The 43696-nt window shown below is 72.8% G+C and carries 23 protein-coding genes; 8 read left to right on the top strand and 15 right to left on the bottom strand.

From position 1 onward, the window contains the following. Window positions 1–259: 259 nt before the first annotated feature. A complete protein-coding gene (locus ABZ815_RS49980; protein ID WP_357709822.1) occupies window positions 260–1924 on the top strand; it encodes a protein kinase in 1665 nt (554 codons plus the stop codon). A gap of 67 nt (window positions 1925–1991) precedes the next feature. Here the strand turns inward: ABZ815_RS49980 and ABZ815_RS49975 are convergent, their stop codons facing one another. Together ABZ815_RS49975 and aceE are read right to left on the bottom strand one after the other, a co-directional pair. After that, on the bottom strand, window positions 1992–3356 hold the full coding sequence (locus ABZ815_RS49975; protein WP_357709819.1) for a HAMP domain-containing sensor histidine kinase: 1365 nt from the start codon (window positions 3354–3356) through the stop codon (window positions 1992–1994). Between the two features lie 102 nt (window positions 3357–3458). After that, a complete protein-coding gene (gene aceE / locus ABZ815_RS49970; RefSeq protein WP_357709817.1) occupies window positions 3459–5906 on the bottom strand; it encodes a pyruvate dehydrogenase (acetyl-transferring), homodimeric type in 2448 nt (815 codons plus the stop codon). A gap of 33 nt (window positions 5907–5939) precedes the next feature. Between aceE and ABZ815_RS49965 the strand changes: the two genes are divergently transcribed. Both ABZ815_RS49965 and ABZ815_RS49960 read left to right on the top strand, forming a co-directional pair. Then, window positions 5940–6563, top strand: a complete 624-nt coding sequence (locus tag ABZ815_RS49965) for a GntR family transcriptional regulator (protein WP_357709815.1) — start codon at window positions 5940–5942, stop codon at window positions 6561–6563. A gap of 47 nt (window positions 6564–6610) precedes the next feature. Then, on the top strand, window positions 6611–7723 hold the full coding sequence (locus tag ABZ815_RS49960; protein WP_357709812.1) for a right-handed parallel beta-helix repeat-containing protein: 1113 nt from the start codon (window positions 6611–6613) through the stop codon (window positions 7721–7723). Window positions 7724–7728: 5 nt separating this feature from the next. On the opposite strand, the gene ABZ815_RS49955 is transcribed toward ABZ815_RS49960, so the two are convergent. From ABZ815_RS49955 to ABZ815_RS49915, 9 genes are all read right to left on the bottom strand, one after another. Continuing rightward, window positions 7729–8694, bottom strand: coding sequence for an MBL fold metallo-hydrolase (locus ABZ815_RS49955; RefSeq protein WP_357709810.1), 966 nt, complete (start codon window positions 8692–8694; stop codon window positions 7729–7731). Between the two features lie 96 nt (window positions 8695–8790). Next, the gene (locus ABZ815_RS49950; RefSeq protein WP_357709808.1) at window positions 8791–10173 is read right to left on the bottom strand and encodes a DHA2 family efflux MFS transporter permease subunit; all 1383 of its coding nucleotides are present in this window, start codon (window positions 10171–10173) and stop codon (window positions 8791–8793) included. Window position 10174: 1 nt separating this feature from the next. Further along, window positions 10175–11743, bottom strand: a complete 1569-nt coding sequence (locus ABZ815_RS49945; RefSeq protein ID WP_357709806.1) for an AMP-binding protein — start codon at window positions 11741–11743, stop codon at window positions 10175–10177. A gap of 94 nt (window positions 11744–11837) precedes the next feature. After that, window positions 11838–12677 carry a family 3 encapsulin nanocompartment shell protein gene (locus tag ABZ815_RS49940; protein WP_357709804.1) on the bottom strand — a complete coding sequence of 280 codons (840 nt, stop codon included), beginning with the start codon at window positions 12675–12677 and terminating at the stop codon, window positions 11838–11840. Between the two features lie 9 nt (window positions 12678–12686). Continuing rightward, on the bottom strand, window positions 12687–13421 hold the full coding sequence (locus ABZ815_RS49935; protein ID WP_357709802.1) for a sulfotransferase family protein: 735 nt from the start codon (window positions 13419–13421) through the stop codon (window positions 12687–12689). Then, the gene (locus tag ABZ815_RS49930) at window positions 13406–14389 is read right to left on the bottom strand and encodes an aldo/keto reductase (RefSeq protein WP_357709800.1); all 984 of its coding nucleotides are present in this window, start codon (window positions 14387–14389) and stop codon (window positions 13406–13408) included. The genes ABZ815_RS49935 and ABZ815_RS49930 overlap by 16 nt, the downstream gene beginning before the upstream one ends. 26 nt (window positions 14390–14415) lie before the next feature. Continuing rightward, the gene (locus ABZ815_RS49925; RefSeq protein WP_357709797.1) at window positions 14416–17454 is read right to left on the bottom strand and encodes an amino acid adenylation domain-containing protein; all 3039 of its coding nucleotides are present in this window, start codon (window positions 17452–17454) and stop codon (window positions 14416–14418) included. Between the two features lie 70 nt (window positions 17455–17524). Beyond that, window positions 17525–18640: an FAD-binding oxidoreductase gene (locus ABZ815_RS49920; RefSeq protein ID WP_357709795.1), complete on the bottom strand. Its 1116-nt coding sequence runs from the start codon at window positions 18638–18640 to the stop codon at window positions 17525–17527. Between the two features lie 228 nt (window positions 18641–18868). Next, window positions 18869–20029 (bottom strand): NAD(P)/FAD-dependent oxidoreductase, encoded by a 1161-nt coding sequence (locus ABZ815_RS49915; protein WP_357709793.1) that lies wholly within the window; start codon window positions 20027–20029, stop codon window positions 18869–18871. A gap of 112 nt (window positions 20030–20141) precedes the next feature. Here ABZ815_RS49915 and ABZ815_RS49910 point away from each other — a divergent pair, with 112 nt between their 5' ends. The 5 genes from ABZ815_RS49910 (at window position 20142) to ABZ815_RS49890 (ending at window position 26671) form a co-directional block, all read left to right on the top strand. Continuing rightward, complete coding sequence (locus tag ABZ815_RS49910) at window positions 20142–20444, top strand: 4a-hydroxytetrahydrobiopterin dehydratase (protein ID WP_357709791.1); 303 nt, start codon at window positions 20142–20144, stop codon at window positions 20442–20444. A gap of 124 nt (window positions 20445–20568) precedes the next feature. Continuing rightward, window positions 20569–22293, top strand: a complete 1725-nt coding sequence (locus tag ABZ815_RS49905) for an MFS transporter (RefSeq protein ID WP_357709788.1) — start codon at window positions 20569–20571, stop codon at window positions 22291–22293. Between the two features lie 69 nt (window positions 22294–22362). Continuing rightward, a complete protein-coding gene (locus tag ABZ815_RS49900; protein ID WP_357709785.1) occupies window positions 22363–22986 on the top strand; it encodes a helix-turn-helix domain-containing protein in 624 nt (207 codons plus the stop codon). Continuing rightward, the gene (locus ABZ815_RS49895) at window positions 22986–24722 is read left to right on the top strand and encodes an ABC transporter ATP-binding protein (protein ID WP_357709782.1); all 1737 of its coding nucleotides are present in this window, start codon (window positions 22986–22988) and stop codon (window positions 24720–24722) included. The genes ABZ815_RS49900 and ABZ815_RS49895 overlap by 1 nt, the downstream gene beginning before the upstream one ends. Beyond that, the gene (locus tag ABZ815_RS49890; RefSeq protein WP_357709779.1) at window positions 24719–26671 is read left to right on the top strand and encodes an ABC transporter ATP-binding protein; all 1953 of its coding nucleotides are present in this window, start codon (window positions 24719–24721) and stop codon (window positions 26669–26671) included. The genes ABZ815_RS49895 and ABZ815_RS49890 overlap by 4 nt, the downstream gene beginning before the upstream one ends. Window positions 26672–26719: 48 nt before the next feature. Here the strand turns inward: ABZ815_RS49890 and ABZ815_RS49885 are convergent, their stop codons facing one another. From ABZ815_RS49885 to ABZ815_RS49870, 4 genes are all read right to left on the bottom strand, one after another. Next, window positions 26720–36157, bottom strand: coding sequence for an amino acid adenylation domain-containing protein (locus ABZ815_RS49885; protein ID WP_357709776.1), 9438 nt, complete (start codon window positions 36155–36157; stop codon window positions 26720–26722). Further along, window positions 36154–40881, bottom strand: a complete 4728-nt coding sequence (locus tag ABZ815_RS49880) for an amino acid adenylation domain-containing protein (protein ID WP_357709773.1) — start codon at window positions 40879–40881, stop codon at window positions 36154–36156. Before ABZ815_RS49880 ends, ABZ815_RS49885 begins: the two co-directional genes overlap by 4 nt. A gap of 439 nt (window positions 40882–41320) precedes the next feature. Further along, the gene (locus tag ABZ815_RS49875) at window positions 41321–41884 is read right to left on the bottom strand and encodes a dihydrofolate reductase family protein (RefSeq protein WP_357709770.1); all 564 of its coding nucleotides are present in this window, start codon (window positions 41882–41884) and stop codon (window positions 41321–41323) included. 186 nt (window positions 41885–42070) lie between these two features. Beyond that, the gene (locus tag ABZ815_RS49870) at window positions 42071–43459 is read right to left on the bottom strand and encodes an APC family permease (protein ID WP_357709768.1); all 1389 of its coding nucleotides are present in this window, start codon (window positions 43457–43459) and stop codon (window positions 42071–42073) included. Window positions 43460–43696: the final 237 nt, after the last annotated feature.

Genomic DNA, 43696 nt, shown 5'->3' with positions numbered 1-43696 from the left:
GGGGTGCATTTCTACACGCGGGGCAAGGTGGTGACCTCGCGGTGGCTGGACCCGTCGCACGGTGGTGTGAACCTCGGCTTCCCCACGAACGGGTAGACCCGCCCGCGCGATCCGGCTCCGGGCGGCGCCGATCTCCCGATATGGACGCCGCCTGTCGGGCCCGCCTCGGTCGCCCGCCCTCCTGGGACGCCTCACAGGATCGACTCGAAGCCGGTGAGGCCGTTGCATGAGGGCGGGAAGATCGGGTAGGCAGGGCGTCATGTCCCTTTCGCGCTGTGCGGGCTGGTTGCTGGCCGGACGCTACCGGCTGCTGTCGGAGCTGGGCCGTGGCGGCATGGGTCGGGTCTGGCGGGCGCACGACGAGCTGCTCGACCGGCAGGTCGCGGTCAAGGAGGTCACCCTCGGGAACGCGATCGAGGGCGAGCGGGAGCGGCTGCTCGGGCGTACCATGCGGGAGGCGCGGCTGGCCGCCCGGCTGAGCCACCCGCACATCGCGGCCGTCTACGACGTGGTGGTGGCCGACGAGCGGCCGTGGATCGTCCTGCAGCTCGTGCCCTCGCGCAGCCTCGCCGACGTGATCGCCGAACGCGGGCCGCTGTCCGTGCCCGACACCGCGCGCCTCGGGCTGCAGGTGCTGGAGGCGCTGAGCGCGGCGCACGCCGACGGCATCGTCCACCGCGACGTCAAGCCCGGGAACATCCTGCTGAACGGCGACCGGCACGCCCTGCTCACCGACTTCGGCCTGGCCACCACCCTGGACGACCAGTCCAACATCACCCAGTCGGGCATGGTGGTGGGCACGCCCGCGTACATCGCCCCGGAACGCCTGCGCGGCGGCCACGCGACCCCGCAGGCCGACCTGTGGTCCCTCGGCGCCACCCTGTACGCGGCCGTCGAGGGCCAGTCGCCCTTCCCGCACAGCGGCCACCTGGCGGCCCTGACGGCGGTGCTCACCTCCGAGCCCGCGCCGTTCCACCTGGCCGGGCCCCTCGCGCCGGTCATCGCCGGTCTGCTGGAGAAGGACCCCGACCGCCGGATCGACGGCGGGGAGGTCCGGCGGCGCCTGACCCGGGTGGCCGCGCTGCGCGACGAGGAACCCCAGGACACCGCCGCCATCCCCATGGCCGCCGCCCCACCCCACACCGGCGACCTCCTCCCCCCGACCCTCTTCCCCGCCACCCCCCTCCCACCCCCGGCCACCGCCCCGCAGCCGCCCCTCACCTCACCCCCCGCCGCTCCCGCGCCCGCCGCCGCCTCCGCCGCGCGCGCCGAGGGTCCGCGTGCGGTCCCCGTCCCGCAAGCCGCCACCCCGCAAACCGTCCTCACCCCGGAAGCCGTGCCGACCTCGGAGGGTGTCCCCTCGCAGGTGGGCGGTCCGGGGAGCACGCGGAGGACCCTGGGGTGGGACCGGGTGGGGCGGAGGACCGGGGAGCGGAACCACGCCGTGCGCCGGACCATGCCCGGCGCGGCACGAGGGCTTCGCGCCCAACGGGAGCTGTTGCCGTTCTCGGTGTCGATCCCGCAGCCGACCAGGCCGCAGCGCTGGCGGCAGCTCACCGCCCTGGCCGCGCTCGTCACCAGCGTGCTGGTCACGACCTCGTGGAGCGGCGACGAGCCCGCCACCCCCCGTACGCCCTCCTACGCCGACCCCGCACCGGACCAGGCGCCCGAGCACACGGGGATCATGCACGCGGTCGCCGTCTCACGCGAACGCACCCCGGAACGCACCCCGGAACGCGCCTCCGACCGTGCCCCGGAGCAGAGCCCGTCCCGCCACCGCCCGTCCGGCCGGCCCCTCACGCAGACGCCCGCGCAGCCGCCCGCCGCGGTCGGCACCGGCCCCGGCAAGGGCAAGAAGCTCGGCCATCAGTCCGCCAAGACCAAACACGGCAACGGCCTCGCCCGCGGCCACACCAAGCACTAGAAAACCTCACCCCTGCATATGAAGCGGGGCTCGCGGTCTATGGGAGCGGGCCTGCTGCCTCCAGAGGTCAGGGGGTGGGGAGGGGGAGGCGGAGGACGAAGCGGGCGCCCTTCGGGGAGTCTTCGATGGTCAGGGTGCCGTGGTGGGCGGTCGCGATCTCGCGGGCGATCGGCAGCCCGAGGCCGGTGCCGCCGGCGTCGCGGTTGCGGGAGTCGTCCAGGCGGATGAAGCGCTGGAAGACGAGCTCGCGCTGCGCCGGTTCGATGCCGCCGCCGTCGTCCAGGACCTCCAGGACGGCCTGGCCGTCCTCCTCCAGGACCGTCACGGTGACCTGCGTCTCGGCGTGCCGCTCGGCGTTGTCGAGCAGGTTCGTCAGCAGACGGGTGAGCTGCAGCCGGTCGCCCATGACGACCACGCCCTCGCCCGCGCTGGTGACCACGCGCTTGGCCCGCGGCCTGACGGTCTCGGCGGCGACCAACTGGCCCAGGTCCACCGGCTCGTGGTCGCTCGGGGCCCCGGCGTCCAGCTTGGTCAGGGTGAGCAGGTCGGTGACGATGGCCTGCAACCGGTCGAGGCTGGCCAGCACCTGGGTGCTGGTCTCCCGCCAGTCGGTCTCGTCCGGATGCAGCATGGCCTCCTCGACCTGGGCGCGCATGGCGGTGATCGGGCTGCGCAGGTCGTGCGAGGCGTCGCCGGCGAACCGGCGCTGCTGCTCCATCGCGGCCTCCAGGCGCGTCCGCGCCGTCTCCAGCCGCTCCAGCGTCCGGTTGGCGGTCTCGGCCAGGGCCCGGATCTCGTCGTCGGTGTCCGGGACGGGCACCCGCAGGCCGCTGCCGTCCGCGGTGATCTCGGCGAGCCTCCTGGTGATGCTGCTGACGGGGGCGAGCGTCCTGGCCACGACCCGTGACACCCCGAAGAAGGTCAGCCCGACCAGCAGCGCCGACACCACGATCTGGAACAGCACGACCTGCGGGCTGACGAACCAGGGGACCGCGGGGTCGAAGGCGTAGATGATCCAGGTGCCCTCGGGCTGGAACGCGCGCAGGGCGACCACGAGCTCGCACTGACCGGGGAAGGCGGGCAGGTCGCAGCTCCTGCTGACGTAGTTGGCCTGCTCGGGATGGGGGATCAGGTCCGTCTGGCGCGGCGCTTCGGCGAGGTTGGGCGTCCAGGAGACCGCGCGCCCGGCCGGGTCGACGACCTGGATGCCGTCGAGCCCGCCGGGCTCCAGCACGCGGGGCAGCTGGTTGCGCTTGACCATGAGAAGGACGCGCAGGGCCTTCCCGGACACCTCGCTGGCGCGCACGTCGGCCACGTCGTCGTGGATGCCGAACATGACGAAGCCGCTGACGACGACGTTCAGCAGCAACATGGCGATGCCGGCGAGCAGTGCCAGCCGCGTGCGCAGCGACCGGCGCAACCGTGTTCTCACCCGTCTCCCCCCGGGATCAGAAGAACACGGCCGGGGCGCCAGGCCCTAACTTAGGGAGATTCCTCGATAAATACGGTTACGCCGGGACAAACGGCCTCGCCGTTACTCCTCCACAGCCTTCAGCACGGCGTCCGCGATCGAGCGCGGGTCGACCCCGAAGTGCCTGCGTACGGCCTCCCGGGTGTCGGAGAGCCCGAACCCGTCGGTGCCGAGCGAGGTCCACGGCCGGTCGATCCACGGCCTGATCTGGTCGGGCACGGCCCGCATCCAGTCGCTGACCGCGATCACCGGCCCCTCGGTCCCGGCCAGCGCCTGCCGCAGGTACGGCACCCCGGTCGCGGACATGGCCTCGCGCCGCAGCTCGCTCCACGAGGTGACCGACCAGACGTCCACGCCCAGCCCGTACTCCTCGGCCAGCAGCCGCTGGGCCTCCAGCGCCCAGTGGATGGCGGTGCCGCTGGCCAGCAGGTGCGCGGCGCCGCCCCCGGCGGAGTAGCGGTAGATGCCCTTGAGGATGCCCTCCTCGACGCCCTCGGGCATCGCGGGCTGCGGCATGGGCTCGTTGTAGACGGTCAGGTAGTAGAACACGTCCTCGGCCGCCTCGCCGTACATGCGCCTGAGCCCGTCGCGGACGATGACGGCGACCTCGTAGGCGAAGGCCGGGTCGTAGGCCAGGCAGGCGGGGTTGGCGGAGGCCAGGAGCTGGGAGTGGCCGTCGGCGTGCTGGAGGCCCTCGCCCGTCATGGTGGTGCGGCCGGCGGTGGCGCCGACGAGGAAGCCGCGGCCGAGCTGGTCGGCCAGGGCCCACATCTGGTCGCCGGTGCGCTGCCAGCCGAACATCGAGTAGAAGATGTAGAACGGGATCATCGGCTCGCCGTGGGTGGCGTAGCTGGAGGCCGCCGCGGTGAAGGAGGCCATCGACCCGGCCTCGGTGATGCCCTCGATGAGGATCTGCCCGTCCACCGCCTCCTTGTACGCCAGCAGCAGCTCCCGGTCGACGGACTCGTACCGCTGGCCGAGTGGCGAGTAGATCTTCGCCGTGGGGAACAGCGACTCCATGCCGAACGTCCTGGCCTCGTCGGGCACGATCGGCACCCAGCGCCGCCCGGTCTCCGGCTCCTTCATCAGGTCCTTGACCAGCCGGACGAACGCCATGGTGGTGGCCACCGGCTGCGTCGAGCCCTTCGCCAGCGCCGCGAACGGCCGTTCGCCCGCCTGGGGCAGCGGCCGCCGGGCGACCGTGCGGTGGGGGATCGGGCCGCCCAGCTCGCGGCGGCGCTCGGCGACGTACCTGACCTCGGGCGAGTCGGGCCCCGGGTGCAGGTACGGCGGCAGCTCCCCGGCCAGCGCCGAGTCGGGGACGGGCAGGCCGAGCCGGTCGCGCATGACGCGGAACTCGTCGAGGGTGAGCTTCTTCATCTGGTGGTTGGCGTTGCGCGCCTCGACGCCCGCGCCGAGCGTCCAGCCCTTGACCGTCTGGACGAGGACCACGGTGGGCGCGCCCCGGTGCTGGAGGGCCTTGTGGTAGGCGGCGTAGACCTTGCGCGGCTCGTGCCCGGCGCGCGAGCCGCCGACGATGCGCCGCAGGTCGTCGTCGGAGCAGGGCACGTCGAGGCCCTGGAACAGGTGCTGCCTGATGTAGGCGCCGTCGGAGGCGGCGAACGTCTGGAACTGGCCGTCCGGCACCTCGCCGAGCCTGGCCACCAGCTCGTCGGAGCCGAGCAGGCCGTCCCACTCGGCGCCCCACAGCGCCTTGACGACGTTCCAGCCCGCGCCCCTGAAGACGCTCTCCAGCTCCTGCACGATCCGGGTGTTGCCGCGTACCGGGCCGTCGAGCCGCTGGAGGTTACAGTTGATCACGAAGGTGAGGTTGTCCAGCCCCTCCCTGGCGGCCAGCGTCAGCGCCGCGGTGGACTCCGGCTCGTCCATCTCGCCGTCACCCAGGAAGGCCCAGACATGGCTGTGCGAGGTGTCCTTGATGCCACGGTTGTGCAGATAGCGGTTGAAGCGCGCCTGGTAGACCGCGTTGAGCGGGCCGATGCCCATCGACACGGTCGGGAACTGCCAGAAGCCCGACATCGCCCTGGGGTGCGGGTACGACGGCAGCCCGCCCTGCGTCTCGCGCCGGAACAGGTCGAGCTGGGCCTCGCTCAGGCGCCCTTCGAGGAACGCCCGCGCGTAGACGCCGGGGGAGGCGTGCCCCTGGAAGAAGACCTGGTCGTCCGCGCCGTGGAAGAAGTGGTTGAAGCCGACCTCGTACAGCCAGGCCGCCGAGGCGTAGGTGGCCAGGTGGCCGCCGAGGCCGAGCTTGCTGCCCCGGCTGACCATGACGGCGGCGTTCCACCGGTCGTAGGCCGCGACGCGTTCTTCCAGGTCCAGGTCGCCGGGGTAGGCGGGCTCCTCCGCGGTGGGCACCGTGTTGAGATAGCGCGTGCTCGTGGCTAGCCTGCGCAGCAGGTACTCGGCCCGATCGGGACCGGCCGCCCGCCGGACCGCCTCAAGCGATTCGAGCCATTCGGCGGTCTCCTGGGGATCCAGATCTTTCTCCATGCTTCCATTAAACACCATATGATCGATCATCCGATGAAAGGATTATCTGTGGAGCCCGTGGTGCGGCAGCCGTTGCGAGACGAGATCAGGAAGGTGCTGCTCGACGGCCTGATCAGCGGCCGCTGGGAGCCCGGCGAGCGGATCGTCGAACGCCGCCTGGCCGCCGAGCTCCAGGTCAGCCAGGCCCCCGTACGCGAGGCGCTGCGCGAGCTGGAGGCGCTCCGGCTGGTCGAGTCCGCGCCCAACAGGGGCGCCCGCGTCCGCGGCTTCACCCTCGACGACCTGCGCGAGGTCTACCAGGTCCGGGCCGGCCTGGAGGAGACCGCCACCCGCCTCGGCCGCCCTCCGGTGGCGGCGCTGCGCGCTCACGTGACCCGCCTGCACGCCGCCGCGGCCGCCGGTTCCCTGGACGACCAGGTGCGCCACGGCGTCGCCTTCCACCGGGAGATCGTGGCGGCCTCCGGCAACGCGCTGCTGGTGTCGGTGTGGGAGTCGCTCGGCGTCGAGGTCTGGACGCACGTGTCGATCAGGCTGTTCAGGATGCGGCCGCACGAGAACGCCGCCGACCACGAACCGCTGGTCGAGGCGTTCGAACGGGACGACCCCCAGCTCGGACGCCTGATCCACGACCATGTCCTGGCCTACGCCCCCGACTGACCGCCGGGGTTGACAGGTCCTCGCCCGCCGATGGACAGTTCAAGGTCATGATCACAAGAAGGACCTTACTGGGGAGCGCGGCGGCCGTGCTCGCCGGCCACCCGCTCGCAGCACCAGCATCGGCCTCGGCGTCGGTCGCCTACGTCAGCGGCTCGGAGATCCAGAAGCTCCTGAACGCCGCCAGGGACGGCAAGGGAACCAAGGACGCCGCCGGCAGGTACATCGCCAAGGTTCCCAAGGCCACCTACCTGCTGACCGAACCGCTCATCGTCTACCGCGACACCCATCTGGACGCCACCGACGCCCGGATCGTCTCCCGCTTCCCCGCCACGGGCGTGAAGCACACGATGGTGCTCAACTCCGTCGGCGCGACGACCGGCGGCTACTCCGGCGCCGGGAACATCGCCGTCACGGGCGGGAGCTGGGACCCGGTCTGGGACTTCGTGCAGCGCGGCGTGCTCGACCAGGCGCCCGCGATGAACGGCATCACGATGATCCATGCCTCGGACGTGCTCATCGAGAACGTCACCATGTGGAACGTCAAGTGGTGGCACGGCATCGAGCTCAACGCCGTACGGCGCGGCACGGTCCGCGGCTGCTCGCTCTTGGGCTGGATCAGCGACCCCGGCCAGGGGCTGTGGCACGGCGAGGCGGTCCAGCTCGACCTGCCGACCGGCGACAACACCTGGGGCGGCGCGAGCGACCTGACGCCCTGCACGGACATCCTGCTCAGCGGCAACACCTGCGACACCTCCGGCTCCCAGCTCGGCTGGGGCCAGTTCACCGGCTCGCACACCTCCGACCCCGCCCACCCGCACACCGGCGTCCGCATCGAGGGCAACGTCGTACGCAACACCCGCTACGACGGCATCGCCACGTTCAACGCCCAGAACGTGCGCATCACCGACAACCAGGTCGAGAACTGCGTGGGCGGGATCTACGTCAAGTCCGTGGCGGGAGCCCCGCTGCGCACTGTCGAGATCACCGGGAACCGGGTGACCGGCACCGGCACGCGCGACGCCCTCGCCATCCGCGGCGACGCCGCCGCGATCACCGACGTCGTGGTCACCGGCAACACCGCCCCCTGCGAGAAGGTCCACTACTACGGGACGGTCACGCCGAGGGCGGGCGCCGTGCTCGACTGCGCGGCCGCTTCCTAGGCGGCTCAGCCGGAGAACGTCCGCAGGTGGTCCAGCACCACGAAGCTGCTGCGCGGGCTGGCCTCGGCGACCGCCTTGCGCAGCGGTTCCAGGCCGCCGGCATCGCGGGCCGGCTTGCCCAGCGGGAGGTCGAAGTCGTCCCAGTGGGTGGGCAGCACGTACGGCGGGTAGCCGGTGGCGCGCAGCAGGCGGGCGGCGTAGTCGTGCACCCGCGCGCCGCCGGCCGGCATCAGCAGCACGTCGGGCCGCAGCCCGGCCAGCTCGGACTCGACGTAGTTGGAGCCGCCGAAGTTGAGCGCCGAGCTCCCGCCTGCGGCCTCCACCTGGTAGGCCAGCGTGCCGCCCTCCACCAGGTCGGCGATCACCTTGGGACGCGGCGGCGGGCCGCCGGGACGCGTGCCGGGGTAGGGCACCTGGCCGCGGTCGCCCAGCGCCGAGTGCAGCGAGCGCAGGATGCGGATCCGGTAGCCGTCGAACGTCAGGTACTCCCCGCCGCTCGCCACCGCGAGCTGGCTCTCCGGGGCGCCGAGCGCGCGCAGCAGGTTCAGGTGGGTCTCGGTGCCGAAGACGGTCGCGCCGGTCCGTTCGGCCAGGTAAGGCACGTCGGTGAGGTGGTCGTAGTGCCCGTGGGTGACCAGGATGCAGTCGGCGCGCAGGTCCTCGGTGTCGAGGTACCGGTCGATCAGGCGCCGGTTCACCGACAGCGGGGTCTTGGGGTCGGCGCCGTCCGGGCTGTAGGTGCCGGTCTTGAACCTGGTCAGCCACGGGTCGATCAGCACCGTGCGCGTCTTGCCGTCCGGGCCCTGCACGCGGATCTCCCAGCCGTTGTTGCCCCACCAGCGCAGGGTCATCCCGGTCAGCCCCTGCGCGGCGGCGGCCGGGCTCGCGGGAACCGCCGTCCCCGCGGCGATCCCGGCGGTGATCCCGGCGCCGATGCCGATCAGGCCACGTCTCGAAACGTTCGTCGTCATGACGGACCACCACAGCACAACGATGATCAAGCTGTCCAAGACCGATATGACGGGCACGGCGATAGGGAAACGGATATCCCAGCAGGTCGGCTGTCCTCAGGCGCGCTGCGCGGCCGGCTCGGCCCGAGGGGCGCGCAGACCGGCGGCGGCGACGGCGACCAGCGCGCAGAGGCCCAGCATCGTCAGCCACACCCCCTGGTACGCCCCGACCACCCCGAGCCGGTCGCCCGACAGCACCAGCACCAGCGCCGAGACGCCGATGACGGCCCCGCAGGCCCGCGAGGTCACCGACAGGGCGGTGCCGGTGGCCAGCCGCGCGGGCGGGATCTCGGCCACCGCCGCGCCGCTCAGCGACGTGATCAGCACGGCCACGGCGACCCCCGACAGCACCACCGCCGGCAGCACCACCGCCAGGTACGCCTGCCCGCCCCCCGTCGCGAACGCCAGGTACGCCGTGGACAGGGCCAGCAGCGCCACCCCGCACAGGGCGAGCGGGCGATGGCCGGTCCTGGCGGCCAGCCGTCCGGCCAGCGGCGCGGTCAGCACCTGGGCGAGCGCGCCCGGCGTGACGGCGAGCCCGGCCGCGGCCACGGAGTACCCCCAGATCCCGGTCAGGAAGAGGATATTGGCCAGCGGCAGCGCGAACATCACCAGCCCGACCAGGAACATCGCGAGGTTGGCCCGCTGGGTGCCGCGCGCCCGCAGCGCGCCCAGGTCCACGATCGGAGCGGGATGCGTGCGCGCCCGCCGGACGAACAGCACGGCCACGACGACGCCCGCGACCAGCGCCGCGATCGTGCCGGGGCTGCCCGGCCCCCACGCGTCGCTCTGGACGATCGCCAGCGACGGCAACCCGATGGCCCCCACCAGCAGGAACAGCCCGGCCAGGTCCGGCAGCCTGGACGTGGCCGCCTCGCCCGCCTGCCTGGGCACGACCCGCCAGGCGCCCGCCAGCACGGCGACCCCGACCGGCAGGTGCAGGAAGAACACCGTCCGCCAGTCCCAGACGCCGACGAGCATGCCGCCCAGCGACGGCCCCGACGCCGTGGCCACCGACTGCGCCGCGCTCCACAACCCGATCGCCGTGCCCCGGCGCTCCGGCGGGTAGTACGGCAGGATGAGCGCGAGCGTCAGCGGCGTGATCACCCCGCCGCCCACGCCCTGCACGACCCGGGCCGCGATCAGCGCCCCCGCCGACGGCGCGACCGCGCACAGGGCCGCGCCGACCACGAACACCGCCAGCCCGGTCAGGAACACCCGCCGCGCGCCGAACCGGTCGGCCAGGCCGCCCGCCGGCAGCAGCGCCGCGGTGAACACGATCGCGTAGCCGTTGAACACCCACGACAGCTCGGGCAGGCTGCTGCCCGGGAAGCTGCGCAGGATGTCGGGGAAGGCGATGTTCGCGAGCTGCACGTCGATCGCGCCGAGGAAGGCGCTCCCGCACAGGACGGCGAGCGGGAGCGCCCGTGAACCGGCCACCTCAGTCCGACGCCACGCCGAACCGCTCCCGCAGCTCGACCTTGCGGATCTTGCCGGTGACGGTCCGCGGCATCTCCTCCACGACCTCCAGGCGCTCGGGCCAGAACCAGTCGTTCACGCCGGCGTCCTTGAGGTAGGTCCGCAGGTCCTCCAGCGTGGGCGGCTCGCCCGACGGCGTGACGACCGCGCACACCTGCTCGACCAGCGCCGGGTCCGGGATGCCGATGAGCGCGATGTCGCGGATGGCCGGATGCCGGCCGAGCAGCGCCTCGATGTCGCTGACCGGCAGCTTGAGGCACATGTTGGCGATGATGACGTCCTTGGTCCTGCCGGAGATGCGCACGCCGCCGTAACCGTCGTCGCGGGCCAGGTCGCCGGTGTCGAACCAGCCGTCCGGGGTGATGGACTTGGCGTAGATCTCGTCGCGCAGATAGTAGCCCAGGCACTGGGCCGCGCCGCGTACCTGGAGAGCGCCGATCTCGCCCTTGGCGACCGGTCTGTTCTCCTCGTCCACGATGCGCACCTCCATGCCGGAGATGACCGTGCCGTCGCTCTCGCCGGCCCGCTCGGGCGGGTCCTGCGGGCGGGTCATGGTGACGCCGCCGTTCTCGGTCATGCCCCACAGCGCGTACACGCGCACGCCCAGCGTCTCGGTGACCCGTTCCACCAGGTGCGGCGGGACGGGGGCCGAGCCGGAGACGAAGACGCTCAGGCTCGGGAGCTTGCGCGGGCGGGCGTCCTGCTCCTCGCTGATCTCCCGGGCGAACGGCGGCGAGCCGTAGTACATGGTGACGTCGTGGTCGGACATCAGGTCGAGGTAGACGCCGGCGTCCCAGGCGTCGGCCGTGACCGCGGTGCCGCCCAGCGCCAGCGCCGTCAGGTACGCCATCACCAGGCCCACGTAGTGCATCGACGTCTGGGCGGTCATGATGACCAGGCTCTCGTCCAGCCCGAACGCCTCGCCGTAGCCCTTGATGTCGGCGTACAGGGTGTTCTGGCTGTGCAGGGCGCCCTTGGGCTCGCCGGTCGTGCCCGAGGTGAACAGGATGAGGAACGGGTCGTCGGGGCCCAGTTCGCGGCCCTCGATGTCGGCCGGGTCGCCCGGTTCCGGGGTGAGCAGGAGCTCGTCGAAGTCGAGCGAGCCGGGCGGCCCGCCGCCGCCGACGACGATCACGTGCTCCAGGCTCGGGATCTCCCGGGCCAGGGTCATCCCGGTCTCCGCCGTGTCCACGTGGCCGATGTGGCTCGTGGTGACGAACAGCTTCGCCTCGGTCAGCCGGATCATGAAGTCCAGCTCGCGGTGGCGGTAGATGGGCATCTGCGGGGCGATGCGGGCGCCGATCTTCATGCACGCCAGCGCGAGGGGCAGCGTCTCCCTGCGGTTGGGGAGCTGGATCGCGATGAAGTCGCCCGGCCGCACGCCCAGCCTGACCAGGCCGTGCGCGATGCGGTCGGTCATCCGGCCCACTTCGGCGTACGTGACGACGTCGGTGACGCCGTCGGCGACCCGCCGGCTGATGAGTGCTGATTTGTCGGGAAATGCAACTATGTTGCGGCGTAAGTCGTCCAAAAAGGTTTCGTCGCGCCACCAACCATTGCGCCGGAATTCCTGGCTCTCGTCCGACACGGTCACCGCCTTTCGTCGTTCTCGTTCTACTCGATTGCTATGAAGTGGGAAACACAGTGTTTTCCCCGGCAGGGGTGACCAGGTAGAACAAACCCGGTAGATGCACCGCGACGCCCTCGTACACCTCCGCGCAGACGGCCACGCCGGGCCGGGCGAACGTGCCGGGCGGCGGCTCGGCCACCCGGATCACCGAGCGGCCCGCGTCCAGCAGCCTGGCCGCCACGGAGATGTCGCCGACCAGGGCGTCCCCGGGCGCGACCCACCGGTTGCGGCTGACCTTCATGCCGTTGCCCTCGGCCAGCTCGGCCAGCAGCCCGCCCCGGCCCACCAGCCGGTGGTAGTAGTCGCGCGGGTTGACGATCATCGCGTGCGGGGTCGCGCCCGACTGCTCGACCTCGTCGCAGGCCGACAACACGCCGTGGACGTAGTCGTCGTACGGCAGGCGGGCGATCTCCGGATGGCCCAGCAGGGCGGTGGTCAGGGCCAGGTTCTCCGCCGTGGCCAGCCGCACCAGGAGGCGGTAGTCGAGGAAGGTGGCCAGCGCGTCCGGGTCGGCGTCCAGGCCGTCGGGGATCTGCACCCACGCCTGGATCGGCTGCACCTTGGCCTCCGACATGCCGAACCTGAACGCCGCCTCGCGCCGCACGTCCGAGTCGCGGACCGCCCGCCGCTCCTCCTCGCCGGGCGGCGACTCCGTCCAGAACCGGGCCCGGTCGCCCTCGACGGGGACGACCCTGAGCAGGTTGCGCACGGTCAGCCGGGGCCGGTCCTTGGTCGGCTCGTGCGCCTCGGTGATGGTGTAGTCGAAGGTCACTTCCGCGTGCTCGGGATCGTCGGCGTAGGCGCGCGCGAACAGCCGGCCCGGTGACTCTGACATGGATGCTCCCTATTCGTGCTGGACGAGCCGCTGGTAGAAGGGGAGATGGTGGTCGTAGAAGGCCCGCAGGGCCGGATGGTTGTCCACGGTCGCGGTGTAGACGTTGTGGCGGTCCTCGAACCCGGCGCTGCCGCTCGCGTCCAGGTGCCAGCGGCGGGTCCGCCCCCACTCCGGACGGTCGCCCGCGGCCCAGGTGAGCGAGCCGGGCAGGAACGGCAGGCCGGTGTAGGCGCAGAACTCCTCGACGACCGCCGCGGGCTCGCGGATCAGCCGTTCGGTGCGGATCACCAGCGGCCGCCGGCCGGTGGCCTCCCGGACCAGCTCGTGCAGCCGGAACAGCCGCTCGTAGCCGATCTCGTCGCAGGTCACCGCCGGTTTGATGGCGTAGTGCGAGGCGATGGTCGGCCGCGGGTCGCGCACGATGAACGTGTGCGCGATCCCGGCCAGGTCCTCCGGATGCTTGAACAGGTGCGGGTACTCGTAGTCGAGCACCTCCTTGACGAACACCGGCCGCGCCCGCGCCAGCTCCGCCAGCCGGGCCAGCAGGTCCTTCTCCGAGCGGGCCGTCACCCGGCCGCCGTCCGGCGAGGGCAGCGCGAGCGAGCCCTCCTCGGTCAGCGCGAGGAACGGCTCGTGCAGGACGGCCACGTCGCCCCGCTCGATCATCATGCGCAGGAACGCCGTCGAGGCCGAACGCGAGTGGGCCCACATGGCGACCAGCGGCTCGCTCACCCCGACCACCACGCGGGCTCCCGGTCCCAGCGGTGCCGCCGCAGCTCGGCCAGCAGGTCCGGGTCGAGCGGCCGTCCGTCGGAGACGCCGAGGTTGGCCCGCACGTGCTCGGGCCTGCGCATCCCGGGGATCACCGTGCTGACCGCCGGGTGGTGCAGCACGAACCGCAGCGCGACCTCCGGCAGCGAGAGCCCCTCGGGGAGCGCCGCCTTGAGCCGTTCGGCCCGCTCGACGCTCGGCCCCAGGTTCTCCGGCCCGAAGTACGTGCTGCGCCAGTCCTCCGGCGGCCACGTGCTGTCGGCGGTCAGGGCGCCGGTGAGCGTGCCCTCGTCGAACGGGACGCGGGCGATGATGCCCACGCCCTCACGCAGCGCCCGGTCGAACAGCTCGTCCTCGGGCGCCTGGTCGAAGACGTTGTAGATGACCTGGATGACGTCGATCAGGCCGGTGTCGAGGGCGGCGAGGCAGTTGGCCGGCTCCCATCGGTTGACGCTGATGCCGACCGCGTCGATCACGCCCTCGCTCTTGAGGTCCCTGATCGCCTCCTGCCACCGCTCGTCGCGGGCCCAGCGGTCCTCCCAGGTGTGGAACTGCATGAGGTCGATGCGCGAGACGCCCAGGTTCTCCAGGCTGCGGTGGGTGTACTCGCGGATGTGCTCGGCGGGGTAGGCGTCGTCGAGGGTGTCGTCCGGTCGCGGGGGCCATTCGCGGTTCTTCGGGGGGATCTTCGTGGCCACGTACAGCCGGTGGCCGGAGTGGCGGCGCAGCAGCGCGCCGAGAAGCTGCTCGCTGACGCCGCGGCCGTAGACCCAGGCGGTGTCGAAGAAGGTGCAGCCCAGTTCGACCGCCTCGTCGAGGCACCGGGGGGCGACGTCGTAGTCCCAGCCGGTGAAGCCGCCGGGGCCGCCGCCGATGCCCCACATGCCGTACCCGACCTCGCTGACCTCCCAGCCGAGGTTTCCCATCTTGCGGTAGCGCATTCCTGACCTTTCCTGACCTTTCCTGATCAACCGGTGGGCACCCGCTGCCCTGCCGTGCCCGCCAGCCGGGCGTGGTAGGCGGCGATCGGGCCGTCGAGGGTGCCCTCGCCGAGCCGCCATCGCTGTTCGAGCCTGTGGCACTCGTCCTTGCGGAAGAGCGCGGGATTGTCGGTCAGCAGCCCGCCGAACGCCCGGCGCAGCTCCTCCTCGTCCGCCGCGACGGGCAGCAGCGAGGCGAGCGTGATCAGCTCGCGGTCCGCGCTCGCCTGGCCGGTCTCGCGGACGAGCCGCGCGAAGTCGCCGCACGGGATCGGCGTGACCGGCACGCCCGCCCGCGCCGGCACGTCGTCGATGCTGACGCTCTCGCCGCGGAAGACGTGCAGCGTACGGCCCCAGACCTCGGGGTCGACCACGGCCGCCCCGACCCGCGCGGCGACGTAGTCGACCGGCGTGTAGTCGGTGCGCGTGGCGACGTCGGGACGCACGCCCAGCCGCAGGAACGCCGAGAGCAGCAGATGGGTGAAGGCGACCGGGTTCGGATACCCGTTGTCGGCGCTCGGCATGATCTCGCCGAGCCGCAGCACGGTGACCAGCGCGCCCCGGCGCCGGGCCTCGGCCAGGTAGCGCTCGGCGATCCACTTGGACCGGCTGTAGCCGCCGCCCGGCGGCCTGGCCGACGCCGGGTCGCAGTCCTCCGGCACGCGCTCGCCCCTGTGGAGCGCCTCGGTCTGCAACGCGCCCAGCGTCGAGACGTAGTGCAGCGGCACCGGATGGTGGGCCATCGCCAGCCGCACCAGCTCGATCGTGCCGCGCACGTTGGCCTGGCGGTGGGCGCGGTAGTCGAACAGGAAGTTCACCATCGCGCCGTTGTGCAGCACCAGGTCGCAGGCTCGGGCCAGATGCTCCCAGGTGGAGCCGTCCAGCCCGAGGCCGGGTAAGGACAGGTCGCCCGCGTAGCCCTCCAGCCGGTCGGCGAAGCGCGGCTGCCACAACCCCCGCTCGGTGAGCGCGGCCACCACCCGGGCCGTGGCCGCCTCGTCGTCGGCCGCCCGCGCCAGGCAGCACACCCGCAGCCCGCCGCGGTCCAGCAGCTCGTGCACCAGGCGGCTGCCGACGAACCCGGTGGCCCCGGTGACCAGCACCGTGCGCAGCCGGTCCGGCCTGGACGCGCGCCTGATGGGCTCCCCGTCGGGGACCACGGAGTCGCGCGCCATCAGCACCGACTCCTCCTCGATGGCCTCGTGGTCGTGCCGCCGGCGCTCGATCAGCAGGGCCAGCGCGCCGGCCGTCGGGTGGTCGTACAGGTCCTTGACGTCCACGCGCACGCCGGTCTCGGCGGTGATCATGTGGACCACGGACAGGGCCTGGATGGAGTCGCCGCCCGACTCGGCGAAGTGCGTCTCCGCGGTGAGGCCCGGCCAGCCCAGAGCCGAGCGCATCGCCCGCAGCACCTGGTCGCCCAGGCTCGCGGTCGGCGCGCTCTCGGCCAGCAGCGCGGTGTCCTCGGCCAGCCTGCCGTCGAGGATCTCCTGGAGCCGGCCGCGGTCCACCTTGCCGTTGTCGTGCAGCGGCATCTCGGCCAGCGGGAAGAAGTAGCGCGGGACGCTGGTGCGCGGCACGGTGCGGCGCAGCTCGGCGGCCAGCGCGGCCTCGGTCAGGCCCCTGCCGGAGGCGAACAGCGCCAGCGCCTTCACCCCCGCCTGCTCGGCCACCAGGACCTCGGCCTGCAGCACGCCGGGGCAGCGCTGGGCCGCCGCGGCGATCTCGCCCAGCTCGATCCGAACGCCATGGATCTTGACCTGGAAGTCCTTGCGGCCGGCGAAGAACAGGCGGCCGTCGTCGTCCAGGTGGCCGAGGTCGCCCGTGAGGTAGAGGCGGTCGCCGGGGATCTCGCCGGGGAACGGGTTGCCCACGAACGCCCTGGCCGTCGCGGCCGGGTCGCCCAGGTAGCCCGCGCCCAGGCAGACGCCGCCGATCGCGATCTCGCCGGTCGTGCCCACGGGGACCGGACGCAGGTCCTCGTCCACCACGACCGCGTAGCAGTTGTCGATCGGGCGGCCCAGCGGGACGGCGTCGCCGTCGGCCGCCGAGACCCGGTGGAAGACCATCCCGATGGACGCCTCGGTCGGGCCGTAACCGTTGGTGAGGTCGAGGCCGGGCAGCAGGGCCATCAGGCGGTGCACCGCGCGCGGGCTGACCGCCTCGCTGCCGACGACGAGCCGGCGCAGGGACGACAGCGCGCCCAGGGCGGCGGGGTCACCGTCCACGATGGCGACCAGGGCGTTGAAGACACTGGAGACGAAGTCGGCGGTGGTGATGCCGTACCGGGCGATCAGGTCGATGGTGTGCCGGAGGTTGAGGAAGTCGCCCTGGACGGGCAGCACGGTGCGCCCGCCGGTGGTCAGCGGCCAGAACAGCTGCCACAGCGCGGAGTCGGAGGTGTGCCTGCTGTTCTGGAGCACCACGTCGTCGCCGGTCGCGGCGAAGTAGCGGGTCATGAAGCGCAGCCGGTTGGCCAGGCCGCCGTGCCGGTTCATCGCGCACTTGGGGGTCCCGGTGGTGCCGGAGGTGAAGTAGCCGTACACCAGGTCGTCCGGGCCGAGGGTGACCGCCGGGCGTTCGGAGGTCGGGACGATCGTGTCGATCCCGACGACGACCGCCCGGCGGGCCGCGTCCGGCGGCAGCCGCTCGCCGCCCGCGCACAGGATCGGCCCGTCCGGCAGCACGTCGAGGGTGTCGCGCACCCGCTCGACCGGCCATGACGGGTCGAGCGGCACGAACGCGGCGCCCAGCTTCATCAGCGCCAGGTACGCGACCGGCAGCTCCAGCGAGTTGACCAGCAGGGCGGCGACCACGTCGCCCTTGCCCACGCCGTGCCCGGCCAGCGTCGCCGCCAGGCCGTTGACCAGGTCGTCCAGTTGCCTGTAGGTGAGGGTCCTGCCGTCGTAGGTGACCGCCGGCCGCTCGGGGCACCGGTCGGTCTGCTCCTCGATCAACGCCGGGACGGGACGGAACGGGCCGAAGTCGACCGCCCGGCCGGTGAAGCCGCGGGTGTTGCCGGTCATCTCCACCTCTCTGTCAGGAATGTACGAACGGCGACCGGTCCCCTTGCCTCACGCGCCCCCGTCGCCTTCCTCATAGGCGTTCCAAGTCGTTCCAGAGCCGGCCCGGCGCGTACGCCGGTTCACCGTCCCCGCCGGTCCCGCCGATGGCCGCCGCGGCCGCGATCCGGCCCGCCTCGGGCGACGTCTGGACCCCGTAGCCGCCGAGGGCGGCCAGCCAGACGAACCCCGGAGCGTCGGGCGCCGGCCCGATCACCGGCGTCCCGTCGGCCACCTCGCTGCGCAGCCCCGCCCAGGCGTGCCGGACGCTGCGGATCTCCAGCGTCGTGGCCTCCTGGACGCGCCGCACGCCGACGGCGACGTCCAGGTCGTCGGGACGGGCGTCGCAGGGCGCCACGAGGGTGGCGTCGGCGGGGGAGACCAGCAGCCGGCCGGACTCGGGCTTGAAGTAGAACGTGTCCGCCACGTCGGTGACCATCGGCCAGGACCGGGCGTCCGTCCCGCCGGGCAGGTCCACCAGGAACGCGGTCCTGCGCAGCGGGCGCAGCCCCACCGGACGCACCCCGGCCAGCGCGGCGACCTCGTCGGCCCACGCCCCGGCGGCGTTGACCAGCGTCGGCGCGGCGTGCTCGCCCGTGTCGGTGACCGCCCGCCAGACGCCGGACGTGCGCGACAGCGCCCGTACCCGGGCGGAGGTGAGGACCTGACCGCCCCGGGCCCGGATGCCGCGCAGGAACCCCTGGTGGAGGGCGTCCACGTCGATGTCCATGGCGCCCGGTTTCAGCATCGCGCGGCTGAACCGGCCCGGACGCAGGATCGGGCAGTGCTCCAGGGCCTCGGCGGAGGCGATCTCCACGGCCGGCGTCGGGGCCCGCCGTCCCTCGGCCAGCACGTCGTCGAACAGCTTCTCCCCGCCGTACGGGCACAGCGCGAGCACGCCGCGCGGGGTCAGCAGCGGGACGTCGGCGAAGCCCGGAGGAGGCGCGGCGAGGAAGTCCCTGCTCGCCGCCGTGAGAGCCCGGACGGCCGGGTTGCCGAAGTACTCCGAGAAGAGGGCCGCCGACCGGCCGGTCGAGTGGTGGCCGGTGACCTGTTCGGCTTCGAGCAGGGTCACGGTGCCGTACCCGGCGAGGAAGAACCCCGCGCAGGCGCCCGCGACGCCGCCCCCGACAATGAGAAAATCTCTCACGTCCGTAAACTGATCACATTTCACCGGGTTTCGGCAAACAGTTTGTGCGTCCTGACAAAAATGACTTGCCCGAAATGCGGAGTAAGTCAGGTCGTAAATGCGATAACTCAAGCATTTATACAAACGATCTTGTGATTACCGGCCTGTCACAGCCTCGGCGGCGGTGGCAGGCCGTCCCGGCGGGGTCAACCCCTATGTCAGAAATGGCGCAGGCGTGCGCCACGAGTGTCAGATCCGGTCGCTCAGGGCGCGCAGCAGACCCGCGAACCCCGGCGCCGCCAGGCGCGGCGGGACGGCGGCCATCAGCCGCATCACCGGCTCGCTCTGCATGAGCGCCCTCGGGCCCGACGCCGCGAGCGTGTTCGCGGCCACCGCCGAGGCCCGCGCCGCCCGCCGCCTGCGTCGCGCCGAGTACGCGTCCACGACTGTGTCCACGACTGTGTCCACGACCGCGTCCGGGGCGGGCGCGGCCCGCAGGCAGGCGGTCAGCGCGGCCACGTCCTCAAGCGCCTGGTTGGTGCCGTGTGCCCCGACGGGCGGCATCGCGTGCGCCGCGTCGCCGAGCAGCACGCACCGCCCGGCGCCCCAGCGGCGCGGGACCCTGTGCCGGGTGTGCGGGAACAGCTCGACGTCGCCGTCGGAGAGCGAGTCCAGGACCCGCGCGACCGGCGCGCCCCAACCGGCGAAGCGGCGGCGCAGCATCTCCACCGGTTTGTGCGCGGGCGGGTCGGCCGGGGACCAGGGCAGCTCGAAGAACCACTGCATGAGCCCGTCGCCCGCGCTCATGAAGCCGGCGTCGGCCTGCCGTCCGATCATCAGGGTCGTGGTCGGGCCGGGGTCGAAGGGGGCGGGCGTCAGGCCCTGCCAGATCGCCAGGCCCGTGGTCGCCGCGGGGCCGTCGCCCAGCGCGAGCGCGCGCACCCGCGAGCGCACGCCGTCGGCTCCGACCAGGAGGTCCGCCTCGTACTCCGCGCCCGTCGCGGTCCGCACCCGCACGCCGTCGCGGTCGGTCTCCAGGTCCCGTACGCGCGCGCCGAACCGTACGGAGCCGTCCGGGAGGCCGGCGGCCAGAAGCTTGATCAGCGAGCCGCGCGGGATCACCCGGGGCGCCGAGCCGAAGCGGGCCGTCAGGGACTCCAGGTCCACTTCCGTGATCCGGCGGCCCCGGGCCGTGCGCAGGGATAACGTGGACAGCCGCTGGCCGGTGCCCGCCAGGTCCACGCCGAGGTCGCCGAGGATCGCCGTCCCGTTGCACCACAGCGTGATCGCGCCGCCGCCGAGGCGCAGGCCGTCCGCGCCTTCCAGGACGACGACCTCGTGGCCGTCCGCGACCAGGCCGCGCGCGACCGCCAGCCCGCTGATCCCCGCCCCCGCCACCAGCGCCCGCATGAGCCGTCCCCTCTACGAATCGTAGTACTACACGTTATAGAGGGACATGGCGGGTGTGAAGCGGCTCATCGGTGGTAGCCGAGCGTCGGGAGACGAGCACTTTGGGGGGAACATGGCCGAACGCCTGACCGACGAGGACATCGACACCGCCATGGCGGCGCTGGAGGGCTGGCGGCGGGACGGCGACGCCCTGGTCAAGGACGTGCCGATCACGCCCGACAGCTTCGGCTGGCTCAGCGAGGCGGTGCACAACGAGGGCGCGGCGCTGGGTCACCAGGCCGAGATCGAGCGTACGGGGGAGGGCATCCGCTTCCGGCTCTCGACGGGCGACGCGGGCGGGGTCACCGAGCGCGACGTCGAACTGGCCGCCCACATCGACCAGGTGCTCGACGGCGGCGCCCTGGACCGCGGCTGACCTCCGGCGGCCCGTGCTGGACGGGCCGCGTCATCCCCCCTGGCGAGAGCCCCGGTGTGCAGGCTGCACAGGTTGTGCAGGGGCCACACCCTGTGTAGGGTGCATTCGGACAATAGGGGGATTAATGGTGCATTCCGCGCCCAGCCCGCGCTCCGGCGGCGGGATCGTCAGCGTGCTCGCGGTCGCCGGCATCGTCGGCTCGCTCATGCAGACGCTGGTGGTGCCGCTCATCGGCCAGCTGCCGCGGCTGCTGCACGCCGCCCCCGCCGACACGTCATGGGTGATCACCGTGACGCTGCTGGTCGGCGCGGTCGCCACCCCCGTGATCGGCAAGCTCGGCGACCTCTACGGCAAGCGCACCATGATGCTCGTCTGCTCGGTGCCGCTCGTCGCCGGATCGGTCGTGTGCGCGCTGTCCGGCTCCCTGATCCCGATGATCACCGGACGCGGCCTCCAGGGGCTCGGCGTCGGCATGATCCCGCTCGGCGTCAGCGCGCTGCGCGACCTGCTGCCGCCCCAGCGCGTCGGCCCGGCCATCGCGCTGATGAGCTCGTCCATGGGCATCGGCGGCGCGCTCGGGCTGCCGATCTCGGCCGCCGTCGCCGAGTACGCCGACTGGCGGGTGCTGTTCTGGGGCGCGGCCGCGCTGAGCGTGCTGGTCGGGGTGCTGATCTGGCTGCTGGTCCCGGCCACGCCCGCCGCCGCCCGGGGCCGCCTCGACCTCGTCGGCGCGTTCGGCCTGGGCGCGGCGCTGGTGTGCCTGCTGCTCGGCGTCTCGAAGGGCGGTGACTGGGGCTGGTCGAGCGGCACCACCCTCGGGCTGCTCGGCGGCGCCGTGCTGCTCGCCCTGCTGTGGGCCCTGTGGGAGCTGCGCGTCCGCGACCCGCTCGTGGACCTGCGCACCACCGCCCGTCCGCAGGTGCTGCTCACCAACCTGGCCTCGATCCTCGTCGGCTTCGCCATGTACGCCCAGTCCCTGGTCCTCATGCAGATCCTGCAACTGCCCGCGGCGCTCGGCTACGGCCTGGGCCAGTCGATGCTGGCCGCCGGGCTCTGGATGGCGCCGTCCGGGCTGATGATGATGGCGGTCTCCTCGCTGGGCGCCCGGCTGTCGGCCGCCCGCGGGCCCAAGACCAGCCTGTTCGTCGGCGCGCTGGTCATCGCGGCCGGTTACGGCGCCGCCCTCGGCCTGATGGGCTGGAGCTGGGGTCTGATGATCGCCGGTTGCATCGGCAGCGCCGGGGTCGGCCTGGCGTACGGCGCGATGCCCGCCCTCATCATGGGCGCGGTGCCGAGGAGCGAGACCGCCTCGGCCAACAGCTTCAACACCCTGATGCGCTCCATCGGCACCTCGGTCTGCGCCGCCGTGGTCGGCGTCGTCCTGGCCCAGCTCACCGTCACGGTCGGCGGCCACACGCTGCCGTCGGAGACCGGCTTCCGCACCGCCCTGATGATCGGCTGCGGCGTCGCGGTGGTCGCCGCGCTGGTCACCCTGACGCTGCCGAAGCCCGTGGCCGCCGCCGCGCCGGCCCTCGCCGCGACGTCCGTCCCCACCACCGTCCCCACCGCCGCCCCCACTCCCGCCCCGGCGGCCGGTCCCGCTCCGGCGTCCGCCGAGGCCCTCGGTCCCTGGGAGGACGCGTTCCGCTCGCACGACCTCGCCCCCGAGGGCCGCCACCACCCGCGGCCGGTCCAGCCGGAGGAGACCGGCGTGCTCTCCCTGGAGGAGCGGGACGAGCTGCTCTGGCTCCGCCGCGAGAACGCCGAGCTCCGCCGCGAGCTGGACGTGCTCATGCAGAACGTCGGCGTCTGGCTCAGGAACCTGGCCGACGACAAGCCGGCGGGCTGACCAGCCACAACGCATGCCCGACAAATAATGATTTGAACGAGCGAGTACTCACTCATTACGCTCGTCCGCATGACCAGAAGGCGACGGGTGCCCGCGATGGCGCCCGAAGACCGCCGTGCCGCCCTCATCGAGGCCACCGTCCCCCTGCTGCGCGCGCACGGCACCGCCGTCAGCACCCGCCAGATCGCCGAGGCCGCGGGCGTGGCCGAGGGCACGATCTTCGGCGTCTTCCCCGACAAGGCCACGCTGCTGCGCGCGGCCCTGATGAGCGCGTTCGACCCCGGTCCGGCCGAGCGCGCGTTCGCCGCCATCGCCGCCACGAAGGGGCTGCGCGCCCGGCTGTGCGAGGTGGCGGCGCTGCTGCGGGCGGGCATGACGGCCAACGTCAACATCTTCGCCGTGCCCCGCGAGCTCATGGCCGAGGACGCCGAGTTCCACGAGTACATGCTGGCCAGCCGCACCCGCATCACCACCGCGCTCGCCGCCCTCGTCGAGCCTGACCGCGACCACCTGCGCCGCTCGCCCATGGCCACGGCGCAACTGCTGCTCATGCTCGTCTCGGTGAGCGTCCACCGCGGTTTCGGCCTGTCCGGCGACTTCGGCGACATGGACGACGAGGAGATCGTCTCCGTCCTGCTCGACGGGCTGCTGGTGCGGCCCTCCCTCACCCCCTCGACAGAAAGCGTCCGTTGATGCTGCTACGCCTGCTGCGGGTCCAGCTCAGGCCGTACGGGAAGGAGATCACGCTCGTGGTCCTCTTCCAGTTCGTGCAGACACTGGCCACGCTCTACCTCCCCACACTCAACGCCGACATCATCGACCACGGAGTCGTCACCGGCGACACCGGTTACATCATGCGCGTCGGGCTGGTGATGCTCGGCGTGACGTTCATCCAGATCGTCTGCTCGATCGTGGCCGTCTACTACGGCGCCAGAACCTCGATGGCCCTCGGCCGCGACCTGCGGGCCGCGATCTTCCACCGGGTGCAGGGCTTCTCGGTGCAGGAGGTCAACAGGTTCGGGGCGCCGTCCCTGATCACCCGGACCACCAACGACGTGCAGCAGGTGCAGCTGCTCGTGCTGATGACGTTCACGATGATGGTGGCCGCGCCGATCATGTGCGTCGGCGGCATCGTGCTGGCGCTGCGCCAGGACACGGCGCTGTCGTCGCTGCTGCTCGTCGTGCTGCCGGTGATGATCGTCATCGTCGGCCTGGTCGTGTGGCGCATGCGCCCGCTGTTCCGCACCATGCAGGAGCGCATCGACCGGATCAACCAGGTGCTGCGCGAGCAGATCATCGGCATCCGGGTCATCAGGGCGTTCGTCCGCGACCGGCACGAGCGCGAGCGCTTCGGCGTGGCCAACGAACGGCTCACCGACGTGTCGCTGCGGGTCGGGCGGCTGATGGCGCTGATGTTCCCCTCGGTCATGCTGGTCGTGAACGTCTCCAGCGTCGCCGTCATCTGGTTCGGCGGCCAGCGCATCGCCGACGGGGCCATGCAGGTCGGCGCGCTGACCGCGGTCATCTCCTACCTGATGCAGATCCTGATGTCGGTGATGATGGCCATGTTCATGTTCATGATGATCCCGCGCGCCGAGGTCTCCGCCGAGCGCATCGAGGACGTGCTCGGCACCGACCCGACCGTCCACCCGCCCGCCGAGCCCGTCATCCCCGACGGGCACGCGGGCGAGCTGGAGCTGCGGTCCGTGGACTTCCGCTACCCGGGCGCCGAGGACCCGGTGCTGTCCGGGGTGAGCTTCACCGCGCGGCGCGGCCGTACCACCGCGATCATCGGCAGCACCGGCAGCGGCAAGACGACGCTGCTCAACCTCGTCCCGCGGCTGTTCGACGCGACCGCCGGCGACGTGCTGGTGGACGGCGTCAACGTGCGCGACCTCGACCCGGCGGCCCTGGCCCGCGCGGTCGGCCTGGTCCCGCAAGGGCCCTACCTGTTCTCCGGCACCGTGGCCTCCAACCTGCGCTACGGCCGGCCCGACGCCACCGACGAGGAGCTGTGGCGGGCCCTGGAGATCGCCCAGGCCCGCGAGTTCGTCGAGGCGATGCCCGGCGGCCTGGACGAGCCGATCTCCCAGGGCGGCACGAACGTCTCCGGCGGCCAGCGCCAGCGCCTGGCCATCGCCAGGACCCTCGTGCACCGGCCGGAGATCTACCTGTTCGACGACTCCTTCTCCGCCCTCGACTACGCCACCGACGCCCGCCTGCGCGCCGCCCTGGCCGAGGAGATCACCGACGCCACGATCGTCATCGTCGCCCAGCGGGTGAACACGATCCGCGACGCCGACCTCATCCTGGTCCTCGACGAGGGACGCGTGGTCGGCAGCGGCGACCACGCCGAGCTCATGGAGACCTGCCCGACGTACCGGGAGATCGTGCTGTCCCAGCTCACCGAACAGGAGGCCGCGGCATGACCGCCCAGGCTCCCGCGCGCCGCCCGCAGCCCGCCTTCGGACCGGGCAGGATGATGTCCGGGCCCGCCGAGAAGGCGCTCGACTTCGGCGGCACGCTGCGCAAGCTGATGCGCCTGCTGCGGCCCGAGCGCGCGCTGCTCGGGGTCGTCCTGGCCCTCGGCGTCGCCAGCGTGGCGCTCACCGTCACCGGCCCCAAGATCCTCGGCCACGCCACCGACCTGATCTTCTCCGGCATCATCGGCGCCCGGCTGCCCGCCGGGATCACCAAGGAGCAGGCCGTGGCGGGCCTGCGCGCCAAGGGCGAGGGCAACTTCGCCGACATGGTGTCCTCGATGCACGTCGTGCCCGGCCAGGGCATCGACTTCACCGGGCTGGCCTACGTGCTGGGCTGGGTGCTGGCCATCTACGTGGTGGCGGCGCTGCTCGGCATCGTGCAGTTCCGGCTCACCACGACCGTCGTGCAGCGGGCGGCGTCCCGGCTGCGCGAGCGGATCGAGGCCAAGCTGGGACGGCTGCCGCTCAGCTACTTCGACGGCCAGCCGCGCGGCGAGATCCTCAGCCGGGCCACCAACGACACCGACAACATCGCCCAGACCCTCCAGCAGACCATGAGCCAGCTCATCTCGTCGGTGCTGACCGTCGTGGGCGTGCTGGTGGTGATGTTCTGGATCTCGCCGATCCTGGCGCTCATCGCCCTGGTCACGGTGCCCGTGTCGGTCTACGTCACCACCGTCATCGGCAAGCGGTCGCAGCCGGAGTTCATCAAGCAGTGGTCGTCCACCGGCAAGCTCAACGGCCACATCGAGGAGATGTACGGCGGCCACACCCTGGTCAAGGTCTTCGGCCGGCAGCAGGAGGCCGCCGCCACCTTCGAGGAGCACAACCAGGCCCTGTACGCCTCCAGCTTCCGCGCCCAGTTCATCTCCGGCGTCATCCAGCCGGCGATGATGTTCATCGGCAACGTCAACTACGTGCTGGTGGCCGTCGTGGGCGGGTTCAAGGTGGCCTCGGGCTCGATCTCGCTGGGCGACGTGCAGGCGTTCATCCAGTACTCCCGGCAGTTCAGCCAGCCGCTCACCCAGGTGGCCGGCATGGCGAACCTCGTCCAGTCGGGCATCGCCTCGGCCGAGCGGGTCTTCGAGCTGCTGGACGCCCCCGAGCAGTCGGCCGAGCCGGCCGAGCCCGCGCGTCCGGCCGAGCTGCGGGGCCGGGTGGCGTTCGAGGACGTCTCCTTCCGCTACAGCCCCGACCGGCCGCTGATCGAGAACCTGTCGCTGACCGTGGAGCCCGGCCAGACCGTGGCCATCGTCGGCCCCACGGGAGCGGGCAAGACGACCCTGGTCAACCTCATCATGCGCTTCTACGAGGTGACCGGCGGCCGCATCACCCTCGACGGCGTCGACACGGCCGACATGTCCAGGGAAGAGCTGCGCGCCGACATCGGCATGGTGCTCCAGGACACCTGGCTGTTCGGCGGCACCATCGCCGAGAACATCGGCTACGGGGCCGAGGGCGCCACCCGCGAGCGCATCGAGGCCGCCGCGCGGGCCGCCCACGTCGACCGCATCGCGCACACGCTGCCCGACGGCTACGACACGGTGATCGACGACGAGGGCGCCACGGTCAGCGCGGGCGAGAAGCAGCTCATCACGATCGCCCGCGCGTTCCTGTCCGAGCCGGCGATCCTCATCCTGGACGAGGCCACCAGCTCGGTCGACACCCGTACCGAGGTGCTCATCCAGCGGGCGATGAGCTCGCTGCGCGAGGGCCGGACGAGCTTCGTGATCGCCCACCGCCTGTCCACGATCCGCGACGCCAGCCTGATCCTGGTGATGGAGGACGGCCGCATCGTCGAACAGGGCACCCACGAGGCCCTCCTGGCGGCGGACGGCGCCTACGCCCGCCTCTACTCCGCCCAGTTCGCCCAGGCGGTCGCCGAGGTGGACTGACGCCGGCGTCCCCCGGTACGGCGCCCGCGCGCACCGGGGGACGTCGGTTCAGGGAACCAGTTGGCGGTCGGCGGCCTGCTGGATCAGATCCTTGTCGGTGATGGCCACCGCGTCCGGGATCGCGTCCGGCAGGTCGTCCTCCAGGTAGCGGACCGGCCGGTACCGCCAGGCCGCCAGGCCGATCAGCACGGTCACCGCGCCCGCCACGATCGTGAGCAGGCCGATGCCCCGGCCCCGGGCGGCCCCGGCGATCGGGTCGAAGACGTGCTCGACCAGCGGGCCGGCCAGCAGGAAGCCGATCGGGACCATGGCCCAGCTGAGCATCAGGTTGGTCGCGATGACCCGGCCCTGCAGGTCGAGGCCGACCTTCTGCTGCACGATCGAGAACCAGTGCGCGTTCAGCAGCGCGGTCAGCAGGCCGACGAGGAACAGGCCGGTCGCGGGCAGCGCCGGGTGGGGCGCCAGGCCGATGACCGCGAAGGCGACGCCCAGGGCGACGAAGCAGCCCAGGATGCCGTTCGTGCGGCGGGTCAGGCCGCCGGTCACCGTCATGATCACGCTGCCGATCACCAGGCCCACGCCGGTCATCGACAGCGCGATGCCGAGCCCGCGGGTGTCGGTGAGGCTGAGCAGCAGCGGCGTGGACAACACCTCGACCATCGCGAACGGGAAGTTCAGGAACGAGGTGAACAGGATGATCGCCAGCAGGCCGTGCCTGCGGGTGATGTAGCGCCAGCCGCCCGTCACCTCCCGCCAGAACGGCTCCTCCTGCTTCTTGAACAGCGCGTTCGGGAAACGGACGGCCAGCGTCACGGTGACCGCGAAGAGGAAGGAGGACAGGTCGATCACGATGACGCCGCGCAGCCCGACGGCCGCCATGAGCGCCCCGCCCAGCAGCGGCGCCAGGACGGTCCCGGCCGCCTGCCCGAGCTGGGCCATGCCGTTGGCCCTGCCGTAATACCGTTTGGGCACGAGCTGGGCCACCGCCGCCATGTACGCCGGTTGATGGAAGGCCGTGGAGATCGACCCGACCGCGACGATGACGTAGACGTGCCACAGGTGCAGCCCGCCCGTCCAGAGCAGCGCGGCCAGCGAGGCCGAGGCCAAGCCGGCCGCCGAGTCGGCGGTGATCATGACGGTCCGGCGGTTCCAGCGGTCGGCGACCGTGCCGGCGATCGGCGCCAGCACCACGGCGGGCAGCAGCGCCATGACCGAGACGATGGCGAACATCGAGATCGACCGCGTCTGCTGGTAGACCCACAGGCCGAGGCCGAACGTGGTCAGCCCGGTGCCGATCAGCGACACGAGCTGGCCGAAGGCCACCAGGAAGAACGTCTTCAGGCTGGCCTGCTGGAAGCGCGGCGGCAGCGGCGCGGGCGGCCGTTCGCCGCCGCCGAGGATCTCGGCCAGCTCGGGCGCCTGGTGCTTGGCGAAGTAGTGCCCGGCCTTCGGGATGACCTCCAGCGACACCGAGTCGGAGAACGCCTCCCATTCGCGGAAGCGCTCCTCGTACAGCTCGGTGGCGCGGTCGTTCTCGCCGACCACGCACACCAGCGGCGCGGACAGCTTCCTGATCGGCTCCTGGTACAGCCGGGTGTAGTAGTCCTCGCCCTCCTGGGTGTCGCGCAGGAAGACGCCCATGATGAAGTCGCGCTCGCGCGGGTCCAGGTCCTCGGTGAAGAAGCCCATGGCCCGCAGGAACTCCAGCGCCTGCCGCTTGGACGTCCACCGCTCCATCGGGAAGACCCGGCGGAACCAGGCGAACGCCTTGCCGGGCAGGCGCGGCGCCGGGAAGTGGCCGCCGACGACCACCTTCACCAGGTCGACGCCCTCCTCCTCCAGCCGGCGCGCCAGCTCGACGGTGAGCGCGCCGCCCATGCAGTGCCCGTACAGCAGCACCGGCCCGCGCACCCGTTCCTTGATCTCCTTCACGCAGCCCTCGACCAGCTCGGTGAAGGGCAGCGCGGGCTCGCCGGGATTGCCGGTGTCGTGGCCCGGCGGCTCCAGCGCGAGCATCGTGATGTGCTCGGGCACCGCCGCCGCCAGCGGCTGGTACGTGATCGCCCCGGCCCCCGCGAACGGCAGGCAGACCAGCGTCACCGTGGCCGCGGGACGCGGCGGCGTCAGCTCGTGCAGCAGCCCGGTGGGCTGGGCCGACCCGTCGAGCGTGGCGAACGCGCGGATCGTCGGGTTCTTGAACAGGTCCAGTACGGTCGCCGGGATCCCGGAGTCGCGTACGGCGCGCACGGCCTTGAAGGAGTCGCCGCCGAGCGCGAAGAAGTCGTCGTCGATGCCGACGCCGCTCACGCCCAGGATCGACGACCACAGCTCGGCCAGCCGGACCTCGGCCGGGGTGCGCGGCGCCGTCCCCTCGGACCGCGTCGGACCCACCGGCTCGGGCAGGGCCTTGCGGTCCACCTTGCCGTTGGGGGTCAGCGGCAGCGCGTCCAGCAGGGTGAACGACGACGGGATCATGTAGTCGGGCAGCTTGCGCCGCAGGTGCTCGCGCCAGTCGTGCTCGCCGTCGGCGACCAGGTAGGCGGCGATGCTCTTGTCCTCCTCCGCGCCGCGCACCACCACCGCCGCCGAGCCGACCGCCGGATGCGCCAGCAGGAGCGTCTCGATCTCGCCCAGCTCGATCCGGTAGCCGCGCACCTTCACCTGGCCGTCGGCCCGGCCGAGGAACTCGATCGTCCCGTCGCCGCGGCGGCGGGCCAGGTCGCCGGTCCGGTAGAGCCGGCTGCCGTCCTGCCAGGTGACGAACCGCTCGGCCGTCAGGTCCGGCCGGCCGAGGTAGTCGCGGGCCAGGCCCGCGCCGCCGATGTACAGCTCGCCGATCACGCCGGTCGGCACCAGCTCCAGCGCGGCGTCGAGCAGCAGGATCCGGGTGTTGGCGATCGGATGGCCGATCGTGATCGGCCCGTCGCCGACCCTGGTGATCGTGGACCAGATCGTGGTCTCGGTCGGCCCGTACATGTTCCACAGCTCGGCCACCCGGCCGCGCAGGTCGGCGGCCAGGTCGGCGGGAAGCGCCTCGCCGCCGCACAGCGCCTTCAGACCGGCCCTGCCGGCCCAGCCCGCCGACAGCAGCAGCCGCCAGGTCGCCGGGGTGGCCTGCATGACGGTGGCCTCCTCCAGCAGGGCGGCCAGCCGCAGCGGGTCGTAGGCGGCCTCGCGGCTCGCGATCACCACCCTGGCCCCGACGGTGAGCGGCAGGAACAGCTCCAGCACGGAGATGTCGAAGGCGAACGTCGTGACGGCCACCAGCGTGTCCCGCCCGGTCAGGCCGGGCTCGCGGCTCATCGAGTCGAGGAAGTTGACCACCGAGGAGTGCTGGACGCGCACGCCCTTCGGCTGCCCGGTCGAGCCGGAGGTGTACAGGACGTAGCAGGGGTTCCCGGCCGTGGCCAGGGCGGGCGGCCGGGCCGCGCTCTCGCCGGGGAAGCCGTCGTCGGCCAGGAGCAGCTGGCCCTGGAAGGCGGTGTAGCGCCCGGCCAGCTCGCGCTCGGTGACCAGCACGCCGATGCCGGAGTGGCCGAGGATGTAGTCCTGGCGGTCCTGGGGGTACATCGGGTCGAGCGGCACGTACGCGCCGCCCGCCTTGAGCACGCCGAGCAGCGTGACCAGCATCGTGGCCGACCGTTCCATGGCCACGCCGACCAGCGTCTCGGGGCCGACGCCGGCCGACCGCAGCCGGTGGGCGGTCCGGTTGGCCCGCTCGTCCAGCTCCCGGTACGTCAGCGACTCGCCCTCGAAGGCGACGGCCACCGCGTCGGGCGTCCGGTCGGCCTGGGCCTCGACCAGCTCGTGCACGCAGCCGCCGGGCGCCTGGCCGTCCTGGCCGCCGAGCTGTTCGGCCAGCTCCTCGCCGGTGAGGAAGCTCAGAGCGGACAGCCGGGTCGCGGGCGCCTCGACGATCGCGCCGAGCAGCAGCTCGTAGTGGCGCAGCAGCCGCCGGGCGGTGCCCTCGTCGTACAGCGCGGTGTTGTACTCCAGCCGGCACAGCAGCTCGTCGTCCTGCTCGTAGACCTGGAGAGCCAGGTCCACCTGGGCGGTGCGGGTCTCCACGGGCCGGTCGGTCACGGTCAGCCCGGTCATGCCCAGGTCGCTCTGGGGCAGGTTGAGCAGGTTGAACAGCACCTGGAAGAGCGGGTTGCGGGACAGGTCCCTGGGCGGGTTCAGCTCCTCCACCAGCCGCTCGAACGGCACGCCCTGGTGGGCGTAGGCGCCGAGCGCGTACTCGCGCACCTGCGCCAGCAGCTCGGTGTACGGCAGGTCGCCGTCGAGCCGGGCGCGCATGACCAGCGTGTTGATGAAGCAGCCGGCCACACTCTCGAACTCCGGACGGGTGCGCCCCGCCACCGGCGAGCCGACGCAGACGTCCTCCTGGCCGCTGTAGCGGTACACCAGCGTGTGCAGCGCCGCCAGCAGCGTCATGTAGAGCGTCGCGCCGCGTTCCTGGCTCAGCCCGCGCAGCCTCTTGGCCAGCTCCGCGGGCAGCGTGTGCGTGGCGACCGCGCCCTCGAACGTCTGCATCGGCGGGCGCGGTCGGTCGGTGGGCAGGTCCAGGCTGTGCGGGGCGCCGCGCAGCCGTTCGGTCCAGAAGCCCAGGTCGGTGGCCTGCTCCTGCTGCCAGCGGGCGTAGTCACGGTAGCCGTACCCGGGCTCGGGCAGCTTGTCGCCGTTGTAGAGCGCGGCCAGCTCGCCCTCCAGCATCGTGATCGTCCAGCCGTCCACGATGATGTGGTGGAAGGCCAGCGACAGCACGTGGTGGTCGGCGGCCGTGCGCAGCAGCCGGGCCCGGAACAGCGGGCCGTGCTCCAGGTCGAAGGGCTCGGCCGCGTCCCTGCTCAGGGCGCCTTCGACGTCGTCGCAGTCCTCGACCGGCAGCGGCGTCTCCCCGGGAGGCAGCACGACCTGCACCGGCTCGCCGTCCGGGGCGTGGAAGACGGTCCGCAGCGCCTCGTGCCGCCGGACCAGCTCGCGCAGCGCGTCGTGCAGGAGCCGCACGTCCAGGTCGCCGCGCAGGTCGAGCGCGGTGGCCACGGCGTAGGCGGCCGAGCCGTGCACCTGGTCGATGAACCACATGCGCCGCTGGATGAACGAGACCGGCGCCGGACCCGGCTCCGCGACGGCCCGGATCACCTCGGGCTCGGCCGCGGAGGCGACCAGCGCCCGCTGCCCGCCCAGCGTCGGGTGCTCGAAGACCGCCTCGATGGGCAGGCCCAGCCGGGAGGCGAGCTGGGTGGCCACCAGCGAGTCGCCGCCCAGCTCGAAGAAGTCGTCCGAGGGGCCGGCGGGCGTGATGCCGAGCACGTCCCGCCAGGCGGCGGCCACCGGGTCGAGCCCCTCTGCCGCCACCGCCGCCGGGACGGCGGCCAGTTCGTGGCGGCGGGCCCGCGGTCCGATCCAGTAGCTGCGCCGCTCGAACGGGTACGTCGGCAGCGACGCCCGCCGCCCGGGAGGCGCGAACGCCGCCCAGTCGACGTCCGCGCCGGCCACCCAGAGCCGTCCGACGCCTTCGAGCAGGGCGGCCGGGCCGCCTTCGGGCTCGGCGAGCAGGGCGACCGACCGGCCGCCCTGCCGGCGCACCAGCGTGCTCAGCGTGCGGCCGGGGCCGACCTCCGCCACCGTCGCCCCGGCCGTCACCAGAGCCTGCGCGCAGTCGGCGAAGCGCACCGCCTCGCGCAGGTGGCGCACCCAGTAGCCGGGGTCGGCGGCCTCGGCGTCGCTCACCCAGCCGCCGGTGACGTTCGACAGGTACGGCACCTCGGGCGCGCGCAGCCGTACCGAGGCGACTTCGGCGGCGAACGCGTCGAGCACCGGGTCGAGCATCGAGGAGTGGAAGGCGTGCGAGGTGCGCAGCGCCCGGCAGGTGACGCCCCGCCCGGCCAGCCGCTGTTCCAGGGCGGCGACGGCGTCCCCCGGACCGGCCACGACGCACGACCCGGGGGCGTTGACCGCGGCCAGCGACAGCTCCTCGCCGAGCAGGCCGCGCACCTCGTCCTCGGGCAGCGGCACGGCCAGCATCGAGCCGGGCGGCAGGCCCTGGACCAGGCGGCCGCGGGCGGCGACCAGGCGCAGGGCGTCCTCCAGGGTGAGGACCCCGGACAGGCAGGCGGCCACGTACTCGCCGATGCTGTGCCCGGCCATCATCGACGGGCGCACGCCGCGTTCGATGAGGGTGCGGGCGAGCGCGTACTCGGTGACGAACAGCGCGGGCTGGGTGAGCCAGGTCTGGTCGAGGTCGCCGGCCTCGCCGTACAGGGCCTCGCGCAGGTCGAGGCCGAGAAACGGCTCCAGGATCGCGGCGGCGGAGTCCACGACGGCGCGGAAGACGCCGCCGGACCGGTACAGGCCCGCGCCCATGCCGCGGCGCTGCGCGCCCTGGCCGGGGAAGACGAACGCGAGCTCGCCCGGACGCGCCTCGCCGGTGACCAGCTCGGCCGTGAGCGCCGCCGGGGTGTCCTCGGCGACCAGCGCGCCGCGATGCCGCAGCGCGCGTCGGCCGTGCCGCAGCGTGCGGGCGACGTCGCCCAGGTCCAGCTCGGGACGGGTGCGCAGGTGGTCACGGAGCCGTTCGGCCGACTCGGCCAGCGCCGGTTCTGTGGCGGCGGACAGGACGAGCAGGTGCGGTCCTGGCGTCGCCGCCTGCCCGGCGGCCGGTTCGGGCGCCTCCTCCAGCACGACGTGGGCGTTCGTGCCGCCCATGCCGAACGCGCTGACGCCCGCCCGCCGCGGCCCCTCGCCCTGTGGCCACTCGGCGCTGGCGGTCGGCACGTAGAACGGGCTGAAGTCGATGCGCGGGTTGGGCGTGCCGAAGTTGACCGTGGGCGGCAGCGTGCGGTGCTTGAGCGCCATCACGGTCTTGATCAGCCCGGCCATGCCGGCGGCCGCGTCGGCGTGCCCGATGTTGGACTTGACCGACCCCAGCGCGATCGGCCGGTCGCCGGTGAAGACCTGCGACAGCGCCGCGACCTCGATCGGGTCGCCGAGCGCGGTGCCCGTGCCGTGCGCCTCGACGTAGCCGATCGTGTCCGGCTCGACGCCGGCCGCCGCGAGGGCCGCCGTGACGACCTCTGCCTGCCCGTCCACGGCGGGGGCGGTGTAGCCGACCTTCCTGGTGCCGTCGTTGTTGACCGCCGAGCCGCGGACGACGGCGTGGATCGTGTCGCCCGCCGCGATCGCGTCCTCCAGCCGCTTGAGCACGACGACGCCCACGCCGCTGGCCCCGATCGTGCCCTGGGCGCCGGCGTCGAAGGGGCGGCAGTGGCCGTCCGGCGAGCCGATGCCGCCGCTCTGGAACACGTAGCCGCGCCGGGTCCAGGCGTTGACCCGGACGCCGCCGGCCAGCGCCATGTCGCAGTCGCCCGCCAGCAGGCTCTGCCGGGCCAGGTGCAGCGCGACCAGCGAGGTGGAGCAGGCGCTGTTGACGCTGACGCTCGGCCCGCGCAGGTCCAGCTTGTACGACGTCCGCGTGGGCAGCGAGTCCTTGTCGTTGGCCAGCATGACCTGGTACTCGCCCACCGCCTTGAGCACGTCGGGCGCGGCGAGCAGGTTCTCGATGAAGTAGCTGCTCATCGCCGAGCCGGCGAAGACGCCGATGTGGCCCGGGTGGCGGGCCGGGTCGCAGCCCGCGTCCTCCAGCGCCTCCCAGGCGGTCTCCAGGAACAGGCGTTGCTGCGGGTCGAGGATCTCGGCCTCGCGCGGGGTGAACTCGAACAGCGTGGCGTCGAACAGGTCGATGCCGTCCAGCACCGTGCCCGACCTGACGTAGGCAGGGTCGGCCAGGCGCTCGGGGTCCTCGCCGTCGGCGAGCAGCTCCTCGTCGGTGAAGTCCTGGACGGCCTCGACGCCGTCGCGGATCGCCGTCCAGAACTCGCCGGGGCCGTTCGCGCCGGGGAAGCGGCAGGCCATGCCGACGATGGCCAGGGCGCCGCCCGCGGTCGCCGTGGCGGTGGGGGCCGTCTCCGGCGTGGTGGGGGCGCCGGGGCTCAGGTAGGCCGCCAGCGTGGAGATCGTCGGATACCTGAACAGGTCGGTGACCGTCAGGGCGAAGCGTTTGCGCAGCCGCTCGTGCACCTGGAGGGCCAGCATCGAGTGGCCGCCGACCTCGAAGAAGTTGTCGTCGAGCCCGAAGTCGCCGGTGCCCAGCGTCTCCCGCCAGGCCCGGGTGACGAGCTGGACGACCTGGTGGCGGGGCATGTGCCCGGCCGCCTCGTCGCCGCGCATCGCCGTGGCCAGCACCTGCCGCAGGTCGGCCACGAGGGCGCGGACCGTTCCCGGCCGGTACAGGTCGGTGTTGTACTCGACGAGCCCGTCCAGGGTCTCGCGGACGCCCACGGTGAGGTCGAACTTGGCGGTGCGCTCGGGGATCTCCACCGGCGTGACCGTCAGCCCGGCCAGCTCCAGCTCCGAGGCGGCCTCGGGCAGCATGTTGAACATCGTCTGGAACACCGGGCTGCGGTCCAGGCGGCGCTCGGGGTTGAGCTCCTCCACCAGCCGCTCGAACGGCATCGCCTGGTGGTCGTGGGCGTCGAGCACCGCCTCCTTGACCCGCTCGACGACCTCGGCGAACGACGGCCCGCCCGACAGGTCGGCGCGGACGGCCAGGGTGTTGGTGAAGAACCCGATCAGGCCCTCGTACTCGACCTGGTCGCGGTTGGCGATGGGCGTGCCCACGACCAGGTCGTCCTGGCCGGAACGGCGGGCCAGCACCACCAGGTAGGCCGCGAACAGCACCATGTACGGCGTGGCCCCGAGGCCGCGGCAGTAGGCCGCGAACTCCTCGCGCGGCAGGTCCAGCGAGAACGGCAGCTCGGCCCCCGCGTACGTCTGGACCTCCGGGCGCGGCAGGTCCGGGGGCAGCTCGGTGACCGCCGGCGCGCCCGTCAGCGCGCCGAGCCAGTGGGCCAGGTCCTCGCCGTGGTCGCGGTCGCGCTGCTCGATCGCGTAGTCCGGGTACTGCCGGGAGAGCGGGGGCAGCTCGCGGCCCTCGTACAGGGCGCTCAGCTCGCGGCGCAGCACGTCGAGGGACCAGGCGTCGGCCACGATGTGGTGCAGGGTCAGACGCAGCACGTGCCGCTCGTCGTCCTCGCGCTCCAGGCAGGCGCGGACGAGCGGGCCGGCGGTCAGGTCCATCGGCGCGTCGTCGGGCGCGTCGGCCAGGGGGATCGTCAGCGTGTCCGCCACGACCTGGTACGGCCCGTCCTCGTCCATGGCGAACGTGGTGCGCAGGCTCTCGTGCCGGGCCACCAGGGCGTTGAGAGCCCGGTGCAGCGCCTCGCGGTCGAGCGGGCCCTCGATGCGGAAGGCCAGCGGGATCAGGTAGTGGGCGGCCCCGGGCGCGGTCCGGTCGAGGTACCAGGCGCGGAGCTGGGTGAAGGACATCGGCAGCCGCTCGGGCCTGGGCCGCCCGGCCGCCTGCTGCTGCTTCTTCTTGCGTAACGCGTCGAGGAGCTGCCGCTGCTGTGCTGACAGGCTCATTGGTCACCTTCCATGGAACGCAGCAGGGCCTCGGCCTCTTCGTCGGAGTACGCGGCCACCATCAGATAGAGCTCGGCGGCCGTCTCCACCTCGGGGGAGGCCAGCTCGGCGGCCAGCTCGGCGACGGTCGGGCGGGCGAAGAGCGTGCGCAGCGGCACCCGGACGTCCAGCGCGTCGCGCAGCCGGGAGGCGATCCGGGTGGCGTTGAGCGAGTTGCCGCCCAGCTCGAACAGGTTGTCCTCCCGTCCGACCTGCCCGCCCAGCACCTCCTGCCAGACGGCGGCGACGGCCTGCTCCAGCGGCGTGGCCGGGGCCGCCGTGACGGCCCGCGCGGCCGGGCCGGGCTCGGGCAGCGCCTGCCGGTCCACCTTGCCCGACGGGTTCACCGGCAGCGCCGCCAGCGGCACGTACGTGCTCGGCACCATGTACTCCGGCAGCCGCTCGGCCAGGTACGGCCGCAGCTCGGGCGTGCCGCCGGCGACCACGTACGCCACCAGGGCGCCGTCCCTGACCATGACGAACGCCTCGCGCACGGCCGGGTGCCCGGCGAGCACGGCGGCGATCTCGCCCGGCTCGACCCGGTAGCCGCGGATCTTGACCTGGTCGTCGGCGCGGCCCAGGAACTCGATGTCCCCGGCGGCGTCGCGGCGGGCCAGGTCGCCGGTCCGGTAGAGCCGGCGGCCGTCCCACCAGGTGATGAACCGTTCCCGCGTCAGGTCGGGCCGGCCGTGGTAGCCCCTGGCCAGGCAGGCGCCGCCGAGGTGCAGCTCGCCCGGCACGCCGTCGGGCACCTCGTGGCCCAGCCGGTTCAGGATCGGGGTCTGGACGCCCGGGACGGGCCGGCCGATCGGCGGCAGCCGGGGCCAGTCCTGCGGCGGGCCGGTGAGCGTGTGGGCGATGTCGATGATCGCGCCCTCGGTCGGACCGTACTGGTTGTGCAGCCGCATCCACGGCTTGACGAACCGTTCGAGCTGCGGGGTGACCTGGAGCTGCTCGCCCGCGGTGATCACTTCGCGCAGCGTCTCGGGCGGCTCGATCCCGGCCCCGGCCAGCGACTGCAACGCCACGAACGGCAGGAAGATGCGTTCCACCCGGTTCGTGGCGATGTGGTCGAGCAGGGCGGCCGGGTCGCGCCGCAGCTCGTCGCTGACCATGACCAGCGTCCCGCCGTACGCCCAGGTGCTGAAGATCTCCTGCACCGAGACGTCGAAGCCGAGCGCGGTGAACTGCAGGCTCCGGTACGCGCCGCCGTGCCAGGCCATCAGGTTGGCGACCGGGCGGTGGGTCATCTCGACGCCCTTGGGCTGTCCGGTCGAGCCCGAGGTGAACAGGATGTAGGCCAGGTCGTCCGGGGTGACGCCGCTGTCCGGGCGGTGGCCGGGGCGGCCGTCGAGCTCGGTGTCGACGTACACCGGACGCTCGTGCGGCAGGCTGCCGGCCAGCGCCCGGTGGGTCACCAGGACCGGCGTCTCGACCCGCTCCAGCACCTGGGTGAGCCGGCCCTCGGGGTAGGACGGGTCGAGCGGCACGTACGCGCCGCCCGACTTCAGGATGCCGAGCAGGGCCACGGGCAGGTCGAGCGAGCGACGTACGTGCAGGGCGACCGGCACCTCCGGGCCCACGCCCAGCTCGCGCAGCAGGTGGGCGAGCTGGTTGGCCCGGCGGTCGAGCTCGGCGTAGGTGAGCCGGTCGCCCTCGAACTCGACGGCGACCGCGTCGGGCGTGCGGTCCGCCTGCTGCTCGAACAGCCCGTGCAGGCACTGGTCGGGGCCGCGGCCCGGCGGCTCGTGCCCGCGGGCGAGCAGCGCGGAGACCGGCGCGGCCGGGTCGGCCGCCACCTGTTCGAGCACGCGCACGTAATGGCCCAGCAGCCGCTCGGCGCTCGCGCGCTGGAACAGGTCGGTGGCGAACTCCAGGCTCATCTCCCGGCCCTCGGCGTAGAGCACCAGGTCGGCCTTGGCGCCGCCGTTCTCCACCTCCTCCAGCACGCGGAAGGTGACCCCGCCGCCCCGCCGGGCGCCCCCCCGGGGCGGCATCGCGAACCACACGGCGGACGGGGGGCGGCGGCCCGGGGCCCGGAGCCAGCCGATCAGGACCCGCGGGCCGGCCGAGGGGGGGGGCCGGCCCGGGGCCCGCACCTGCGCCAGCAGGCCCTCGAACGTCGGATCGCCCGCCAGCCCGGTCCTGATCGGCAGCGTCTCGACGAAGAAGCCGATCAGGGCGTCGGCGCCGGGCGCCTCCCGGCCGGCGAACGGCACGCCGGTCACCAGGTCGTCCTGGCCGGTGTAGCGGTGCAGCAGCGCCTGGAAGGCCGCGAACAGCACCATGAACGGGCTCGCCTGGGAGCGTCTGGCCAGCGACTCCAGCTCGGTGAGCAGCCCGTCCGGCAGCGTCGCCCGCACCCGGGCGCCGCGCCGCAGCGGCTCGGCCGATCCCGGGCCGTCGCCGGGCAGCGCCAGCCGCTCCGGCGGCGACTCCAGGACCTTCCGCCAGTACGGCAGCCCGTCGCCCCCCGCTCCGCGCCGGTACGGCCGGGCCGGCTCGGGCAGGCTCTCGCCCGCGTAGAGCCGCGCCAGCTCGTCCAGGAGGACGCCCGCCGACCAGCCGTCGAAGGCGATGTGGTGCACGGTCACCAGCAGCCGGTGCCGGTCGTCGGCCAGCCGCAGCAGCAGCGCCCGCAGCACGGGACCGTTCCGGAGGTCGAACGGGTCGCGGGCGGCGTGCTTGGCCAGCGCGTCCGCGCCGCGCGGGGTGGCGTCCACGACCTTGAGGGGGATCGTCGCGGCCGGCTCGATCACGGCGACGGGCTCGCCGTCGTGCTCCTCGTAGCGGGTGCGCAGCGGCGGGTGGCGGCGCACGATCTCGTTGATCGCCCGTTCCAGCCGTGCGGCGTCGAGGGGGCCGTCCAGGGCGATCAGGATCGGCACGTTGTACTGCGAGCCGCCGGGCGCGACCTGGTCGATGAACCACAGGCGGCGCTGCGCCGGGGTGACGCCCTCGGCGGGGGCGAGGGCGGCGGACGCGGGCGGCAGGCCGTCGATCGCGCGGGCGAGGGCGGCGACCGTGGGGTGCTCGAAGAGCATCCGGGGCTCGACCGGCCTGCCGAACAGCTCGCAGGCGCGGGCGGCGATGCGCATGGCCAGCAGCGACTGGCCGCCGAGGGCCAGGAAGTCGTCGTCGGCGCCGATCGGCCCGGCGTCGAGGAGGTCCTGCCAGATCCCGGCGAGCGCGGCCTCGGTGGGCGTGCCGGGCGGCGTGACCGCGCGGGCGCTCCGGACCGGCTCGGGCAGGGCGGCACGGTCCACCTTGCCGTTGACGGTCAGCGGCAGCTCGTCCAGGAAGACCCAGGCGGTGGGGATCATGTAGTCCGGCAGGAACCTGCGCAGGTGGGCGCGGGCCTCCTGCTCGCCGGCCGGGCCCACGACGTAGGCGACCAGGTCGCCGCCGCGCACGGCCGTGGTCGCCGCCCGCACCCGTGGGTGGCGGCCGAGCACGGTCTCGATCTCGCCCAGCTCCACGCGGTTGCCGCGGATCTTGACCTGGTCGTCCAGCCGTCCCAGGAACTCGTACTCGCCCGAGGCGTCGCGGCGGGCCAGGTCGCCGGTCCGGTAGAGCAGGCGCCCCTCGCCGTCGCGGACGAAGCGTTCGGCCGTCAGCTCCGGCAGGTCGAGGTAGCCCAGGCCGACGCACACGCCGCCGAGGTGGATCTCGCCCTCCTCGACCGGCCGCAGCTCCTCGTCCAGCAGGTGGACGGTGACGCCGGGCAGCGGCCTGCCGAGCGCGGGCGGGCGGGTGCGGCCGTCGTGCGGGGGCACCTCGCCGGCGATGGCGTTGACCGCGCACTCGGCCGGGCCGTACAGGTTGACCAGCCGGAACGGCAGGTCGGGACGCGGGTGGACGGTCAGCCGGTCGCCGCCGGTGCTCAGCGTGGCGAGGCTGGTCCCGTCCGGCCAGGACAGGCCGAGCAGGCCCTCGGCGATGGGGGTGGGCGCGTAGCAGGTGGTCAGCTCCTGCTCCACGATCCAGTCGCGCAGCGCGGGCAGCGAGAGCCTGGTGCGCTCGTCGGGGATGACCATCGTGGTCCCCCCGGTCAGGTACATCCAGATCTCCCAGACCGACGGGTCGAAGTTCGGGCTGGTGAGCAGCGGGGCCCGGCCGTCCAGCCCGAAGGTCTCGTGCGACCAGGCGATCAGGTTGGACAGCGCGCGGTGGGGGACCAGCACGCCCTTGGGGGTGCCGGTCGAGCCGGACGTGTGGATGACGTACGCCAGGTCGTCCGGGCCGGGCACGGGCACGGGCACCGGCTCGGACGGCTCGTCGGCGGGGACGAGCGTGTCGATCACGGGGACGCCGTCGGGCGCCAGCGAGGCCCATTCCGGCTCGGTCACCACGGCGGCGGCTCCCGCCAGCATGGCGCGGATCCGTTCGGCAGGCGTGGCCGGGTCGATCGGGGCGAAGGCGAGCCCCGCCTTCATGACGCCGAGCTGGCCCGCGACCTGCCGGATCGACCGGCCCGCGAGCACGGCCACCCAGGGCCGTCCGCCGGGCCGTCCGTTCAGGGCGGGCTCGCGCAGCCGAGCGGCCACGCCGTTCGCCAGGCGGTCCAGCTCGCCGTACGTGAGGTGTTCTCGACCGGCCGAAACGGCGACCCTGTCCGGGGTCGCGCGCAGCCGGTCCTGGTAACGGTGCAGAACAGATGCTGAGGGGGCTGCATCTGACGTCATTGTCACGCCTGCCGATTGTTGAGTTTTTGGGACTTTTGGGCACGCCGCGGAACAGAATGACCCTCTTGCCAGAGGGGTGTCAACCCTGGAGTGAATCGCTTGACAGCGCCGCGTCCTGGGCGCTTGCCCTCTGCCGGCCGGGCATCCCCCCGGGCCCCGCGATCGCCTGTGCCGCCGGACGACCGGATCTGCCGGACGTCCGGCCGTCGCGCCCCTTCCCCCGCCCGGCGTCCCCCCGCCGGGAGACCGTTCCGGCGAGCCGGCCGCCATTCTTCGAGCCCCCGCATTACCGATGCTGACAGCCGGACTATCTACAGGTCAGCGACGCTCTGACCAGAAAGGCGAAGTGCACGGGCGGGCCATTCTCAGGCGCTTCCCGTGCACGTGCTCGCGTTCTTTGAGCGCGGTTCACCACCCGCCGCCACGAAGGGCGGACGCCTCAGGAACGCTCCGGCTCGTAGTGCAGGCCCACCACGCCGCAGTCGAACGGGCGCGCGGCGACCAGGCGCAGCCTCTGGTAGCCCTCGCCCGCCGGGAACAACGGCAGCCCCGCCCCGATCGCGACCGGGTTGACGAACAGGTGCAGCTCGTCGATCAGCCCCAGGGAGATCAGCTGCCGGCCGATCGAGGCGCCGCCGGCCACCATCACGTCGCCGCCGGGCTTCGCCTTCAGCTCGCCGACGGTCTCGGCCAGGTCGCCGCCCGCCACGACGGCGTTCCTCCAGGGCGACTCGGTGAGGCTGCGGGAGATGACGACCTTCGGAGTGTTGATCATCTTGTCGATGCCCTCCTCGGTCTCGCCCGCCGGCCGCGACTCCCAGGCCGGGATGAAGCCCTCGGCCAGCCTGCGGCCCAGCACGATGGTGTCGACCGGCTCCCACACCGCCGCGACGTGGGCGTTGATGTCGTCGGTCCAGGGGAACCGGAGCCAGTCCATCTCGCCGCCGGGGCCGCCCACGAAGCCGTCCGTGGTGATCTGGAGCTGGAGCTTGACCTTGCGCATCGGTGTTTCCCTTCCGGTTCCGCTCTGTGTGGTCTCCACGATGCCGGAGCATACTTACGGTCTTCTTCCGCCGGGCTTAAGGCCGCCGGGGGCGGAATCGGAAGGGAAAAGGCCGGCGAATGGCGCGCGGATTCGCGTCAGGCGCCGCCCGCCCGGAATGCCGGCGGAAATCCCGGCGAAAGCCGGTCAGGCCCGGCGCCGGCCCGACAACCAGGACGCCCCCCACAGGATCGCGCCGACCACCAGCAGGATGCCGGCGATCTCGTACTGGCCCGCCGGGCGCCCGGAGGACCACGGCAGCACCAGGTAGAGGCAGGTGATCGTGCCCACCACGGGGAGCACGCGGCCCGCGTTGAAGTGCTCGGTGCCGGTCACGTCCCGGCGCAGGACGAGTACGGCGACGTTGACCGCGGCGAAGACGGCGAGCAGCAGCAGCGAGGTCGTGCCACCCAGCAGCGCCACGACCGGGCTGTCGGGGACCAGCGAGACGAACGTGATGAGACCGATCGCGATCACCGTGGTGAACAGGATCGCGGCGTGCGGCGTGCGTCGGGTGGCGTGGACCGCCGACAGGAACGGCGGCAGCACGCCCTGCTTGCTCATCCCGTACAGCAGCCGGCTGGCCATCAGCATGTTGATCAGCGCCGAGTTGGCGACCGCGAACATCGAGATGAACGGCAGCAGCGAGGCGATCGGCACGCCGGGAGCCGCCGTCTGCACCACCGTCACCAGCGGCGTCTCGCTGGCGGCGAGCTGCCCGACCGGCACGACGGCGACCGCGCAGACGGACACGAGCACGTAGATCACCCCGGTGATGCCGATGCCGGCGAACATCATGCGCGGGAAGATCCGGGTCGGGTCCTTGGTCTCCTCGGCCATGTTGACCGAGTCCTCGAAGCCGACCATGGCGAAGAAGGCCAGCGACGTCGCGGCGCTGACGGCCAGGAACACGCCCTTGTCGGCGGGCGTCTCGAAGGCGACGACCCGGGAGAAGTCGGCGTGGCCGCCGGAGATGAAGTACAGGCTGAGCACGATGACCAGCAGCAGCCCCGACAGCTCGACCGCGGTGAGCACGACGTTGAGCTTGACGCTCTCGCCGACGCCGCGCAGGTTGACGGCCAGGATCAGCAGCATGAAACCCACGGCGATGAGCAGGATGACGCCGTTGCCCGCGTCGAGGCCGAACCCGGTGGACAGGTTGGCGGCGAAGGCCCGCGACGCCGCCGACGCCGACGTGATGCCCGAGCACATCACCGCGAAGCACACCAGGAACGTCAGCGCCTGCTTGCCGAACGCCTTGTGCACGTAGAGGGCGGCGCCCGCGGCCTCCGGGTACTTCGTGACCAGCTCCAGGTAGGAGCAGGCGGTGATCAGCGCGACGACGAAGGCGATCGTGAAGGGCAGCCAGGCCGCGCCGCCCACCTCGCCGGCGACCTGGCCGGTCAGGGCGTAGATGCCGGTGCCGAGGATGTCGCCGACGATGAACAGCAGCAACAGGCCGGGGCCCATCACCCGCTTGAGACTGGGCTGGCCGCTCCCGGCCTCCGGCGGGCTGGGGGGACTGATCTGAGCCATGGGGGTGGTCCTTCTCGTCCGTGCGGATGGCGGGCTACGTGCCTTGCGCGGGCGACGGCGAACCCCGGCCGGTCGGCGCGCGCCGCCGGGACCACGTGATCTCGACCGTCATCCTGACACTGTACGATCCCCGCTTGTCATCCGTGAACAGGTCGTCACGCTGAGCTTCCGTCCCGGCATGCGAAAGGCGCGGCGGCCGGGCAGCCGCCGCGCCGGGAGGGGGGGGGGGCGGGGGGC

Origin of the sequence: Nonomuraea sp. NPDC047529, assembly GCF_040642995.1 — a bacterium.
Classification (GTDB): domain Bacteria; phylum Actinomycetota; class Actinomycetes; order Streptosporangiales; family Streptosporangiaceae; genus Nonomuraea.
Note: the sequence above shows the minus strand (reverse complement) of the source record. Positions and strands in the feature narration are given on the sequence as shown.

Bases quoted from the DNA above. Each gene is read 5' to 3' on its own strand.
- ABZ815_RS49980 (WP_357709822.1), top strand. From the start codon at position 260: ATGTCCCTTTCGCGCTGTGCGGGCTGGTTGCTGGCCGGACGCTACCGG.
- aceE (WP_357709817.1), bottom strand. From the start codon at position 5,906: ATGGAGAAAGATCTGGATCCCCAGGAGACCGCCGAATGGCTCGAATCG.
- ABZ815_RS49965 (WP_357709815.1), top strand. From the start codon at position 5,940: ATGAAAGGATTATCTGTGGAGCCCGTGGTGCGGCAGCCGTTGCGAGAC.
- ABZ815_RS49960 (WP_357709812.1), top strand. From the start codon at position 6,611: ATGATCACAAGAAGGACCTTACTGGGGAGCGCGGCGGCCGTGCTCGCC.
- ABZ815_RS49955 (WP_357709810.1), bottom strand. From the start codon at position 8,694: ATGACGACGAACGTTTCGAGACGTGGCCTGATCGGCATCGGCGCCGGG.
- ABZ815_RS49940 (WP_357709804.1), bottom strand. From the start codon at position 12,677: ATGTCAGAGTCACCGGGCCGGCTGTTCGCGCGCGCCTACGCCGACGAT.
- ABZ815_RS49930 (WP_357709800.1), bottom strand. From the start codon at position 14,389: ATGCGCTACCGCAAGATGGGAAACCTCGGCTGGGAGGTCAGCGAGGTC.
- ABZ815_RS49925 (WP_357709797.1), bottom strand. From the start codon at position 17,454: ATGACCGGCAACACCCGCGGCTTCACCGGCCGGGCGGTCGACTTCGGC.
- ABZ815_RS49915 (WP_357709793.1), bottom strand. From the start codon at position 20,029: ATGCGGGCGCTGGTGGCGGGGGCGGGGATCAGCGGGCTGGCGGTCGCG.
- ABZ815_RS49910 (WP_357709791.1), top strand. From the start codon at position 20,142: ATGGCCGAACGCCTGACCGACGAGGACATCGACACCGCCATGGCGGCG.
- ABZ815_RS49905 (WP_357709788.1), top strand. From the start codon at position 20,569: ATGGTGCATTCCGCGCCCAGCCCGCGCTCCGGCGGCGGGATCGTCAGC.
- ABZ815_RS49900 (WP_357709785.1), top strand. From the start codon at position 22,363: ATGACCAGAAGGCGACGGGTGCCCGCGATGGCGCCCGAAGACCGCCGT.
- ABZ815_RS49895 (WP_357709782.1), top strand. From the start codon at position 22,986: ATGCTGCTACGCCTGCTGCGGGTCCAGCTCAGGCCGTACGGGAAGGAG.
- ABZ815_RS49890 (WP_357709779.1), top strand. From the start codon at position 24,719: ATGACCGCCCAGGCTCCCGCGCGCCGCCCGCAGCCCGCCTTCGGACCG.
- ABZ815_RS49885 (WP_357709776.1), bottom strand. From the start codon at position 36,157: ATGAGCCTGTCAGCACAGCAGCGGCAGCTCCTCGACGCGTTACGCAAG.
- ABZ815_RS49880 (WP_357709773.1), bottom strand. From the start codon at position 40,881: ATGACGTCAGATGCAGCCCCCTCAGCATCTGTTCTGCACCGTTACCAG.
- ABZ815_RS49875 (WP_357709770.1), bottom strand. From the start codon at position 41,884: ATGCGCAAGGTCAAGCTCCAGCTCCAGATCACCACGGACGGCTTCGTG.
- ABZ815_RS49870 (WP_357709768.1), bottom strand. From the start codon at position 43,459: ATGGCTCAGATCAGTCCCCCCAGCCCGCCGGAGGCCGGGAGCGGCCAG.